Source organism: Xanthocytophaga flava (assembly GCF_030068545.1).
Classification (GTDB): domain Bacteria; phylum Bacteroidota; class Bacteroidia; order Cytophagales; family 172606-1; genus Xanthocytophaga; species Xanthocytophaga flava.
Map to the genome: position 1 here is coordinate 1 of NZ_JASJOR010000047.1, position 46,491 is coordinate 46,491.

General features: G+C 37.6%; 42 protein-coding genes. 21 read left to right on the plus strand and 21 right to left on the minus strand.

Translation table 11 applies throughout. From position 1 onward, the window contains the following. Positions 1-126 precede the first annotated feature (126 nt). The 5 genes from QNI15_RS36275 to QNI15_RS36295 all read right to left on the minus strand — a co-directional run bounded on the left by QNI15_RS36275 (position 127) and on the right by QNI15_RS36295 (position 4,740). Entirely contained in the window at positions 127-351 is a 225-nt protein-coding gene (locus tag QNI15_RS36275) for a hypothetical protein (RefSeq protein ID WP_314036850.1), read from the minus strand. Beyond that, entirely contained in the window at positions 348-704 is a 357-nt protein-coding gene (locus QNI15_RS36280; RefSeq protein WP_314036852.1) for a hypothetical protein, read from the minus strand. Before QNI15_RS36280 ends, QNI15_RS36275 begins: the two co-directional genes overlap by 4 nt. Positions 705-776: 72 nt before the next feature. Then, a complete protein-coding gene (locus QNI15_RS36285) occupies positions 777-1,424 on the minus strand; it encodes a hypothetical protein (RefSeq protein WP_314036854.1) in 648 nt (215 codons plus the stop codon). A gap of 143 nt (positions 1,425-1,567) precedes the next feature. Further along, positions 1,568-3,643, minus strand: a complete 2,076-nt coding sequence (locus tag QNI15_RS36290; protein WP_314036856.1) for a leucine-rich repeat domain-containing protein — start codon at positions 3,641-3,643, stop codon at positions 1,568-1,570. Positions 3,644-4,365: 722 nt separating this feature from the next. After that, positions 4,366-4,740, minus strand: coding sequence for a hypothetical protein (locus tag QNI15_RS36295; RefSeq protein ID WP_314036858.1), 375 nt, complete (start codon positions 4,738-4,740; stop codon positions 4,366-4,368). Positions 4,741-5,150: 410 nt separating this feature from the next. Between QNI15_RS36295 and QNI15_RS36300 the strand changes: the two genes are divergently transcribed. From QNI15_RS36300 to QNI15_RS36370, 15 genes are all read left to right on the plus strand, one after another. Beyond that, positions 5,151-5,648: a helix-turn-helix domain-containing protein gene (locus QNI15_RS36300; protein ID WP_314036860.1), complete on the plus strand. Its 498-nt coding sequence runs from the start codon at positions 5,151-5,153 to the stop codon at positions 5,646-5,648. 3 nt (positions 5,649-5,651) lie between these two features. Further along, positions 5,652-7,211, plus strand: coding sequence for a DEAD/DEAH box helicase (locus QNI15_RS36305; protein WP_314036862.1), 1,560 nt, complete (start codon positions 5,652-5,654; stop codon positions 7,209-7,211). Next, on the plus strand, positions 7,208-7,630 hold the full coding sequence (locus QNI15_RS36310; protein WP_314036864.1) for a hypothetical protein: 423 nt from the start codon (positions 7,208-7,210) through the stop codon (positions 7,628-7,630). The genes QNI15_RS36305 and QNI15_RS36310 overlap by 4 nt, the downstream gene beginning before the upstream one ends. A 65-nt stretch (positions 7,631-7,695) precedes the next feature. Beyond that, a complete protein-coding gene (locus QNI15_RS36315; RefSeq protein WP_314036866.1) occupies positions 7,696-8,874 on the plus strand; it encodes an AAA family ATPase in 1,179 nt (392 codons plus the stop codon). 203 nt (positions 8,875-9,077) lie between these two features. Continuing rightward, positions 9,078-9,560 (plus strand): hypothetical protein, encoded by a 483-nt coding sequence (locus tag QNI15_RS36320; protein WP_314036868.1) that lies wholly within the window; start codon positions 9,078-9,080, stop codon positions 9,558-9,560. 136 nt (positions 9,561-9,696) lie between these two features. Then, positions 9,697-9,972: a helix-turn-helix domain-containing protein gene (locus tag QNI15_RS36325; RefSeq protein WP_313979493.1), complete on the plus strand. Its 276-nt coding sequence runs from the start codon at positions 9,697-9,699 to the stop codon at positions 9,970-9,972. 194 nt (positions 9,973-10,166) lie between these two features. Beyond that, a complete protein-coding gene (locus QNI15_RS36330) occupies positions 10,167-10,583 on the plus strand; it encodes a hypothetical protein (protein ID WP_314036870.1) in 417 nt (138 codons plus the stop codon). A gap of 186 nt (positions 10,584-10,769) precedes the next feature. Next, positions 10,770-11,024 carry a hypothetical protein gene (locus tag QNI15_RS36335; protein WP_314036872.1) on the plus strand — a complete coding sequence of 85 codons (255 nt, stop codon included), beginning with the start codon at positions 10,770-10,772 and terminating at the stop codon, positions 11,022-11,024. 87 nt (positions 11,025-11,111) lie between these two features. After that, complete coding sequence (locus tag QNI15_RS36340; protein ID WP_314036874.1) at positions 11,112-11,255, plus strand: hypothetical protein; 144 nt, start codon at positions 11,112-11,114, stop codon at positions 11,253-11,255. A gap of 26 nt (positions 11,256-11,281) precedes the next feature. Continuing rightward, positions 11,282-11,467, plus strand: a complete 186-nt coding sequence (locus tag QNI15_RS36345) for a hypothetical protein (protein WP_313979500.1) — start codon at positions 11,282-11,284, stop codon at positions 11,465-11,467. A 65-nt stretch (positions 11,468-11,532) separates the two neighbouring features. Further along, positions 11,533-12,018 (plus strand): N-acetylmuramoyl-L-alanine amidase, encoded by a 486-nt coding sequence (locus tag QNI15_RS36350; RefSeq protein WP_314036876.1) that lies wholly within the window; start codon positions 11,533-11,535, stop codon positions 12,016-12,018. Between the two features lie 148 nt (positions 12,019-12,166). After that, positions 12,167-12,955: a hypothetical protein gene (locus tag QNI15_RS36355; RefSeq protein ID WP_314036878.1), complete on the plus strand. Its 789-nt coding sequence runs from the start codon at positions 12,167-12,169 to the stop codon at positions 12,953-12,955. Between the two features lie 8 nt (positions 12,956-12,963). Beyond that, on the plus strand, positions 12,964-13,764 hold the full coding sequence (locus QNI15_RS36360; protein ID WP_314036880.1) for an SMODS domain-containing nucleotidyltransferase: 801 nt from the start codon (positions 12,964-12,966) through the stop codon (positions 13,762-13,764). A gap of 121 nt (positions 13,765-13,885) precedes the next feature. Further along, entirely contained in the window at positions 13,886-15,574 is a 1,689-nt protein-coding gene (locus QNI15_RS36365; RefSeq protein WP_314036882.1) for an ATP-dependent nuclease, read from the plus strand. 77 nt (positions 15,575-15,651) lie between these two features. Beyond that, entirely contained in the window at positions 15,652-16,941 is a 1,290-nt protein-coding gene (locus QNI15_RS36370) for a RelA/SpoT domain-containing protein (RefSeq protein WP_314036884.1), read from the plus strand. 223 nt (positions 16,942-17,164) lie between these two features. On the opposite strand, the gene QNI15_RS36375 is transcribed toward QNI15_RS36370, so the two are convergent. The 10 genes from QNI15_RS36375 to QNI15_RS36420 all read right to left on the minus strand — a co-directional run bounded on the left by QNI15_RS36375 (position 17,165) and on the right by QNI15_RS36420 (position 30,007). Beyond that, on the minus strand, positions 17,165-17,272 hold the full coding sequence (locus tag QNI15_RS36375; protein WP_314036886.1) for a DUF4113 domain-containing protein: 108 nt from the start codon (positions 17,270-17,272) through the stop codon (positions 17,165-17,167). Positions 17,273-17,697: 425 nt separating this feature from the next. Beyond that, positions 17,698-18,282, minus strand: coding sequence for a hypothetical protein (locus tag QNI15_RS36380; RefSeq protein ID WP_313998689.1), 585 nt, complete (start codon positions 18,280-18,282; stop codon positions 17,698-17,700). Between the two features lie 724 nt (positions 18,283-19,006). After that, positions 19,007-19,447, minus strand: coding sequence for an SMI1/KNR4 family protein (locus QNI15_RS36385; protein WP_314036888.1), 441 nt, complete (start codon positions 19,445-19,447; stop codon positions 19,007-19,009). A gap of 456 nt (positions 19,448-19,903) precedes the next feature. Beyond that, on the minus strand, positions 19,904-20,257 hold the full coding sequence (locus QNI15_RS36390) for a hypothetical protein (RefSeq protein ID WP_313998677.1): 354 nt from the start codon (positions 20,255-20,257) through the stop codon (positions 19,904-19,906). Between the two features lie 194 nt (positions 20,258-20,451). Then, positions 20,452-20,919, minus strand: a complete 468-nt coding sequence (locus QNI15_RS36395; protein ID WP_313998675.1) for a hypothetical protein — start codon at positions 20,917-20,919, stop codon at positions 20,452-20,454. A gap of 97 nt (positions 20,920-21,016) precedes the next feature. After that, the gene (locus QNI15_RS36400; RefSeq protein ID WP_313998673.1) at positions 21,017-21,481 is read right to left on the minus strand and encodes a hypothetical protein; all 465 of its coding nucleotides are present in this window, start codon (positions 21,479-21,481) and stop codon (positions 21,017-21,019) included. Between the two features lie 150 nt (positions 21,482-21,631). Further along, a complete protein-coding gene (locus QNI15_RS36405) occupies positions 21,632-25,144 on the minus strand; it encodes a DUF7619 domain-containing protein (RefSeq protein ID WP_313998671.1) in 3,513 nt (1,170 codons plus the stop codon). Between the two features lie 225 nt (positions 25,145-25,369). Next, on the minus strand, positions 25,370-25,567 hold the full coding sequence (locus tag QNI15_RS36410; RefSeq protein WP_313998668.1) for a T9SS type A sorting domain-containing protein: 198 nt from the start codon (positions 25,565-25,567) through the stop codon (positions 25,370-25,372). Between the two features lie 74 nt (positions 25,568-25,641). Beyond that, positions 25,642-26,802, minus strand: a complete 1,161-nt coding sequence (locus tag QNI15_RS36415; RefSeq protein ID WP_313998666.1) for a hypothetical protein — start codon at positions 26,800-26,802, stop codon at positions 25,642-25,644. Then, positions 26,792-30,007 (minus strand): hypothetical protein, encoded by a 3,216-nt coding sequence (locus QNI15_RS36420; RefSeq protein ID WP_314036890.1) that lies wholly within the window; start codon positions 30,005-30,007, stop codon positions 26,792-26,794. Before QNI15_RS36420 ends, QNI15_RS36415 begins: the two co-directional genes overlap by 11 nt. Before the next feature lie 934 nt (positions 30,008-30,941). On the opposite strand from QNI15_RS36420, the gene QNI15_RS36425 reads away from it, so the two are divergent. Together QNI15_RS36425 and QNI15_RS36430 are read left to right on the plus strand one after the other, a co-directional pair. After that, a complete protein-coding gene (locus tag QNI15_RS36425) occupies positions 30,942-31,073 on the plus strand; it encodes a hypothetical protein (protein WP_313998662.1) in 132 nt (43 codons plus the stop codon). An 82-nt stretch (positions 31,074-31,155) separates the two neighbouring features. Continuing rightward, on the plus strand, positions 31,156-31,695 hold the full coding sequence (locus QNI15_RS36430) for a hypothetical protein (RefSeq protein WP_314036892.1): 540 nt from the start codon (positions 31,156-31,158) through the stop codon (positions 31,693-31,695). 400 nt (positions 31,696-32,095) lie between these two features. Here QNI15_RS36430 and QNI15_RS36435 read toward each other — a convergent pair whose 3' ends face one another. The 4 genes from QNI15_RS36435 to QNI15_RS36450 all read right to left on the minus strand — a co-directional run bounded on the left by QNI15_RS36435 (position 32,096) and on the right by QNI15_RS36450 (position 40,868). After that, positions 32,096-32,584 (minus strand): hypothetical protein, encoded by a 489-nt coding sequence (locus tag QNI15_RS36435; RefSeq protein ID WP_314036894.1) that lies wholly within the window; start codon positions 32,582-32,584, stop codon positions 32,096-32,098. 277 nt (positions 32,585-32,861) lie between these two features. Then, a complete protein-coding gene (locus QNI15_RS36440) occupies positions 32,862-33,350 on the minus strand; it encodes a hypothetical protein (protein WP_314036896.1) in 489 nt (162 codons plus the stop codon). A gap of 270 nt (positions 33,351-33,620) precedes the next feature. Further along, positions 33,621-37,133 carry a DUF7619 domain-containing protein gene (locus QNI15_RS36445; protein ID WP_314036898.1) on the minus strand — a complete coding sequence of 1,171 codons (3,513 nt, stop codon included), beginning with the start codon at positions 37,131-37,133 and terminating at the stop codon, positions 33,621-33,623. A 225-nt stretch (positions 37,134-37,358) separates the two neighbouring features. Then, the gene (locus QNI15_RS36450) at positions 37,359-40,868 is read right to left on the minus strand and encodes a DUF7619 domain-containing protein (RefSeq protein WP_314036900.1); all 3,510 of its coding nucleotides are present in this window, start codon (positions 40,866-40,868) and stop codon (positions 37,359-37,361) included. A gap of 574 nt (positions 40,869-41,442) precedes the next feature. Between QNI15_RS36450 and QNI15_RS36455 the strand changes: the two genes are divergently transcribed. The 3 genes from QNI15_RS36455 (at position 41,443) to QNI15_RS36465 (ending at position 44,388) form a co-directional block, all read left to right on the plus strand. Next, entirely contained in the window at positions 41,443-41,574 is a 132-nt protein-coding gene (locus tag QNI15_RS36455; RefSeq protein ID WP_314036902.1) for a hypothetical protein, read from the plus strand. 1,419 nt (positions 41,575-42,993) lie between these two features. Then, complete coding sequence (locus QNI15_RS36460; RefSeq protein ID WP_314036904.1) at positions 42,994-43,533, plus strand: hypothetical protein; 540 nt, start codon at positions 42,994-42,996, stop codon at positions 43,531-43,533. A gap of 372 nt (positions 43,534-43,905) precedes the next feature. Continuing rightward, the gene (locus tag QNI15_RS36465; RefSeq protein WP_314036906.1) at positions 43,906-44,388 is read left to right on the plus strand and encodes a nuclear transport factor 2 family protein; all 483 of its coding nucleotides are present in this window, start codon (positions 43,906-43,908) and stop codon (positions 44,386-44,388) included. A 250-nt stretch (positions 44,389-44,638) separates the two neighbouring features. Here QNI15_RS36465 and QNI15_RS36470 read toward each other — a convergent pair whose 3' ends face one another. Both QNI15_RS36470 and QNI15_RS36475 read right to left on the minus strand, forming a co-directional pair. Further along, positions 44,639-45,553, minus strand: a complete 915-nt coding sequence (locus tag QNI15_RS36470) for a helix-turn-helix domain-containing protein (protein ID WP_314036908.1) — start codon at positions 45,551-45,553, stop codon at positions 44,639-44,641. 20 nt (positions 45,554-45,573) lie between these two features. After that, a complete protein-coding gene (locus QNI15_RS36475) occupies positions 45,574-45,753 on the minus strand; it encodes a hypothetical protein (protein ID WP_314036910.1) in 180 nt (59 codons plus the stop codon). A gap of 528 nt (positions 45,754-46,281) precedes the next feature. On the opposite strand from QNI15_RS36475, the gene QNI15_RS36480 reads away from it, so the two are divergent. After that, positions 46,282-46,491, plus strand: a 210-nt coding sequence (locus QNI15_RS36480; RefSeq protein WP_314036912.1) for a hypothetical protein, incomplete at its 3' end; no start/stop codon positions are given.

A 46,491-nucleotide genomic window follows, 5' to 3' on the forward strand; every position in this document is an offset into this window, starting at 1 on the left:
ATGGTTTTAAAGCATTATTGATCCGGTTTGAATGCTCTATTAACAATTGGATGAGTTTACATTTTATTGCTTTCTCCGTCATTTTCTTACGCAAAATCAAGCAAAAAACAAAAGTTTAAACAGCTTCTATATCAAAATGTAATAGGCCCAGTGAACTGAGAAATCACGTTTTTGTTTGTCTTTTATCCAGTTTTGAAAGTCTGAAAGGATTGTTACAGGATATGTATCTTGAATTGCCTGGTCATATCCCTCCAAAAAGCTAACGAGTGGGATATACCCATCTGCCACATACATACCTCTTCTGTGTTTCAAATGCCAGAGAATAGTCTGGAAGCTTTTAGTTGCATTCATTCTTTAGGTGTAGTAAACTGTAAATCTGCCTCCTGAGCTTTAAACTCATCTAGCAAGCGAAAACATTCATCAAAAGCCATTTCATCATCTTCATTAAAATGATAGTAGAGGATATAGGCCCAGTTAAGAGTGGAGTATTCACTATTGTATCTTTTTTTGACAAATCGATCAAAGTCTGCAAAACTGGGAGATTCAGGATAAATAGGATCTATGTCATGGATCATAGCATAGGTTTGATATCCAGATAGATAAAGATCCAGTAGGCAAATAGATTTTTTGCCTATCATTACACTTGGTCGATGGCGTATTATATCCAGGTGATGGTAAAAGGATTGGTAAAGTGGATTTTTCATGATGGATGATTTACCTAGGATAAGTACTGTCTGTTTTGCGTTCCTGAATAAAGGTTTTCAGATTGGTCTTGGTTAGTATATAACCTTTAGAGTTTGGCAATAGTCTTTATATTCCTCAAAAAAAAGTGATAAGCCAGCCATACTACCAACACTATAATACTTGATAATCTTTTCCCAGGAAATTTCTTCAGAGAAATAGGGATATCGTATTCTAATCCATCGATCAAACCCTTGCATCACATGCCAGTCAGTAATCCCTTCTGGATCTCTCAGATACCAACCTCTGAGAAAAGAGGCAAAGAGTTCAAAACTTTCCTGCCCTAAATACATTGCCGGTCGTAATTGAATTTTTGCTATTAATTCCACTACTGAATCATGATTGTAATGCTCTACTCTTGCATACGGAACCTCATCATATACAGCATTCTTCGCATCTTCATAGAATACATCAAATAACTCAAAGAAATGAAAGAAGGCATCATACTCATCAGTATTCACCAGACAAATCATACTTGGCCAGGAAACAGAGGCAGTAGATCTTATTGCTAGCTTTTCTTTAATCCAGAGAAGAAATAAATAATCTATGTAGGCATCCTCAACTGCAGGCTTTTTTCGAAAAGTCCACCCATCAAAGAAAGCTCTCAGGCAAAAGATAGATTGGGTCCCTACCAGATTGGGATGGATGCGAATTTGGTCAATTAGTTCTTTAAGCGCACTCATATATATTGGATACCTAAACTCTGTAATTGGGCAAGTTCCAAGCCTAACCTGATATCTTCCAACTGGTCCGAATGGAGTAGTTTAAATAGATTGTAGGTTTGGTTGATTGGATACATATAGTTCTATTCTAAGCAAAGAATAAGTTATCCCTCCACTTCCACTTCTGGTTGTAGAATGATCTCACAATTGGGTAGCCAGGATTGGATTTTGGTGATGGTTTCATCACTCATCGGATTGCCGTAGAGATAGAGCTTTTCTAACTGTTGGAGATTAGCGATTTCTGAAGGTAGGTTTGTCAGGTGATTGTGAGACAAGTCTAGTTCTTTTAATTGGGTCAGGTTGCCTACTTCAGCAGGGAGTTCATGTAATCCCGTATTTTCTAAAGTCAGATAGCGCAGTTGAGATAACTGAGTAATCACCAATGGAAGAGTTTGTAAAGGGTTATAATCAAGAGATAACTTAAGAAGTCCTGTCATATTTTTTACCTCTTCAGGTAAATTAATCAGTTGATTACCTCGCATATGTAAACTTTCCAACTTGACCATCTTTGTAACAGCAATTGGAAACTCCCGAAACTGATTATCACTTATATCCAGATAATAAACTTTGTTAAGATTAGCGATATCGTCAGGTAAAGAAGTAAGGTTATTATTATATAGAGTTATACTTTGCAACTTGGTGAGTTTACCGATTCCTTCTGGCAAAGATGACAGTTGATTGCCATCAACAAAAAAATACTGTAGCTCAGGGAATCTATCCATTGCAAACGGAATCTCTTTAAGATGATTCTCAGATAAAGTTAAATATCGCAACTCAGTCAAATTAACCAGTTCCATGGGTATAGTTTGTAACTGATTCTTAGAAACATTCAAGTCCATAAGATCTATTAGCCTTCCTATTTCAGCTGGCAGACTAGTTAATTGATTGGAGGATATATCTAAATCTCTGAGCTCGGTGAGACCCTCAATTGAAGCAGGTAGTTCATACAACTGATTTTCAGATAAATCCATGTACATCAGTTCTGATAAGGAAAAACATTCATCTGGTAAACTACTCAGTTGATTGTCTGAAAGATGTAATGACCTAAGATATTTTAGATTTTGAATTTTATGTGATAAGGATTGTAATTGATTGCCTTCAGCATACAAACTACCAAGATTCTGCAATTGATAGATTACCTCTGGAAATCCTTCAAATTGGCATCGAGATATAGATAAGCTTTGTAATTGGGTCAGATTAGCTAATTGCTCAGGTAATTCAGTTACAGGATTTTCACTTATAGATAAATCTTTGAGTTTGTATAAATCACAAATCTCTATTGGAAAAGTTGTCAACTTATTGCCTGAGAGTTCCAACTCTTCTAATTGTGTTAATTCCCGAATATTTGAAGAGACCGTTGTAAGTTGGGTGTTATTCAAAAATAACCTTTTGAGTTTGCGCAACTCCCATACTTCAACAGGTATCTGACAAAGTGGATTATCTGATAAAAGGAGACTAACTACTTCTTGTAGGTAAGCAATCTCTTCTGGTATACTTGAAATCTGATTGCATTGAAGATTGATATAAGTAGCCTTTTGAAGATATTTGATCTGAGGAGGCACATTTGATAGATCTCTGCAAAGCAGACCTAAAGATTCTTTTGTATGTATTGTCTGTATCTTTTCAAACAAATCAATTTCTGAAATATCTTCTTTTGAATATATCCATGCATAAAGTAATTCCATATCTGCTTGAAAATGCTCAATATCAAATCCCAGTGCTTTGGCAGCATCCAGGCCAAGCTGAATAGTTTCTTTTTTTTCAGATTGGAACAGATCAAAGACGTTTAGTTGATTGGGATTTGATTGGAGGGGATTAGAACCGACAAAGTCATATTGCTCTTTTAATATATGATTCCTTCCCCAATCCGGATTCTCTCTGAAATACCCCTCCACCGTTTCCAGCAACATAGTAATTTGCTCCTGCTCCGTTTTATCCCCATAAAAATGCAATATATAGGATGGAAAATAAACAGAGCCAAAAGGCTTTCTATGCTTTTTGGCAAAGTAATAAGTCATATCCTTATAAATATTGGTATCGACAGTCCATGTATCTAACCCGCTTAGATACCCTTCTATATAATCCCGCACACGCTGATATGTAATAGGTTTACCAGAAAGGATCATAGAAGGTCTCTTTTTAAGGCAGTCGATCCATTGAAAAATTGATTCGTTGATCATAAAAAAACAACTTGGTAAGTAAAAACCTGGTATTAATTCTTGTTAATTATGTGTTAAAAAAGTAGAAAACTTTAGTCGCACAAAAACAATCAAAAATACACAAAACATTCGTTTTTAAATGATAAATTACCACAAAAATATCGTCACAAAAATCACATTTTGTTATTCAAAAAAGCAAAAAATGCAACCTATTGAAAATCAGCACACAATAAAAAAGCATCAAAAACAACCCTTCTCCTACCCTTGCTTTTAAAAAAGCATTACAGCCCATTAGAAGCCTTTAGAGCGATTTAACCAAGTTTTGGAACTATTAATCGACTCCTAGTAGAAAATGGCTTATAAGCGATCCTTCATACCTTAAATCGCATTTCTGAGCCAAATCGAGCAGACCCCCTATAAAAAATATAACCCCAAACGCGCCAGAATCGCGTATTTGGGAGAAATCCTGACCTACAACACGTATACGCTATTCTCAGGCGGTTTAGAAGATTGGCTATTGCCATCACCATTCACTATCATTTGTATAGTGTTCATCTATCGAAACCAGCTACTGTATTTGGATATGCAATTACCAGGATGGCTCTGACTGGCAGGTTGTACTCTTGCAGATTTGGGATGATTTATAGTTGCTTCCGGAGCCTATACAGGCTAGCAGAAGACATTAGAACGCATTAGAGCGATTTTAAGGCAAAATCGCATTCTATATTGACCGCATAGATATTTTAGCTTATAGAGCCTTCTAGACGCCTTAAATCGCTTATTACACATTGTCGATTCAGCACCCTCTCCAAAAAATTTACATTTTTGACTTTTTCCCAGATAGACAATTTGTAATAAAAGGCAATTCTAGTGAAAGCCTGCCGTGTAATCCTTACATTATCATCTTGATTATTTACAGCTTTATACTCCCTATCTATTTCACTGTGAATATCAGCAAAATACATCATTTTTAAAATTATAATGTATAGATGTTTTTCCTCACGAAATAATACAACGACTAATCCTTCAATAAATTTCACACAATTTCGGATAAAAAGTAGCTTTTTTACACAAAAAGGTTTGGCAGATATTCTCCTATATGCTATATTTGTTTCCATAAGAAAATCGCTGTTCCGGATGTAATTTTAGGACAAAATCAAGGTTATAGATTTCTAACAATCATTATCCTTTGCTTGTCTTACAGTACTGAAGGGGCAAAAAAAGAGCCCGTTACGAGAACGAGCCCCCTGATACAGCTGGTGACGTGAGCGTAGGAAACTTACCACCAACTGAATGAGTAAACCTCTCTTCTGTTTATGCAGAAAAGCGTTTTATTTTTATCACTTACAAACAGATTAATTAAGTAAAAAACTGCTGTAATGAGTTGACTTGGCAAAGGAAATTCTTGAAAAAGGTTACTGGAAAACAGATACTAAACAGGAAAACAACTTCATAGGAACCTTATCTACAGCGGCGCTATACAAAGATAGTGAAAAGTTTAGAAAAGTAAGTTTGTACTTGCCATTTTTTGTATTGGTCCTTTCGGGCACAATACTATACTGTTACTATTGTATATTTTTTTTATCTGTTTCATATCGTTCTCTCAGCGGGTTTCTGGTCGATTATTTCTGATCGTTTTTCACCACTAACCCAAACGTATATGCACACTTCCTACAAAGAAGTTATCAGCTGTTTATCACGCATTGAAATTCTTTTGTCTGACATCAGACCCAATCTTTCCCAGGTATCCGACCTATTACAAGACAACGAACGCCTGGGCGGAATAGAGCTGGCTATGGAAATCACCGGCCTGGCTAAATCGACCATTTATCATCTGGCTGCCGATGGACTCATCCCCTTTATGAAGCAGCGCAGAAAACTCTACTTCAGTTCCCGTGACCTTTATCAGTGGATCAAGGATGGCAAGCACAAAACCCTTCAGGAAATGGAGGAAGAAATTGAACGCCATCTGTCGCAAACTCATCAGTCGCAAACCTCTGGTCTGATAGTTACCTCAAACCGCTAATCGATGCAACAGACGGATATTTTGACTCACGCCACTAGCGTGAATGGCGAAGCTTTGCCCGAAAATAACCCTACACTAAAGCTACGGGACTATCAGGAAAGTAGTATCACAGAACTGACCAGACGGCACCAATCCGGTGCCCACCGTTTGATTTTGTGTCTGCCTACAGGGGCTGGTAAGACAGTCACTTTTGCCGAGATGACACGACGCACGTTAGAGAGTCTGCCAAAAGCCCGTGTACTGATCCTGGTGGATCGCATTGAGCTATTACATCAAGCTGCTATGACCTTGCAAAGAGCAGACATACAGGCAGGCGTTCTGAGTGCGGGTTGCAGGCGCATGCCTGCCACACAGGTAATTGTAGCTATGGTAGAGACCTATTACCGCAGAGTAGAAAAAGGTTGGAGTATTCCGAATCTGTCCTTGATCATTATTGATGAAGCGCACAAAGGCAACTTTCGCAAAGTAGTGGAGCTGCACCCCAATACCCCTATGGTAGGCGCTACAGCTACTCCCCTTTCAGCCAGCAAACAAGCTCCATTAAATACGTATTTTGAAGATATAGTCGTAGGTACACATATTCATAGCCTGATCGAGGCAGGTCACCTGGCTCTGCCCAGATACTTTGCCGTACCGGTTCAACTACAGGCAGGCAAAGGACTAGATGGAGATTACAAGCTGAATGAACTCTATACCGACTTTGACAAACCCGCCCTGTATCAGGGATGTGTTTCTAACTGGCAAAAGCATGCGGAGGGTCAAAAAACGGTGATCTTTTGTGTGAACAAGCTGCATACAATCCGTACAGCCCAGGCCTTTACTCAGGTGCATGAGCAGGTCAGATACATTACTTCCGATACACCCGATGAAGAACGCAAGGCAACATTGCAATGGTTTAGTAATGTATCAGATGCCATTCTGGTTAATTGTGGTATTCTCACTACAGGATTTGATGAACCAACGATAGAGTGTATTGTTTTAAACAGGGCTACCCGTTCGCTTCCCTTATACCTGCAAATGTGTGGTCGTGGATCACGCACTACCGATACCAAGCAGGCCTTTACCATCATCGATATGGGCAACAATATCAAAGACCTGGGTCTTTGGCATGAACCCTATGACTGGGAATGTATTTTCCGCAATGGATCAGTAGCTGCACCTCAGCATGCGCCTGTCAAGTCCTGTCCGGAGTGTCAGTCTATTGTAGCACTCAGCACTCAAACCTGCCCCTATTGCCAGCATACGTTTGCGCGAAAACACAGAGAAAGTATCGATGCGCAGGAAGTAGAGACACAGGAGATTGTGGTGGACTGGAGCTATCTGATGCAGAAAGAGTGGAGTACAATGAATGTCACCGAACTTGTTATGCGGGCATCAATGGGTAATCCCAACACGAATAAGAAGCAATACAAAATCCAGTGGATTATCAGCTGTATTCTCAACCGGGAAAATCCGCGTCCTATGCTCGAAGAGTTTGCCCGACTGCGTGGCTACAAGCCCCATTGGGTGGACTATACACTCAAAGAGGCAGGTATCTCTTCCAGAAAGGGAAGCAAGAGATGAGTCACTCCTCAACGAAAAAACAACGGGAGTATAGTTTGCCACTAGACGCTCAACTGGCAATAGATGACTTTAATCGAATATTGGAACTGATTCAGAAAAAAGCCCTCGACAAGATGGAACAACTCAACAAATCACAACAAACAGACTTTATACAGGATGAGAAAGCCTTTTACCGATACAAGGCCATTCAAGCTGAGTTTGATGTGCTGGTGCAGTTTATCCAGGTCAGCGAACTAACAATAAAGTGTCTATGTGAACACATTATTTGGTTTGCTCCCTTGCAGATCAAACACTATCAAAAACTATGGATTGCCAACGAAGCTCTCCAGCGTCACAATCAGTCACTGGATGAGGCCAATGAAACGCTGATGGATATGTTGCTCACCTACTATAAAGCGCAGCAAAATTTCTCTTTTTAATACAATTAACAAACTTTCAATACAGTACTTTTTTTTCACTCTAACACCACTTTTCATTTTCTTTTATGCAAGACGAATTCTCACGCCGGGTATCTCAATTTCGTAATGAACAAAACGCTTCTTTTCATGAGCAGGTAAATAGCCAAGCGAACAGCCAGCATGTGTATACCAATGACTTTACACATACTACGAGTGCTATTAAACGAAGTATTGAGATAACCTTAGCTTATCAGGTACGCAACACCAAACCTGCTCTCAGTATTGGGAATAGCAAGCTGATAAACAAAGGCGAGTTTATTACTGTAATTGGCGCTCCTGGCTCAGGAAAATCCAATTTAATTGAAGACCTGATGGCAGGATTTATCTGCCATGTAACAAACACACCCTATGATCACAGTCTGGTAGATTTTCACTATCCGGCAGCTACGGCTGACAGTCGCGGATTATTCATCGATTTTGAACGGCCATTGGATGATGTGGCTTGTTCACTGGGAAGAACGCTCAAACGGATTTCTATCAATGAGTCGCTAATCCGTAATAACCGTTTTCGCAATGTAGAGGTTCGCTCGATGCTGGAACTGGAAACCTCTGAGCAAAAACGCAGTGAGATACGGCTTCTACTGGCAGAAGCAGTCAAACAGAGAGTACCCTTTGACTACCTGATACTGGATGGATGTCTGGATCTGACTAAGGACATGAATGACTCAGAAGATGCGGTTCTGGTAGTTCGATGGATCAGAAGAATAGCTTCAGAGTTTAATTTGGCAATCATCTGTACACTTCACCCCAACAAAAACACCACCACAGCAGCCGGGCATTTCGGTTCGTTTCTGCATCGGTATAGCCGGGCGTTCTTACTGCTCAAGACGATGGAGCAAGCGGATGGTATGCGTCAACTAACCTCTGACTTTGATCTGGGAAAACTATCTCATAGTCATCATCCGGTAGAAAAATATTTTAACTGGGATACAGAAAAAGACTTCTTTATGCCTGCAGACTACCATACACCCATCCAGACAGGACAACCCAAAGCGGGACAAGTTCAACTAAGCGATATTATCAAAAAAGCATTTACCAAACTTATGTCTACTCAGGCTTCTTCTATGGAGCTGAAAAAAGTGGTATTGGAGATTAGCCATGAAAATGAAAGTAAGGTCAAACGCATGCTCTCGGATGCGGTTGAGTTTGGCTATATCCGTTTGGAAGGAGATCGGCGCAATGCCACTTATCATCTTACTTCCTAGAAGATCCTCATAGAAGAGAGTTATCTTACAGAGACAACACTTCTCTCACTCTCAACTTCTCTCGCTCTCACATGGGCTATTGGTTATTGGTTTATATATGCCCCTATATATATATAAATATATAGGGGTATAAATGAACCAATAACTAACCCAATAGGCCACTCAAACCAATACCAAAATTTCACTTACACTACATACCCAACATGCTATCTCATACACCCATACAACCGTCCGAAACCCGTATCCAAGCTTTATGTTTTCAATGGCACTGGAATACCTTTCCTGCCTACAGAGGTTTGCTACATACCCATAACAACAACAGCCACAATGCGATCAAAGGTGCTCTAAACAAAGCCCTGGGGATTGTCAAAGGGGTATCCGATCTGGAATACTTCTTTGCAGGCAAAAGCTACTTTATTGAACTCAAGAACTTAGTAGGCTACCAAACCCCTGAACAGAAACAGTTTCAGAAACTGGTCGAATCACAGGGAGGTTGCTACCAGATTGTGCGCAGCCTGGAAGAGTTTCAGCACCTGATTGAGGGTATTCACACACAATGCAGGTATCAGGCAACCTGTATCCAGGTTATTTCGGAAACCAACCGTAACTCCGGTTGCAATGTTAACTCTTGCTCACCCCTAACCTGTATACACGTTAAGCAGCAAAACGACCGTAACTCCGATTAGGTTTTTATACAACCGGAGTTGCAGTTGTTTCTCTGAGTAACTGTAACTCCGGTTGCTCTTTTCGATAACTGGCATACAGGTTAAAAACCTTTCAAACCCTACGTATCCTACAAACGCTACTAACCCTTTGATCACAATGAGTTTACAACATATTGGCCAACGTATTTATCATTTACGGGTAGAAATCCTGCAAATACCCCAATGGGAGTTTGCTCAACGTACCGGAACGGCACAAGGCAATCTGTCCTCGCTGGAAAAGGGACGTTCACTTCCCTCCTGCTTTTTCCTGTGGTCGCTACAAACAACCTTTCACACAGATCTGAACTGGTTGATCACCGGAGAAGGCGAACCCATTCGCCCTTCTGGCAACAAACGCAAAAACACACTACAAACCACTGAAAACCAACCATAAACGTAGTTGCGATTATCGCAAGTACGGTTGGACTGGTATTTGGATAATGCCGACCTTTGTATCAGAAAATCGGTTAGAAAAGGGGCTTACCTCTCTGCCTGCAAGCGATCCGGCACCTTGACAGCAGCGCACCTAAAAGCCCCCACTCTACCGACCCTTTGTTCGCTAACATTTTCCACAAACCAAACAAAACAATGGCATTAACCCTAACCCTGCTCACTTCCAAAGCTGACTGTGACAAAGTCCTCGATGAGCTTTCAGATCTGAAAAGCGATCTGGAATACAAACAAATCTCTCTGACCCGTAGCCGGGAAAACGCGGCTGACAGAGCATCAGACATTGAAGCTACGCTAGCCTCTTCTGAAGCGGAAGTAGACTCACTAGCCTCCATCATCGCCGTATTACCGGAAGGAACGACTAAGACCGAAATGGAGAACCGCAAAGTAAAAGCCGAATACAAGCTATTCACCGCCCAGCAACGCAAACTGCAATACGGTACTACAGCAGTAGTGCTCTATGAATCGCAGTTGGACGAGGTAGAACAACGCCTGTCGGTCATAGACAGCTCGATGTCTACCATCACCAATCACAAGGCGACGCTACCCGCCTAATCCAGGTAGCACCAAGCCAGGCATAAAGGCATAAATGAAACAGACATAGATTGAAAAGTTGATAGTTGGTATTTCGAGAAGCAGTAGACTCTTGGTTTACTGCTTCTTTGTGAAAAATGCCTGACACAAAGAAGTCTGATACAAATGCCTGATTCCCTTACCCACTTCCTAACCTATACATAGATCATGCAATTACGACTTTTACTAAGCGCCCTGTGTTTCGTTTTCGGTCTGGCGATTGGAGCATTTACTGAGCATAGATTAAACCCTGTGGAGGTTTACGAATGTGAAACGATAGATTACAGTAAGATAGAGTCCATCGTAGCCAAACAGGTAGTAGCTCACAGTGTACAACCGTTGGATGTAGAGAAAATCAAACATGTCAAGAGTTTTACCTATGCCCCAGTTTTTCAGGTGATGGATACCTGTAAAGGGCCATAAATCGCCCAAAATGTTGCAAACAATGTCTGGGATGATCCGATATTGTAGGGGCGATTGGCAGATCGCCCTGGTAGGCGCAGGCACGGCATGAGATACATCCGAAACGGTTTTCTGATACACCCGATCATTCACGAATGGAACCAGGGCGACCGCCAGTCGCCCCTACAGGGTGTCGGACTAATCCAAACATTGCCTGTACGAAACCGGGCGAACACGCAGGTTCGCCCCTAGAAGGTCACCCTAAACCCACATACCCGATGGCAAAATCGATATACGATTACCTCCAGTTTGTGTTAGACAACTGGAAAACCTCAACCCTGGGTTTATTTACTTTCTCAGGATACATACTCTGGCTGGTTAACCGAATAGATACACAAGCCTTCGTTTCGCTGTTAGCCTTCATTTCAACAGTCGGTTTCTTCTCGATGAGAGATCCTAAATAATACAACAGGACGGCTTCACAACCCGTCCTGTTGCCTTTCAATAACCTACTACACATAACAAACCCATGCACTTCCAATACCTGATCATCCACTGCACTGCAACCCCCGCCGGACGCTGGGTTTCCCCAGAAGACGTTAAACGCTGGCATACTGCCCCCAAACCCTACGGCAACGGCTGGAAACAAGTAGGCTATTCCGACCTGATCTTACTAGACGGCTCCCGTCACCAGTTCGTCAAGCATAACAATGACCTGACCATAGACTCGTTCGAGATCACCAACGGAGTAGCAGGTATCAACTCTATTTCCCGCCACCTATGCTATGTAGGCGGCCTTGACAAAACCTTCCACAAAGCCCAGGACACCCGCACCCCTCAACAAATCGAAACGATGTTAGCCATTATTCATGAAGTACTAGCTTATGCGCCTAACATCAAGATTGCCGGGCATAATCAATTTGCAAACAAAGCCTGTCCGAGCTTCTTCGTGCCTGATTGGTTGAGGAAGGTGGGGATTATGGAGAGGAATATTACAATGAGCCAGTCAGTATGATTTTGAATAAGCAGGTGTTTTCCCTTTATCCTAAAGGGGAAAAACACCCTTTTTTTCATTTAAATCATAAAGTAAATTGCACTAGTATTTCTACTTTTTTTAAAGTTAATTCTATTCAGAAATAAGGAAAACTCCGCTATATAAATTTATGAAATCGGATTATGACATTGTAGGAGATATAAATTATTGGAAAGATATCATTTTGTATGTTTCTACATTTATTACATTTTCATTAACAATTGAAGAAAAGTTTAAGATAACAGAAATTAAAGCTTATGCACAATATAGTGACATTAAAGATGTTCTAATTGCTATTAATGTTTTATTGGCGATTCTGTATGTTGTTATGGAATTAACAGCAAATTATATTTTCACTAATGCTGAAAATAATAGACGGTTACAATATTTGGACAATTCCTTTGAAACAAATTTTGCAGGAAAAAGAGTTGACGGATACTTCACTCAAGATAAACTTAAACCTGGTTTTTATAAACTTGCTGTTAATGCATTTGAAAATGCTTTTCATACGTACAGCATCGCAAGATTGATGCAACCCAAAATATATATTAAAGCATTATTTGTGTTTATCTTCTTTGCATTCTCCGCTGCTGTAGGTGAAAAAGAAATGGCACGAAGTTTAGTTGAAGCAATTCTGCCCTTAGCTCTAATTCAAGATGCGATAAAACTTGCTGTATTCGTAAGTCGATTAAAGGTTATACTAGATAATTACAAAACATTTTTTACGAATCTAAAACGACTTTCCTTCGAAGATCAAGAACCAGAAGTACTTAAGAATGTCATTTTTTACGAAACTACTTTATCGTGGGCTTCTCTGCCATTAGAAAGTGATATATTCATTAAAAACCAACAGCATCTTGCCCAAGAATGGGAAATGCTCAAAAAAGAGTATGCAATAGACAAAAATTATATTAACTAAACTTTATCATGAGTGTAAATAGTTATTTGGAAGGCCTTGCTAGTAAACTTATCATTACAGATTCAGAAAGAACTATAATTGATAACCATATTATTTCTCTTGAAAAGAAAATTGTCGATTTTTTTAAAGAAAATAAGATTGAAATATTAGAGCATTTTGATTTTGGCTCATACACTAGGAAAACTTTAATGCCTCGTAAAGCAGATCCATATTCAGATGTTGATTATATGATTGTATTTAAAGATACTGGATATGCTCCTAATACATACCTAGATAGACTTCGTCGGTTTGCAGAGAAAAAGTATACTACATCAGAAATTTATAGATCTCATCCAACAATAGTGCTTGAGCTGTCAAAAATTATAATAGAGTTAGTTCCTGCAACTAAGACGGCTTGGGATGATTATCAAATACCTGCTCCTGCATCTGATTACACTAAGTGGTTAACAACTCATCCTCATGACTTTAAAGATAAAGTTACTAAGAAAAATACAGCAGAAAAAAGCAAAATTCGCCCTCTAATTCGCTTACTAAAATATTGGAATGCCCAAAATAATTACGTTTATACTTCATATGAACTAGAAAACTTGATAGTAAATGATTGGTATTTCGGTACAGTAACTCTTTGGGATTATTTATATAGTTTTGCTAGTAGCCTATCTACAAGTAGTTTGGTAAAACATAAAGCAGAAAAAGTTAATCGTTTAAAAGACATATGTGAGACAGCAAAAAAAATAGAAAAAGGTGGATCAATCATTGCGCCTATACTATCCGAATCTGAAATACAAAAAGCATTTCCTGCATACTAATTTAATTGTCCATAAACCCTAAAATAGTGAGATGAGAGTTAGACAAATACATTTATGATATTTTTTTATTCTATAGACATTTCATAATTAATAAACACTTTTATTTCTGAAATTCTTAATTATGGATCCTAAAGTATTTGTAAACTCATTAACCTTTAGTGATGGTAGTATACTAACACTTGAAGAGAATAATATAGTTGTCTTTGTTGGGCCTAACAATGCAGGAAAAAGTGCTTCACTAAAGGAAATAGAAGCGTCAGCTAGACATAAAATATCCCCTAAGAAAGTCCTTAGAGAGGTAGAATTTAGTATTATTGGTAATATTGATGATATAAGAAACTTCTTTGAATTAACTACAACCAAAACCTTTTTAACAGACGGATTACATTATAGAGGGTTAGGTTATGATATACCTGCAACAAACATTGATTATTACTGGAATAATGTAAGGAATCGAGGCCTTGATTCACTTACAGCAATTTTTGTGAAGCTATTATCAACAGAAACACGACTTGCAGCTGCGAATCCACCCCAAAATATAAATACTCGAAAAGATCCTATACAACATCCAATTCATCTTTTGCAGAAGGATGATGCATTCGAAGAAAAATTCAGCAGCTACTTTAAGCAAGCATTTGGAAAAGACTTATTAGTACATCGAAATGCAGGGAATGAAGTTCCGTTACACATTGGAGATAAACCACCTATAAATCCTGGAGAAGATAGAATTTCAAACCAATACTTAGGGAGATTGGAAGAATTACCTTTGCTACATGAACAAGGAGATGGAATGCGAAGTTTTGTTGGAGTACTTTTACATGCCTTTATCTCAACACATACCATTCTCTTGATTGATGAACCAGAGGCTTTTTTACATCCTCCACAAGCTAGGCTCCTAGGTAAAATGCTAAGTAAAGACTTGCCTGCCCAACGTCAATTATTTTTGTCTACTCATAGTGAATATTTTTTAAAAGGATTATTAGATTCAAACAATCCAAACTTGAAAATTATTAGAATTCAAAGAGAAGACCACATCAACAAGGTTAGTGTACTATCCAGCAAAGATATTGACTCAATATGGAATGACTCATTGTTACGACATTCTAATATACTAAATGGCTTATTTCATTCTAAAGTTATAGTGTGTGAAAGTGATTCTGATTGTAGATTTTATTCTGCTATACTGGATTCACTTTACGATGGAACAAACGAGATAAGTCCAGATATATTGTTTATTCATTGTGGAGGCAAACACAGAATACCAGTAGTAATTAGGGCATTAAGAAGTCTCAATGTACCAATTGCCATAATTACTGACTTTGATGTACTTAATAATATTAATCCACTTCGTAGTATCTATGAAGAACTTGGAGGAATATGGCAAACAATAAGCTCTGATTGGAACAATGTAAAAAGTGCTGTTGATAACCAAAGACCCCAACTTGAAAGTGAAGATGTAAAACAAGAAATAAATCGGATATTAACAGAAGTAAGTGAGAGAATTTTTCCAGAAAATAAAGTCAAAGAAATAACAACCATTCTCAAGAGCACTTCTGCATGGTCAAAAGCTAAAGAGGTGGGCAAAAACTATCTACCAGCTGGGCAAGAAACTCAGGCATATAACCGATTAACTTCTGAGCTCGAAAAACTAGGACTTTATATTGTTGAGATTGGAGAGTTAGAGTGTTTTGTTAGAAGTATTGGGAATCATGGTCCGTCTTGGGTAAACGAAGTATTGACTAAAGATTTAAAAAATGATCCAGAATTAGAAAATGCACGAAGATTTGTTAGAAAGGTAACTAATAGTTAATCTAGCCATTAATCAATTAATGATTAACAGCTACTTATTAAGCTAAAAGATGTTACAGATAAAAATAAACCCAGAAAATGAGTACAATTATTGAGGATTTTTTAAAGCATTACGAACAGAAATATGACTTTTATCAAAAATTATCACAAAACACAGCTTCTTTAATTGAAAAAGAGTTGAAAGAAGGTGGTATCAAAGCAATTATTTCCAATCGAGCAAAATCGATAGAAAGATTAGGAGAAAAAATAAAAAATAGGGACAGGCAAATTACCTATCAATCAGAAGCGGATATTCTAAATGATATACATGATTTAGCCGGTGTTCGGGTAGCCTTATACTTTCCATCAGATAGACTCTATGTTCAGAAAACAATAGAGAAACTTTTTAACATTTCTCAGCATAAAGTATTTCCAATCAAAGCCACCCAAGAATATAAATCCAAACTTACACAGAAGTTCTCAGGATATGCAGCAGACCACTATCGAGTTACCTTATCGGAGACATCAACAGAAAGCAGATTCTTAAATAATAAGGTTGAGATACAAGTAGCTTCAGTTTTAATGCACGCCTGGTCAGAAGTAGAACATGATTTAGTTTATAAACCATTTTCAGGCGATTTAACACTAACAGAATTAGCGTTACTAGATCAGATTAATGGCTTGGTACTTACTGGTGAGATTGCGCTTGAGTTATTACAAAAAGCAATGGCGGAACGAACTAGCAATCAATTGCAGCAATCAACAAAATCCCAACCGAGTCGTGAACTATTATCTAACTTTATTAGGTCTCGGCTAACAGATGAACAAAGAAAGGGTATGAGAATAGGAAACATATTCCTATTAGATCTTTTCTTTCAATCTTTAACCTCTATTAATTTCAAAATATTAGATAATTATATAAATAAATTAAACCATAATTCTACCGAAGATATTGCAGAACAATTACTTAATATGGTATTACTTCATCAAAATATAGAATCTTCTGAGATAGAAAGCTATTTTAAGAAGCTTGATTTTTCACCTAGTAAATCACAAGATGGGGCTATGTTTATAACATTTTGCACGCTTACAGAAAAAATCATTCGGGATTTATTTAAGGATATAATTGGTGAGAAATCGGTATTTCAAACTATGCAATTTATTCTAACGCAAAATATACCTAACGTGGAAGAGTCAGTAGGAGATTTAAAACATTATTGGTACTTAAGGAGGTCTGCTCTATTTGCGACGGATACAGTACCTCAAAGTGAATTTTTGGCAGGCATCAGATATCTCAAAGACAGGATTCCAAAATTTATCGATTTACTAAGAAACACTTCAACAAAAGCAAAGTTTAGAAAGGAGTATGAGAAAATCACAAAGATTTAATTAAATAGCGATAGTGTTCGCAAAGTATTGAGTTAACATTTCCAAGCAGATATTATATGTATCAGATTAGACAAATACCATAAACTTAAGATCAAAGACATATTTAAGTTGAAATAGTCAAGATTTAAAGTGATTTTTGACAGCATACTTTATTTATACTTAGGTATTCTTTCAACTTAGTAGTAAACCTACTAGTTCACATCGTCAGAAGCATCTGCCAGGCTTAAGTCGTTCCGTTGGATGCGAGAAATACCGTTCCTGCTCCCCAGTGTGCATTAATCTTGTCGGCAACCGCCATCAGAACCGGATTGGATGAACGTTCCTCAAACAATGCTGGTTATGGGCAGAGCAAATCCTATCCAGCAGGATACCCACCTTCTTATACTCAATACCTTCTTTGTAAATCCGTTTCAAGCCTTTAGGGCGTAGTATACAAGCACACTGACTTTTGCAAGATTGCTAAGTATCTAAGTATAATAAGCTTGTCCTGGTTTCTTTGTCCCCTCCTGACTCAAGCAACTAGGCATCACCAAACATATCATCGAGTGGTGTAATCTCTTTGGGTAGGGAAAATCCTTTAGGGAAGTGTGATCTTTAGGGGGAGTGTGATAGTAATACAAATATACCAGCTGACGTTTAGTGAGTCAACTGGTATATTATCGTTTAATAACTTTGTCAAGAGAAATCTACCTATTTTTGGTAACGAAATGATTATTTAAACTGGTTTTACCTTAAATTGAAAGATTTGCTGTGCCATCAGATACTCATTAAAAAAGTAAAAAGTTCCTGTTCAGATCTATATATTTCATTAAGTGCATGGCTATTTACTAAATAAAGACTGAAAGTAAAGCCTGGCTCACTATCATCTATTGCAAAATGTATATCATCTTTATATTTTTCCAGAATAGTATTATCTATGTTTGTTACACATAGGTACCCATCTGATAATTCAATAAATTTTTTCATTATATCTAATCCAAACTTTTGAAGTCCGGTATTAAAAGAGAATGCGGAGACTTCAAATAAATAATTAATTTCTATTAGCCTTCCGTCTTGAGTTATTATTTTCTTAGAACTACTGAATCCATGATAATTGAATGAGAAATCTCTATCTGCACTTTCTTCAAAATCTATATAGATAGGCCAGTCTAGAATATAGATATTTCCATTTACTGTGACTTCATAGTCTGTATCAATGATGAGTTGATTAGGATTTTTGTCATTAGTACTCTCAAAATTGGTAAGTCGAAAGTTAGTCTTTACAAAACCTTCAAAGTCTTTGCGTAAATGAACAGACCCATTATTTTCAGAGACACCAAAGTACATTAAACTTATAGACATTTTACTCTATTTAGTCTTTAGATAATTTATTAAATCTTGCTCAGAGGTGTGGTATATTATATTTGCTTTACTACCAGTTGCCGCCTGAACTTTTGCAGCAACTTGTTTTATTTGATTCTTCCCATCGTTGGTGTTATCACCAACGAGTTGTTTCCCATCGTTCAGGTCGGTGATAACACCAACCTGGGGATTGATAGTTTATTTACCAGTAACTGAATTATCTTAAAATTTAAATATATCTCTATATTCCTAAGCCAACTCATGAATATAACTTTCATAATTGACAAAGATTCAGTAGATAATTTTATCGGTGTGGTTTTAGTAAAGCCTACCTAGCATGACAGGATTCTCGTGCTAAGTAGGCTTAGGTTACATTATTATATTTGTTTTCCCCATATATTAGCGCCCAAAATTTCTTTCTTATAAATAACCTTGCTACATTCTTTATCACTATCATAGTTAGTACAACCAATAAAAATGAGAAAGCCAAGATTAATAATAAATGTCTTATTTTTCATCGTTTATGAATTTAGTAATACTAGTAGACAAAATATAAAAGGGGAAAAAAAATAGAGTCAAAAAGGAGAAATTTGCAGTGACCAAACAAACAAAAAACTCCAGATGACTCTATTATCCAAACTTAGTCGATTGAAAGGGAAATACCCAAATTCCACTTTGTTCACCGAATGAAAGTAGATATCCGGCTTGTTACAGGGAGATTAGTTTAATTTATTCCAATTTCGACATGCCAGTCATATAGACCATCAGTATCGAAGACATTTCCTTTGAGAAAGCGCTTAAGAAATTCACTAAGTGAGTTTGTCAAGGCTTTGTCTGGATAGCTGCCATTAAATATTTCGTATTCTCCACTGGATGTAAGTCGCAGTCCCCACTTGTCTGAGCAGATCATATACTCCGAAAAATAAAACCAGTTTACGCCATAGTCTTTTGGAAACTGCCTAATGATAGAAAGTGGAAGCATATTAAAAATATCCTCATTGCAAGCAAAGCCATTACAGGTTAAATAAAACTCTCTGAAATCGGCTGGCAAAAGAAAGCCAGCTAGTCTTTCAAAGTCTTCAATCTCTGAGAGCTTAGCGGGTGGATTGACATCTATACCGCTTTCCCAATGTTTTTGAGCTATTAACTCGATGAGTTCTTTCATAAGTATTGTCTACTAATTGCGTAGGTATTGTATCTATTCGTCTGGTAACACGTAGGCCGCTTTCTCAACGGTGTTGCTCCACCGATTGGGTAGCAGATTGCTGAACTTACCTTCGAAATTGCAGTCATTCAATTTACTCAATTGCAAGCTATCTGAATGGTTTCTGTATCCCTAAAAAGCAGAAGTCAGACAGAGGTGTCTGACTTTGTAAAATTGTTGAAGGTAATCAGTTTAACAATAAAGCATTTCAAAGCTTATTTTCCCATTTATTGCATGCAGCTAGGTATTGCTAAGCATAATATGGAGTAATATAAGTCATTTGAGTAAGAAATATAGCTTGGATAACAACATTTGTTGATCTTATTAAATTACGTTTTTTTATTAAACGATGATACTTATTTAACAATATTAAGCAATCTCTCCTTCATTTTAGCTGGGTAAAGTAGCAATTCTGTATTAAATATTAGTAGAATCAAAATTATGTTTTGTGCTAATCAAAGCAGAGCTTTTCTCTAATGCCTCTTCAATAATACTTCCTCCATAATATTTAAATATTTCATTTATAGAAAAAATGTTGGCCTGTACATTTATTCTCTCATCATCCAAACGTAATGGATATAATCTCCCATCAGCTATAAAGAACTTTTTATTGCTCTTTTCGAAATATTCTTCACATTCAGCATTAGAGAAAATAACTTGATAACGATCCGTTAAAGGTTGAAGTATTTGAAGTGTCTTTGCTTTCTGTTCAATAGCAATTAGTAGATCTTTTTCATCACTAAAAATGGATAATAGTTCCCAATATTTCATCTGGTTTACATTATTAATGTTTATTAGATACATATCACTTACTTATCTATTTTTAAATGGAACCAAATGTCCAGGGTGCAAGAAACAAATATTGTTTATCGTGATAAGTACAATCTCTATTTTGTATTTTTCAACAACAAAATAGCTGATATCAGGCATTCAAATAGGACGCAATAATTCGTACAGCTAGAAGCTTATTCCGAAGGGTTATCTATCCTCTTAAACGTCACTATTCCATCTCTCGAAAGGCTAGTACTTCGTATCGAAAAGTTAATGATTAGGTTATCCTGATCTATCCGATACGATGTAGCAGATAGCATCATTCTATAAAATTCATCTCTGTCTACAGCATCTGAATGGCACTCTCCAGACGCATCTACCCATACTGAACTTACCCTGGAATTGCAAACACTAAACTTTCGATCTTTGACCCGGTAATAGCCCAATACCAGATGCTTTGTGTTTACCATAGTTCGCATCACACCCTTATCCAGGAATTCCACTTCAAATTTATGTGTACATCCCGTCAGGTATGCTGTAGGATCTATCACTTCTGTGATACCGGAAACAGGATGGGTAAACTCAGTTAGCACCCATTTCTTTCCTCTTAGTTCATCTGGAGTCTTGTCAAACACATACTGCAAACGGCAGGAGCTACACATAACTGCTATCAGTAAAAGAAGATAAAATCTTACTAACCTGTTTGTACTACCCAAACGCATATTACTTGTTATTTGATTATATACCAACTAGACGAAATTACAACACACGCTTAAATCGTAACCATCCCCAATCTCCAGGATCATTACTAAAATGCAGCTCTATAGTTTTATCCCTTATCAGCAGGATAAAAGCACTTATCATATCCGAGTAAAAGTGAGAGAAATAGGTATTAAAGAGTTTGGGTTTCTTCGCTGCCCAACCGGGAGTATACCGTCTGACTGCCTTACCTGGCTCAATATCGTAACATCTCCTTTTATTTCTTTTATAATACCCAGTCCCTATTACTACTCCGTCTACATAAAATTCTATACATCCTTTTTCACAGAAGGCAATCATATATTGTGGATCTGGCGCTTTTAATTTCACTGAATCCTCCACACGCTTATAGGTACTAAGTATCCACTTGGTATTAACCAATGTCATAATATTATCACAGGCCCACTGAGCCTTTGCAGGTATACTTGTTATTACAAACAAAATAACCAAAGCAAGTTTTCGCATATACCAAAACGTGTATCATTTTCAGACTACTAACGAACAGTTTTGACAAAATGTATAAATACTATAGATATACTAACAGAAAAGGCCTGAATGCATCTTCAGACCTTTTCTGTTAGTATATCTATAGAAACTCATTTGTACTACTTCATCTTACTGCACCACTACTCTCTGTATCGAAGTACCCTTATTAGTCTGAATATGTACCAGATACATTCCTTTGGGCTTAGCCTGCATATTAATCTGTACAGCCTGGCTATCTACCGAGGATAGACTTACAGTCTGCGCCTCACCCAGCAGATTATAGATCTTAACCTGTTCAATACGCACAGACGCATCTACCGATTGTATCCATACCTGACTCTGGGTAGGATTCGGATATAGACTTAGCTTGCCTTTCAACGCATCTGGCTCAGCAGCCATTACCTTATCAATAATAGAATCACTCAGCTGATTGGCAGGATTGATTACTTTGGGTACATCATATAGCACATTGGCTGTAGTGTTAGTGCGTACCGGATCATTGTAGTCAAAGAAGATATCCGCATAATTCTCAATCAGCATCTTTTCGGGTAGATTCGTTTTTGGCTTGATTGAGAACTGGATAAATCCGTTGCTGCCTGCCTGATCACGGGTACTATCCGGTAGGTTGATGTTATTGAATGTCCAGGTAAGTATAGGTTGTCCTTTGCCACTTACCTTCAATGAGTAGATATGTGAGGCAGCTCCCATTTGCAATGTGGCAATATCCAGATTTTCAGACAGCGTATCCACTACCACCACTTTATAGGCATAATCCGTACCTGTATTCTGGAAGCGGATAGTATATTTTAGTTCGGAATTTGTTGGTGTATAATGGTCTACAGGTGTTCCAGCAGGACTTACCAGCTTATCGTTAGGATCAAACGAATCTATTATCTGTAGACACTGAATTGCGACTTCGGGCTCTGCATCGTCTTGTGGCAACACATCGACATAGCCTTTGCTCACTATATCACTGGTAGACGCTACACATCCCTCAATCGTGAGATTGGTTTGAGATTTACGTGGATGATCAGGGCGCTGGTCGGCTTCCAGACGAACGGTCTTGCCGTTAGCAGGTACTTTCAAAACTAAGCTATCCCCTGCTGCCAGTTTGTAGTTTTTACGAAAAGCCAGTTGAGCATCCAGCAGTATTCTAAACTCAGTACTATCAGTCATTGCCTGACCAACATTCTTAATTACTAGCTGTACTCTGCCGTTTTCTATGCATTTGCCTGTAAGCACAATATCTGAATTGTCCCACAGAGAACCTGTTGGGAGTGTATATGCGTTTGGAGGTGTAATCCAGGTTTGAGTACATTGTGTTAAGCGGGTGATATTATCTACACAAGCAACTGAATCTATGAGAGTGATCGTACCATTTGTGTTAGATTTGAGTGTATCTATTGAAAAAACATAGTTCGAATCCTTATCAATGGTATAAGGTTGGTCAGCAGATTTCAGAATCACATATTTTGGCAATTTAACATACACTCTTACATTTGAAGCGGAGGCATAGCCTGTATTGGAATAGTTGACTACTGTGGTACTTGTAAAACATCTGCGACGACGAGTAGAACTTACGGATACCTCTAGATGAGGGATAGCCGTAGCGTTGTTGGCAAAGTTAATACCTGTTATCTGATCTTTTTCATTGACAAGTGTAACCGATGCAGACACATTAGTAGCGGGACAAATAGGCTGTAACAATGCATTGTCTGTATGTAATACCTGGCTAACCGTGTAAGTACCTGTTGGTACAGCAATGCGATAGTTACCAAATTTATCTGTGCTACCATAATAGCCACCTGGATTCGCTACCAGAGTTGTATTTGGAATACCTTCATCTGAAGCATCAAAGCTACAATTATGATTTTTGTCAGCATACACACGGCCCCGAATGAACGATTTCTCATTTGTACTATAAACCATTACTCCTGTAAACGGGTTTGTCCAATAGATATCGCCCTCGTTATCGACTGTAAGCCAACAGGGATCACTCATTAGATTATCTATTTTCAGTAAGACCTTTCCAGTAAGATCCATTTTTAGAATACTATAGTTAGGACCATCGGCAACCCATAGGTTATCTTCGCTATCTATTTTAATACCAACAAGGAAATAACGTCCAACATCAATATTTTGCACACTTCTAATGAGAGATAAGTACTTACCATTTGGATCAAATTTCTGAATAAAAGTACTAAATTGATCAGCGACCCAAACATTCCCATGGCTATCTGTTGCTACAGCTGAAACTTTTGTAAATTGTCCATAACTAATTCCACTCCCTCCCCCTTTCGCTAAGAACTTACCTGTTGAATCAAATTTAAAAATAAGATTGTAGAAACTATCAGCTACCCAGATATTGTCCTGATTATCTGTGGTTATGCCAGTCGGACCTGCCAATTCTCCATCACCATATACACCAGGGGGTATCTTCAACAGGAACTTACCATCTTTATCAAACTTTTTAATACAATTATTCCCCCAATCAGTCACCCAAATATTGTCTTTACTATCTGCTGTTATACCATCCGGATAAAGAAATTCCGCATCTCCATATCCATAGGAGCCAAAGCTAAGTAAAAAATTGCCATTGGTATCAAACTTTTGGACCCTATTATTTTGATGATCTGCCACCCAAGTATTTCCCTGATTATCTACAACAATACCATGTGAACGGTTAAACTGACCAGGATTTGATCCTGGAGAAGCTTTTTTTCCGACAAAATTTCCATTACTATCAAACTTCTGAATACGATTGTTATCATAATCTGCTACCCAAATAGTTCCCTGATTATCAATAGTCAACCCTCGTGGAGAGCTAAACTCGCCATCCTTTGATCCTAACGATCCGAATAAAAGTAAAAAAGTACCATTGTTATCAAACTTTTGAATACAATTTTTACTTTTATCAGTTACCCAAACATTGTCCTGATTATCTGCTGCGATATCCCATGGAGAAATAAAATTGCCATTTCCATTTCCGTAAGAGCCGAATTTGAGTAAGTAGTTTCCATTATTATCAAATTTCTGAATACGTGAATTTCCCGCTTCTGCTACCCAGATATTATCCTGACTATCTATAGTTATACCATGTACATAACTAAATTGTCCATTTCCAATTCCTTGAGAGCCAAACTTTAATAAAAATTTTCCGGTCGCATCAAATTTCTGAATACGACTATTACCATTATCTATGATCCAGATATTACCCTTATGGTCTATAGTAATTCCTGTAGGAGATCCAAATTGGCCATCCCCAGTTCCTTTAGATCCAAATTGTAATAACACATTCCCACGTAAATCCAACTTTGTGATCTGGTTTTTGTAACTATCAGAGATCCAAAGATTATTATCTTTATCTATTGTAGTATACTTTATTGGTTCGCTCACCTCAGTTGATAAAGCAGATGCAATAGTAAATTGATAAAAACTATTTGAGTCAATCTTTATAAGAGAGGCATTCTGACTTGAAACATAAATAGAACCTTGTTTATCTACAGATATATCAGCTGGACTTAATACACTGGTTTTCCCTATGGTTCGTTTAAATGTATAATTTTGCTGGCTCCATCCGGAAACACAAAAGAGTATAGTAGTAACCAGAGACAGAATACCTGAAAGTAGAAGTTTTATCATATAATAAATACAGAATTTAATCTGTAAAAATAGAAAAATAAATGCAACAAGTACTTGTTCGTTTTGACGATTTCTTACATTAAAACTTACCTAACTCTATAAAAAGTAGTTTATTTGGTGATATACATTACCAAATAACAGATGAACCAATGGCCTATAAATAGAGAAAGCCAGCTTATGGTAAGCCAGCTTTCTCTACCGGAAAATGAAAGGAACCTTGAATACCTACTGCACCACAACCCGTTGAATCGAAGTACCCTTATTAGTCTGAATATGTACCAGATACATTCCTTTGGGCTTAGCCTGCATATTAATCTGTACAGCCTGGCTATCTACCGAGGATAGACTTACGTTCTGCGCCTCCCCCAACAGATTATAGATCTTAACCTGTTCAATGCGAACAGACGCAGCTACTAGCTGCATTAATATAGATACCTTTCTATGACTTTTACTTTTAGGAGCACTGCAGATATAAGTGAAACATTGAATCTTAGCTTTTATGAATCAGCTCCTTTGGTTTTATCAAAGTTAATAGACCCAAAAAATCTCAGTAATAATGGCACACTGGCTGTAAAAGTTGCCAGAATGGTCGTAATTTGATTATAGGTTTCCCGTTGAGTCAGGAAAATAAATGTAAACAGCGCACTCATCACAATGATAAGAACAATTTTAAATTCGCTCCAGACACCTTTCGCCATAATTTCCCGATCTATAATGGCCTCCTGTTTAGGCTTTACACACGTTAAGATATAGTTACGAAAGCTTTTGTTCATCAATCGTATGGCTCCATTGTATTTTAATAACCCCTTATCCAGCAATGCCCTTATTATCTTCACATTTTTAAAGTTAGCAAGTCCATCCTGCGCCAGATCATATAAAATATATTGCTCTTCACGAGTACAGGAGTTCCATAATGCGGCGTAGTGCAAATGAGCCAGTTGCTGAATTTTGAGGATCAAATCACCCCGTTTCTTACTATTGACAGACACACTAAGATTACCAGAGCACTCTTTCACTTCTTTTTCCAGCGTTCTTAAAAATAAACCATTCCCATCTAATTCTTCTCTCAAAACATGTTCACCAGTAATGGTATTGTCCGCTGAGGAAGTACGTAAGCGCGAAGAAAATTCTCTCCATACCTTTTTGAAAGTCAGTGTATCTGAGCCATCATCTACAGGCATTGCTACAGGAGGAGCAACCGAACTGTTATTTGTTTCTAAAAATGCATCCAAATGAAAATAGAGCTCTTTAAAATTACTCATCAGATTTTCCCATTTAGAAATATCAATGCTATTGCAAAGTGTATCCTTTTCATTGATTACAACATACTTCTGAATACAGGTATTCATCTCCTGAGAAATTGAGGTCCAATCTTTCAGGGATAAAATCACGGTAGCCTCAGAATTATCAATAGCTTCATACAAACGTGTGATAATTGTATTGTATTTTTTCTGATCAGCAGCCCAGAAGCAAAGCTGCTCAAGATGTACAATCACAAGTTGCTCCCCCCTATTTGAACTACCTGGTACCGGATTTGCTTTTCTTCCTCCTCCTGTTTGTCTGCCGCCCCCATTACCATTGAAGGAACCAGACAAATGTGTATCTGTAGCTGCTGCACCCATGTTTTGTCCGGACAATTGACTGTTGTTAGATTTCATGGTAAAAAGAGCTTTTCGTGTCAAATACTTCTTTTAAGCTTTTTCCTTTGGAAATATCTTTTACATCCTTTTCAGTAAGCTGACTCAAATTTATAAACACAAGGTTCTTTGCGGATTTTGGATCAAAAAGCTTACTCAAATACCTGGCATTAGGAAGGAAGGAGCCAGATAAGAATAAGTAGTTGCTGGCAGCAGTATTGGCAGAGGTAACCACATCTTTGCATTTCTTAGAATTAAAATGTGAATCCACTCCAAAATTATACAACCCTTCATCAAACAGAATAAAATTAAATAAATGGGTCGCGGAATATCTGATAATGGCAAATAACCCACACAGCAGAATAGCTATTATAACAGAAGGTAAAATATATAACTCCGCTACAACCCATCCATCCATAGGCAGGTTCAGTGCGTCACTCAAAAAAGGAAAGTTAAGAGAAGGTAGAGAGCAGGAAATTTGTATAGATTTACTAATATCACTCTTATCATGAAGTACACCTGCATACTGTACTGTCAATATATCTTTTTTAGTCAGGTCTACCCAATGAAAGTTAGCCAGGTTTATATCCGATTTCAGTAAAAGATGATTATCCCGTACAATTTTGTTATATAAAGGCCGCAAATGGAGCCTTGGCATTAGCTCATTAAAACGACTGTATGAGATAACAGACTTTTTATTTGCAGAATCAGTAGAGCTTATACCATAATTTATTGTAACAGGATAAATGGATTGAGTATAATAGCCTTTTTGCTCAATTAGTTTTTTAACGATAGAGTCATTCTCAGATATTCTCATTTTGGCATAATGCTTTTCTATATCTATTCTCCTTTGTGTTAGCTGATGGGCTAAATGAATGAGTTGATGACTGGCGGCTATTCTATGTTCACGGTCATAATTCACTTTATAAAATAGAATAGCAGGTACAACTCCCAGCAATATAGCCCAAAACAGCATACTCCAGGGATAGGATTTGCGTACCTGAAAGATCTCAGACAGCATACTCTCATTCTTGTCTTCACTAAGTTTCAGTTTTTCTTCTCTGAGTTTTAGTGCTGCATCAAAAAATATAGTCAATAAACTCACTAGCAGTAATCCTAGTATATATCCTAGAATTATGACTGTTTTAGTTACACCTGCTTGATCGGCAGATTGTTGAGAAATTTTAGTAATTAACAGGACAGACAATAAACTATAAATAATCCAAAAAATGGGTTTCGTAGATTTGAAATATAAATACCTGGCCAATGCAAATGAGGTTATAGAAGTAAGTACATAGAAACACCATAAATCTGTCTCATTTTGATAAGAGAACGAAAAGAGTATAGTAAGAACAATCAGCAATATATTCAGACAAGCAAATACTACATAGCTTCTCGTGTTTTCCTGAATAGGAGCAAGCCAGTAAAATGCAAAATTTTCACCTTTAAGCCGAACATCATGCTGATAGGTTAGCTTATGTGTCAGCAAGAGTATAAATAAGGGTACAAGTGAAAGCAGAAAGTACAAAATAGTCATACTGATAGCCATGGTGCGCGTACTATTAAAGTATTCTTGCTTGTGAAAGACCAAAAGATACAATGGAAGATTGGGAAGTGGAGCTCCATAGGCTATATACGGTTCTCCATTATAGGTAATAGATAAATGTCGGGATGCACTGCCATTAATGGCTGCAAGCAATTCCCTGTCCTCACCACATTCTTTGAGAAAATCTTCCTGCAGGTTTTTAGTTTGATTGGAATGAAACCATACTTTGCCTTTCGGGTCTATAATGCTGAACTGATATCCCAATGGCATGATTGGATTTATTACAGATTGTAGCTTTGCCACCATTGCCATTACAGGTCGGTAGTTATTCAGGGGGTCCGTTGGCAGATAGCTCTTATCTGCCCGAATAGAAATTGCAACAATATTCTCCCCGGTAATCCTATTGAAGATTGGCTCAAACATAAACAGCCGTTTAGACTGGCCTTTACCTAATTGCCATAGCTGATTTGTAAGGACTGCCTGAAAATAATTACGGTCCTGAACTTTTACTGAAGGCTGATCTACCGTATCAACATATAAGGCTTGTTTGGCCCATCCAAGGGAATCTATCCAAAACACATCATCAAAATAAGGATAGACCAGAGGTTTCATTGTGGTCTTCTTTAAAATATTTAAATTCGTCTTTTTAGGCTTTCGGATTTTATAGGCTTCCAATTGTGCTACAGCAGCATCCAGTTCACCGATAAACGCTGTCCGTATATCTGTGTTTAGTTTTGACAGATCTTCATTATTGGCCTTTTTTTCCGGAAAGAAATATGTATATGAGGATATTACCATAATGGTAATCAGAAAGGAACCTATTACGACAGATAATGCACACAAAAAAGCATCCTCTGCTTTTAAGCGTTCTACCGGACTTACGATCAATAGCTTTATAAAAGGATATCCTAACACCAACAAAAGCATCAATAACAAACTAAAGAGAAGTGTAAATACCGGCACTTCATAAATCTGAGCATAATAAGTCTTTCTAAGAATCAGACCTGCCAAAATCAGATCATGATCGGTATTAATCCGGATACGCTGAGTGAATAACTTATAAGGTATACCGGCAAGTTTTACATTCCATATATTATCTGATTTCTTAAACAGTGAATCTAGCTGATAAGCCTTGCCCTCATCTGTATAAAGACTCAACTCTCCAGGCATAGTGCTAAAAACACTTCCTTCTTGTTTGCTGCTTATTAATTGAAACTCGTCAAAAACTTCACCTTTGCCAACCAACACATTCTTCAAAAAATCCTCTAATGAAACCTGAAATTCAATAGTTGATTTTACACCATTCGAAGATTTACCTACAGTATCAGTATAATGCAGGAAATTGTGTTGGGTAATTGCTGTTTTAATAAAATCTTCTTCCTGGTAAGGGTTTATTTCTGTAAATGTTATATCCTGATTGTAAACTCCTTTGGCTGGCAAAGACTTCTCGATTTCATCTAATCTGTATTTAATTTCTTCTTTCGCATTTTGGATAGTGTTGGCGTTCTTTTCAATTATATTGGTATTAATCTGACTCAATATCCGAAATGCTCTCTCATGCAGGTACGATTCGTTTTCCTTTACATATACAAAATAATAAACACCAAAAATCAGAGCCAGTAAGCTTAGTGTTACAAGAATGATCTTGTAACGTCTAAAAGATATATCCATCAATTTCATATAGTCTCATCATTAGAAGCAGGAGATTAGATTTCTTACAGAGAAGGCACAAACAGGATAGCATTTTTATACTTAAACAGACTATCAGACACTTTCACCTATAACCCCAGGGGTTAAGTAGTAGAATATCGTAAATACATGATTTTATGCCATGTTGGAACAGGGCAAAGAAGATTATAAAGTATACTTGATACCCATGCAATTTCTTTACTAAAACCAGTTATGTCAATACCTCAAAAGAGGTATTTTGAAGACCTTAAAGGCTTATTAGGTAAGTAATCCGGGGGTAAGGTTTAGGCCTTATCATGTACCATAACTTTTCTGGAAATGAAGGTTTTAAAAAGAAAGACGCTGGTTCGAACATCCGTTCGGACTTAAAATGAAAGCAACGTCCGTTGCGTTGGGACAAATAGAGCCAAGTTCAGGTTTGTAATAGTACCCAAACAAGGTTTTATCTCCCAACACAGCGGACACTGCTCTCAAAATGGGCACAAGCGTCCGCTCAATGCTGTCAAGGTAAGAAAACCACTCAAACTACCTTATCTGTCCTTCTGTAAGAATCTCGTGGCAAATAGAGCCATGTTCGCTTTATGAGAGAAAAAAACTCCAGTTGGAAAGGCCGCCGGTCTTGTCAAGAGTTCCTTTCAGGAGGACAGGGAGGGGGCAAGAGAGTAAAAAAGAGATTATCCCCTAAAACCTGCAAAATTGAAAAAGTTATGGGACAGGATAAGAGTTTAGCTTGCTCAGCAATGGATCTTTAAATAAAACTGCTTGGGAATAGAACACTTCAAAGAACAACAGTCACTATACTGCTAACACCTTATCGCTTAACATAACGGCTGTATAGGTTCTTAGCGATTCGATTGCTTGGGAAAGACACTGTGACTCAAATAACTTTCGTAAATTGCATAAGAAGTATAAATGCAGGCAAAGTATGTGTCGACAAGATGATTGTTATACTAATGTGAGCCCTATACTACTCACGTTTCAGATTGCCCAATCACAATTTTCACGTTTGCAAATGGAATTATTGGAACGTGGTGTTTTTCTCTCACCAGAAGATTGAGGTATTCCTATTGACTTGAACAACAAAAGAGAAAAATAAGAAAGTAAACAGCTGTAAGCTAAACTGAAAGCACACTACCAAAATGATAGCCCTTCTACCCCACCCTACCGATGATGCAACCTTCCTCTCCTACCTGGAAACACTCATCCAAAACCAAGTAAATGACTACAGGCCCAACCATCTATACCTTATCCGTCTGGACAACTGGTTTGATGATAAGTGGCTGGGATTTTCAGGAACGCGTATGCACGAGATCTCTATCTGGCAGTTAGATCAGGTAACCGTGCCTCCTTTTCATCCCAATCGGGTAGAAAGCTGCCTCTACTACAAACTGAAAGAAGGTAGCTATACACTAAAAGTGATGACAAAGCCCCTGCACATTATCCAGACAAGTACAGACAATTTGCACAGGAAGATTACGGACTTTATGGACGATGGGCTTTTTGTCTGGTATAGTAGTAACTCAAAAATGAATTCAATGGGAGCTGTAATGATGTATCAGGTGAAAGACAATGAATGCTTTCCATTCTATCTATCGTTGAGTGGAGGCATAAACTGGAAGGTGCAAAAGACAAAGGGGATAACCCGAAGCCAAGTAGAGGAAATATTAGCTGCAAACTAGGATTAAGTAAAAGACGTTTTGAGTTTACCTCTAAGAAGGGCTTTTTTGAGATAATGTTAAAAGGCTTTCAAACGGAAGTTAGCTATCTGAAATGGTTGCAGTATCCTTAAAAAGCAAAAATCAGACAGTACAGCCTGACTTTTACAAGATTATTGAAGATGTCATTTCTTAACCTGTAGTAGAACTCGACTTAAATAGCCAGGTTGTTGGGCTGATAAATATTCCATCATTTCTTGTATAACTTCCTTAGTAATCGCTTTCACAAAAAATAAGGTCGGGGAGCAATGAAAAGATAAACTTCTAGCTTCTCCTACTGGATTCTTTCCTACATCTCATTCACAATGTATAAATTCACTCTCATATTCGTTTCAGGATACTTTACTAAAACGAATCTGGAGTCCTACATAAGATACAATTCCACTTTTTTATACACCTCATGTCTAGAATTGTTAATATAAGCAAATAAACTAACAGGATAGTAACAATCAGCCTGAAAAGAATCGAACCGAACATCTAATGCCTTAAGATAAGGTATACCCTTAATCTTATCAATTAGTAAAAATGCTAAATCCCCAACTAATAAATTTTTATCAAAAGTACAAACCCTGGCAGGTGTTATAGTTGTGTCTAGTATAAGCTTAATAGTGCTATGTTGTTTTGTAGAAAAAGTTGTGACGAGTGAACGATACAAACTATCATCTACAATTCTCGAGCAATCATTGTCCCAATTAAAAGAAACGCCATTCGGTAAGTCTATCAAGATAATACCATTCACTATTTCTACCTGATGTCCTGTATCTACATTGACACTATCCGTTGAAATGTCAGATCTTGACGAAGAGCAAGACATAAAAAGGGCAAACACACTAGTATATAGTTTTTTTTTCATTCGTATGCTTTTCAGACAGTTATTTGATCCTGAGGGGGCCACTCTCCCCAAAGTAATTGCTCTGATTTATTTAATCTCTTGTGGATTTTTCTGCGAATATTTGCCCAGCCTCGTAGAAATACAAAACAGCACAAGGCTTGGGGTATACTCCCAACTGGAAGGTTAATTAATAGAAACATCTACCACTTAATTTTTATATTCAATATAGGTTATCTGTACATAAAATGGCAGAAAGAAACAATACATAAAGTAATCAAAAAAACTTTCATATAAGCATTTACTTATCCAGATATACAATAGACCTCGCCGGATTTTCAACCCAATAGGTCACTTCAAGTGGCTGTCCTTCTCTTAGATTAGGGTAGTTTTTCAGAGAATCAGATCCTATATATTGAATACGTTCATAGTCTTTCCCATCAACAGTATATTCAAACTTAACAGAACCAAAGACAGACATTACACTCAGAAGCACTCCTGCTGTTTTATGTGTCTTTTCGTCTTCTAAAAAGACAGGTCTATTATAAAATACGTTCAGGTTTTCACAATCTTCACTATCATATTCAGCATAATACCTGTCACCTACAATATCAGTTCCTGACAGTGTTAATATGGTACTGCAAGAATCATAGGTAAAAACACCACCGAACCCAGTCGCTAAAGGAACTCTTTTACTAATTAGTGTGATTGTTTGAACAGGTTTTCCTTTAAAAGAAGTATCCATAGAATTATAAGCCGCGAAGACAATACCACCTACGATTAGCAACATAATACTACAGGTTACTATCTTGTCCATTGTACTGCTCATATATATTTCTCTTTAAATGTATGCTTTCAAAATGATTTCTTTTCTCTTTTCAGCTAGTCTTAGTAATACAGGAAAGTAAGCCAATGACTATAAACCACAACAAAGGTTCAGACAGACATCCAAACCTTTGTTGAGTTACCTTATATTCTTTACAAAAGCCTTTTTGTTTATTCGCATCGGCAAAGGTATTTCTCTTATAGCCAGATCCGTTGGTTTAACCTATGCCCTCTCCTACTGCACCACGACCCGTTGTATCGAAGTACCCTTGTTTGTCTGAATATGTACCAGATACATCCCTTTGGGCTTAGCCTGCATATTAATCTGTACAGTCTGGTTGTCTGCTGAGGATAGACTTACAGTCTGTGACTCACCCAACAGATTATAGATTTTAACCTGCTCAATGCGCACAGACAGATCTACCGACTGAATCCACACCTGACTCTGGGTAGGATTCGGATACAAGCTCAGCTTGCCTTTCAGCGCATCTGGTTCAGCCGCCATTACCTTGTCATCAATAATACTCTCATCCAGCTGATTAGCAGGGTTGATTACCTTTGGTACATCATACATCACATTCATAGTAGTGTTGGTGCGTACCGGATCATTGTAATCAAAGAAGATGTCGGCATAATTCTCAATAAGCGTCTTTTCGGGTAGATTAGCTTTTGGCTTGATTGAGAACTGAATAAATCCATTACTACCTGCTTGATCATGGGTGCTGTCTGGTAGATTGATATTATTGAATGTCCAGGTGAGTACAGGTTGTCCTTTACCACTTACTTTCAGTGAATAACCATGCGAAGCAGCCCCCATTTTTAATGTTGTAATATCCAGCTTATCAGATAAAGTATCCACTACCACCACTTTATAGGCATAATCCGTACCTGTGTTCTGGAAGCGAATAGTATATTTCAGTTCAGAATTTGTTGGTGTATAATGGTCCACAGGTGTTCCAGCAGGACTTACCAGCTTATCGTTAGGATCAAACGAATCTACAATCTGCATACATTGTATGGCAACTTCGGGCTCTGCATCGTCTTGTGGCAACACATCGACAAATCCTTTGCTGACTATATCACTGCTAGAGGCTACACATCCTTCAATGGTCAGATTCGTTTGAGATTTACGGGGATGACCGGGTCGTTGGTCTGCTTCCAGACGAACGGTCTTGCCGTTAGCAGGTACTTTCAAAACTAAACTATCCCCTGCTGCCAGTTTATAGTTTTTACGGAAAGCCAGTTGCGCATTGAGCATAACACGAAACTCAGCACTATCAGCCATTGCCTGGCCCATATTTTTAATTACCATCTGCACCCGACCATTTTCTATACACTTGCCTGTCAGTACAATGTCGGAATTGTCCCAGGTAGAATTAGCAGGCAGAGTATAGGTATTGGCAGGGGTAATCCAGGCTTTGGTACATTGCGTCCAACCACTAATTTCAGCCAAACACGCTACTGAATCTATAATATGGATAGTATCTGACTGGTTTCCGCCAAGACTATCAATAGTGAATACATAATTAGAATCCTTATCAATGGTATAAGGTTTATTAGCATATTTTAATAATACAAACTCAGGCATCCTCAAATATACTTTTACATTTCTTGCTGAAGCATAACCACTGTTAGTACATGTTACGGTTGTTTCATTAGTAAAGCATCTGCGACGACGGGTAGAACTGATGAATACCTCAAGATGAGGTATTGCTGTAACCTTGTTGGCGAAGGTGATACCTGTTACCTGTTCTTTTTCCTTAACTAGGGTAATCGGTGCAGATATGTTATTGGCAGGACACACTGATTGTAACAATAATGTATCTGTATTCAGTACTTGGCTAATTGTAAAAGTACCCACAGGAACAGCTATCCTGTAGTTGCCAAATTTATCTGTGTTGCTATAATATCCACCCGGATTTGCTACTACCATTACGTTAGGAATCCCTACATCTGTATTATCAAAGCTACAATTCTGATTTTTGTCAGCATAGACTTTACCACTGATAAATGACTTTTGATCTGTACTATAAACAAATACTCCTCTCCCTTCATCTGTCCAGAAAATATCTCCATTTTTATCTAAAGTAAGCCAATTAGGGCTATTGATCAGATTATCGATTTTCAGTAAAAACTTGCCATTGGAATCAAATTTCTGAATACGATAGTTCCTGTCATCAGCTAGCCATAAATTATCTTCACTGTCTATATCAATCCCACCGCCATACCAAAACTGACCATCACCAAAACCCTGAGACTTAATCTCTAATAAAAACTTGCCATTGGAATCAAACTTCAGAATGCGACTATTTCCACTATCTGCCACCCAAATAACTCCTTGGCTATCTGTTGCAATACTACTGGGAAACAAAAACTGGTTCTGGCCCAAACCCAATGAACCAAATTGAAGCAAGAACTTTCCATTTTTATCAAATTTTTGAACACGATGATTCGACTGATCTACAACCCAGATATTTTCCTGTGAATCCAGGGCAATACCGGATGGAGAGCCAAATTGTCCATTTCCGTTGCCCTTCGAGCCAAACTTTAGCAGGAATTTGCCATTGGTGTCAAATTTTTTGACGCAGGCATTTCTTATATCTGTAACCCAAACATTCCCCTGAGGATCTGTTGCCACACTACATGGGCTAAGCAATTGAGTATCAACAGAACCAGATACACCAATAGTAAGAAGGTAATTACCTTCTGCATCAAACTTTTGAACCCGGTGATTACTGCTGTCTGCCACCCAAGTATTTCCCTGATTATCTACCGCAATATCCTGGGGATTATTGAACTGGTCATTATTTGATCCTGGGCTTCCATAGGTTCCCATAAACTTACCACTGGCATCAAACCTTTGAATACGATAGTTGCTAGGACATGCTACCCAGATAATACCTTGATGATCAATAGTTAATCCTTGTGGACCATTAAGCTGACCCTCATCTGAACCAAACGTTCCGAATGATGTTAAAAACACACCATTCTTATCAAACTTCTGGAGGCGATTATTAAATAGTTCTACTACCCAAACATTGTCATCACTATCTGTTTCTAAACCACAAGGATAATTAAATTGTCCATTAGCATCACCCAGAGAACCTACCTTTAACAGAAAACTCCCATTTTTATCAAATTTCTGAATACGATGATTTCCGGTTTCAACAATCCAGACGTTTCCCTCACTATCTGTTGTAACAGCCTTAGGAAATGAAAACTGACCATTTCCGCTTCCTCTGGAACCTACCTTTAAAAGAAACTTTCCATTTTTATCAAATTTTTGAACACGATGATTCGACTGATCTGCAATCCAGATATTTTCCTGTGAATCCAGGGCGATCCCGGTCGGGTAATTAAATTGGCCATCTCTACTTCCAACCGACCCAAATTTTAACAATATATTCCCTTTTGGATCAAATTTCACAATCTGGTTATTGTAGCTATCAGCCATCCAAATATTACCAGCCTCATCCAAAGCAGTGGACCTTTCCACAGACAAATCATTTGGTCTTAAGGCATAGGCAAAAGTAGATTGATAAACTCCATCCGGATCCATCTTTACAACAGAACCAGGAGCACTTGAAACATAGACAAATCCTTGTTTATCTACAGATAAGTCTATGGGATCGTATACATTGGTTTTCCCTATAGTTCGTTTAAGTGTATACTGCTGCCCCCAGCCAGAAATACCAAAAATTAGAGTAGTAAGTATAAATAGAAGAACTGAAAGTAGAGATTTCATCATATAATAAATACAGAATTTAATCTGTAAAATTAGATAAATAAATACAATAAATACTTGTTCGTTTTGACGATTTCTTACATGAAAACTTACCAAACTCTATAAAAAGTAGTTTATTTGGTGATATATACTACCAAAAAACAGACGAACCAATGGCCTATAAATAGAGAAAGCCAGCTTATGGAAAGCCAGCTTTCTCTACCGGAAAATGAAAGGAACCTTGAATACCTACTGCACCACAACACGCTGTATCGAAGTTCCCTTATTGGTCTGAATATGTACCAGATACATTCCTTTGGGCTTAGCCTGCATATTAATCTGTAAAGTCTGGTTGTCTGCTGAGGATAGACTTACAGTCTGTGACTCACCCAACAGATTATAGATCTTAACCTGTTCAATGCGAACAGAGGCATCTACCGACTGAATCCACACCTGACTCTGGGTAGGATTTGGATATAGGCTCAGCTTGCCTTTCAGCGCATCAGGTTCAGAAGCCATTACTTTATCAATAATGCTATCATCCAACTGATTGGCAGGATCGATTACTTTGGGTACATCATATAGCACATTAGCTGTAGTGTTGGTACGTACCGGATCATTGTAATCAAAGAAGATGTCGGCAAAGTTTTCGATACGAGCTTTCTCGGCTAAGCCAGCTTTAGGCTTGATCGAAAACTGAATAAATCCATTGCTGCCTTTCTGATCACGGGTGCTGTCTGGTAGATTGATATTATTGAATGTCCAGCTTAAAACAGGTTGTCCTTTGCCACTTACTTTCAGTGAATAACCATGCGAAGCAGCTCCCATTTGCAATGTGGCGATATCCAGGTTTTCGGACAAGGTATCTACTACCACCACTTTATAGGCATAATCCGTACCTGTATTCTGGAAGCGAATAGTATATTTCAGTTCAGAATTTGTTGGTGTATAATGGTCTACAGGTGTTCCAGCAGGACTTACCAGCTTATCATTGGGATCATAAGAATCTATTATCTGTAGACATTGAATCGCGACTTCAGGCTCTGCATCGTCTTGTGGAAATGCATTGACATATCCTTTACTCACTATATCACTGCTAGAGGCTACACATCCTTCAATGGTCAGATTCGTTTGAGATTTACGGGGATGACCGGGTCGCTGGTCGGCTTCCAGACGAACGGTCTTGCCGTTAGCAGGAATTTTTAACTCTATACTACCTGTTCTTTGCAGTTTGTAATAGTTGCGGAAAGCCAGTTGCGCATCCAGGAACACTCTAAACTCAGCACTATCTGACATAGCCTGTCCACTATTTTCAATCAACATCTGTACTTTGCCATTTTCAATACACTTACCTGTCAGTATAATATCTGACTGATCCCATTGAGAGTTTGCAGGAAGTGTATAGTCATTGGCAGGAGTAATCCAAACTTTGGTACATTGAGTTACTCCCGTGATTTTAGCCAAACACGCTACTGAATCTATAATATGGATATTACCTGATTGATGAGCTTGAAGTAAGCCGATAGTGAAGACATAGTTAGAATCTTTATCAATACTGTAAGGCAAGCCTGCTGTTTTCAGTGTAACATGTTGAGGCATTTTTAGATATACTTTTACATTGGTAGCATCCGCATACCCTGTGTTGGAATAGCTGATTACAGTTGTGTTGGTAAAACATCTTCGGCGACGGTTAGAACTGACCATAACTTCCAGATGAGGTATATTTGTAATTGCATTGGCAAAGTTAACACCAGATAACCACTCACCTTCATTAGCCAATGTTATCGGCACAGATGTGTTATTCTCCGGACAAATCGACTGCAATAACAGACCATTTGCATGTAGCTGGCTAACTGTGTAAGTACCTGTAGGAACAGCAATTCGATAATTACCTTCTTTATCAGTACTGCCATAGTATCCACCTGGATTAGCAATCAGTATTACCTGGGAAAGAGCTTCATCCGTGTCATCAAAGTTACAATTCTGATTTTTGTCAGCATATACTTTACCGCTGATAAATGACTTTTGATTTGTACTATAAACCATTACTCCGATCCACGGATTTGTCCAATAGATATCTCCATTTTTGTCCACAGCAATTGCGATAGGACTCTGTACCAACCCATTTACTTTTAGTAAAGGTATACCAGTAGAATCTAGCTTTTGGATACGGTAATTATACCCATCAGTAACCCAAAGATTATCCTCACTATCTGTTGTAATACCTTGAACAGAGAACAATCCAACAGTCCTTATTCTTCTTAGAAATTTACCATTGGGATCAAATTTCTGGATACAATAATTTACCTCATCTGCTGCCCATACATTTCCATAACTATCAGTTGTTACACCACGAAGAGAAATAAAGCTCCCATCCATGTCGCCATAGTTACCCACCTTTAGCAGGAATTTACCTGTTGAATCAAACTTCTCAATACGGTAATTCTTTGGATCTGCAACCCAGATATTGCCCTGATGATCTGCTGTAATCCCTGTAGGAAAAGTAAACTGTCCATCATCGCTTCCTAAAGAACCAAACTTTAGTAAAAAATTGCCATTGGTATCAAATTTTTTGACAGAGTTGTCTCCAATGTCTATTACCCATACATTTCCTTTATTATCTGTTACTATGTCATTAGTATGGTATAAATAGGCATATTTAGAACCCGTTAAATAAAATGACAGGAGGAAATTCCCTTCTGCATCAAATTTTTGAACACGATTATTTCCGCTATCTACGACCCATGTGTTTCCCTGTTTATCTATCGCAATGCCCTGTGAGTATTTGAACTCGCCATTTTTTGGCCCACCGCTCCCGTATGTTCCAGTAAACTTGCCATTACTATCAAATTTTTGGATTCGGCTACTTTCATCTGTTACCCAAATTGTGCCCTTACGATCTATGAATATCCCTGTTGGAAGTGAAAACTGTCCATCGAGTGTACCTGATGTTCCGGCTGTTAATAAAAACTTACCATTCTTATCAAATTTCTGAAGACGATTATTGGTCTTATCTACTACCCAAACATTATCCTGACTATCCGTTGCGATATCCAATGGATCACCAAATTGTCCAATTTCAGTTCCAACATTTCCTACATTTAAAAGGAACTTACCCGTTGAGTCAAACTTCTCAATACGATACAGCCTACTATTTGCAACCCAAATATTTCCCTTACTATCAATGGCTATTCCACCTGGAAAATAAAGCTGTCCGTCCTCTCTTCCATTACCCCCTCCCACTTTTAGCAAGAATTTACCATTTTTATCAAATTTCTGAAGACGATGATTTCCACTATCTACGACCCAGATATTTCCCTGATGATCTATTGTTATGCCACTTGGCTTATTAAACTGACCATCATCTGTTCCAGTAAGACCAAATTGTAATAGGATATTCCCACGCATATCCGATTTTATGATCTTGTTATAGTAGCTATCTGCTATCCAAAGATTTCCTTCTTCATCTGGAACAGTAAATTTTACCAGACTGAATTGAAGAGGATAAGATCCATAGGCTTTCTGTTCAGCAGCAGCAATAGTGGATTGAAAAAATCCATTCGGATCCATCCTTGCTACAGACCCATTCTGACTGGAAACATAGACAAAGCCTTGCTTGTCCACAGATATATCAAAAGGAGCATAGACATTGGTTTTTCCTATAGTTCGTTTAAATGTATACTGCTGCCCCCAGCCCGAAACAGCAAAAAGGAAAGTGATAAGTATAGAGAAAAGACTTGTGAGTAAACGTGTTGTCATAGAGTAAGTACAAAATAATTCAGACAAATGTGTTCAACAATCCATAGATAAGTTGTATTCAGTTTTACTTACGCTGCTGAATAGAGGAGGAAAAACGGTAAATGCACCAGGAAGGAATAGTTAACACTTTGTAAAAGTTTATTCATAGAGTGATTACAGAAGATCTAACCACAAAGGTAGATAAAGGGGATAATGTGCTTTTTTTAACTTACTATAGTTTCTTACATAAACACATTGTACACCTGTATTCAACAAAAGAGCGGAACCTCTTCGAGTGAGCAATAGAGAGTCTTTTATTCTTTTTGGTAATAGTAAGTGTAAGCACTTATAATCAATCGGTTATAAAACCTATTTCTGAAAATTGAAGAACTGGCATTATAAAAAAGAAGAATGCCAGGGACTGTATAAAAAAACTTTCTCAGAAATCAGATAAAAGGGAAATATCTTCCAACACATTCCAAAGCAAATCTCACATACAGGTGTTACTACTTATATTTTCTATGTACCTATATGGCTGGGATTTTCCGAAACACGTATGCATGAAATCTCTATCTGGCAGTTAGATTAGATAACCGTGCCACCGTTTCATCCCAATCGGGTAGAAAGCTGCCTCTACTACCAACTGGAAGAAGGTAGCTATACACTAAAAGTGATGACAAAGCCCCCTACACATTATCCAGGCAAGTACAGACAATTTGAACAGTAAGATTACGGATTTTACGGATGATGGGCTTTTTGTCTGGTATAGTAGTAACTCAAAAATGAATTCAATGGGATCTGTAATGATGTATCAGGTGAAAGACAACGAATGTTTTCCGTTCTACCTCTCGTTGAGCGGAGGCCTAAACTGGAAGGTGCAAAAGACAAAGGGGATAACCCGAAGCCAAGTAGAGGAAATGTTAGGTGCAAACTAGGATTAAGTAAAAGACGTTTTGAGTTTACCTCTAAGAAGGGCTTTTTTGAGATAATGTTAAAAGGCTTTCAAACGGAAGTTAGCTATCTGAAATGGTTGCAGTATCCTTAAAAAGCAAAAGTCAGACAGTACAGCCTGACTTTGGTAAATTTTCTTGATATAACAAGTTTGACAAAAAAGGATGTCTGAGCTTTCTTGTTGCCAATTGGCTTAAACAGCCAAATATTGCTCGTAACATCAAGTAGTATGACATTTTTAGAGAGGTAATAACCAATTAATAAATCACATGCTAAATTCAGTTTCTTCGAATATTTCTAGCTATTTGTGGATGTTTTAAACTAAATACAAGTTTAACAAAATTTTTATATGGCCTTATCCAATCTAAATTAATGCATGTTAAGTGGTAAATAATAACTCTAGTTCTTTTCGTTATAATTCACTTAGTTATGATATATTAATTATCCCATAAAAACAAAGATACTTTTTTAATATAAACTATTCCTGGTTAAGTAGTTAACTACTTATTTTAAATAATTAAAAATTATTTTTTTCATTTTATAAAATGTTAGAATAGTAAAAAAAATGCTAAATGTATTAATTATAAATAAAAAAAAAGTTGTTTCATAATAATGAGTAGTGTATGAGAAATGAGTATAGCATGATATTCCAATAAGTAAACATAATACTAAAGAAACAACAAGTAACAACCCCTGTTGCAAGATCAATTTTAGAACACGATCATTTACGATATAGGTTAGAAGAAAGTTAATGATTATAGGACACGCAAAGAAATAAGGGAAATAATAAATTGCTGTCCACAATACATATAAACTTTTACTTTCTTGTGGTAAAAGAATTAACATCACCCAAGCTAAACCTAAACAAGCACTTATGAAGGCAGATATCAAGTTCACTTTAATTGTCTTCATCTTTTACATCTGTTTCCCAATCAATTTTTCTTGTAAAGTTATGCGTTTTTTCTGCTTGCCTTCCATTTTGATTGATCTCTTTTACATAAACTCCTTTTCAGACTCCTGTAGGATATGGAAACTGAGTAACGTAATAATTCGCATACGTAGTAAAGTTTAAAACGGGTTTTGAGTGCAATTTACCTCTTTCCGATACAGTAGCTTGCCTTTTTACGAAAAATTTCCACTCTGTTTCTTTTCCGGATAATAACAGAGCAGTAAAAAATCAGTTTAATTTGCATTCATGATTAAGCTACAAGACCTGAAAGGATTTACTATAAACAAGATAAAAGACCTGTTATGGGATCAGAGAAATATATTATGGACACGAGATTCGAAAACATTTTTTATATCCATTCCCAAGACAACCCAATGGCCTATTCATTCAAAGGCTGAAATTGCATCTGATTATCTCAACCTGGCTTTTTGTGGTCAAGCAATATGGGAGATTGCTAAAGATAATGGAGACGATTTTGAAAGTAATTTTCAATATCAACCTGTTCCTATTGAAGAAGACGGGAGTGTATTATTCACTGTTTCTTTCAAAAATACAGAATTGGCAATGAGTGAGTTGGCGGATGCTATTTGTTTACTTGCATTCCTATATCGTTACACTGATGATACCGGATTTCATGACAATATAGATTGGTCAGAATATGATAATAATTTGGACTTGCTCCGTTTAGACATGATCAAAGGATTTAAAGAAGATATGGAATGGCATGAGTTCTATCCAGCCTGCCCCTATTTTCTTGAAGTTTATAATGATTTCAGCAAGGAATAAGAGAATACTGAATATTCAGAGAGAACATCCCACTGTCTCCGAATTCATTGCGGGGATGCGTTCATTGTTGTCAAATAGTATTGAAAGATGTACCTCCATCTGTTCCTTTATATCCAAAAGAGTCTCAATAAAACGAAATGACTGTTGGACTGGCAAATAGTAGTCTGAAAGGTTCTACCATTTTGAAATAATACTACTTATCCCTACTATTACTTAAACAACAGAAATAGTGTTAATTGAACTCAAATATAAATTTTGATGAATCTAAGTCACAGGTTCCGATAAGTAAGAAATAGACGAAGTTCGTAAACACAGAGGTTGGCAGTCATTCTAAAAGTCAAAACTACAGATAGTAACAGACAACAAAAGACAATGGAAAAAGAACTTGAAAATCTAATTGAAAAGACAAAAATTAGCGACTTGCACATTCGCTATTTCAGAGCTATTGACGAAAAAACACTTGATAAAAACATCGTTGCAGACACTTTTACCGCAGACGGACAAATTGTAAAACCAAACGGTGCAGTTTCTATTGGACACCACAACATACTCGACGGACAACTAAAAAGTTTTGCACGTTTCCAAGCGACACAACATACGACAAGCGACTTTATCATAGAACTTAACAACGACAAAGCGACAATTAGAATAAACTTGACGGCAATGCACGTTTGGGGCGACGTTGACGAAAATCCGACACTTAAAGGGAAACACTTTCACGCAGGTGGCGTTTTGACGACAAAAGCCATTAAGACAGACAATCAATGGAAAATAAGCGAATGGATTTTTCGCAATGTTTGGAGGACAGGCGAAGGAATGAATGAAATGGCGAAATTTGCAAGACCAACAGAATGAAAAAACAACAAACTGCCAATCGGGTAGACGGCTCTGCCGTATCCGCCTGAACTGTAGTAGTTAGCTGTAAGCTAGAAGGCATCAATTCCTATAAATAGTTACAAGATATACTGGAGCGATTACCTAATCATCCTAGTAATCAGCTCGGCCAATTAATCCTTTCCCATGGAAGCCTACTGCTTCCTAAATGGCTACTTTAGCGAATAGATATACACTTTTACGGGGAAACGCCATTCGCTTTCTGCCATCTTTAATGAAACGATTGTCTGAACTCCAAAGGCGAAACATTTGTCTTTGTCTTGAAAAGTTTGCTAAACGATTGTGAATGTTCAAAACCTAATTCATACGCAATCTCTGAAACGGAAAGATTTGTCGTTGATAATTTTTCTTTGGCTTTTTCTATGATGGCGTTCTGAATGTATTGTTGGGTATTGAGTCCCGTCAGTGAACGCAACATATCACTCAAATAACGCTGCGATAGCTTTAATTCTGTGCTGATATATTTCACGGATGGTAAACCGTTTCTCAAACTGTTTTCTTCTTCAAAATAGTTTTCTAAAAGTTTATCCAAAGAAGCTATGATGTCATGATTGACTGCTTTTCTGGTAATGAATTGGCGATTGTAAAAACGATTGCTGTAATTGAGCAGTAATTCTAGTTGTGATACCAGCACATCCTGGCTGAAACCGTCGATATTGTTGGCTAACTCGTGGGCTATTGTCGTAAATAAATTGGCTGTAATTTCTTTTTCTTTCGCCGACAAAAACAAGGCTTCTGAAACATCGTAAGAGAAAAAGCCATACTTATGTATCGTATTTCCTAATGAATAACTTCGTAAAAAGTCTGAATGAAAATACAAAGCAAAACCTTCATAATTTTCTGTTTCTGTTGGTGAAAAAACGATTTGCCTAGGCTTCAAAAATGCCAATCCACCTTCTTCAAAATCATAATGTCCCTGTCCGTATTTTATCTGTCCCTTAAATGTAGACTTAAAGGAAATTTTATAAAAATCAAGACTTATTTTTTGTCCTTTTGGAAACTTTTCAATCGCAACCTTATTGTAATCCACCAATCCAACCAATGGGTGCAAAGGTGCAGGAAGTTCCAATTCCCGCATCAGTTGCGATATGCTCTTAATATGCTTGATGTCAGCTTGTCTTTCCATTTTTCAGATTACGAATTTAATCAATTTTGTTTTGACGGACGAATAACGATGTCGCTAATCTCAACATAGCTTGGTTGGCTTATTGCATAAATTACAGCGTTGGCGATAGCAATGGAATTTATGGCAATCTGCTCCATACCCTTTTGGATTGCTGTTTTCATGGCTTCATTTTTCAGGTTGTTTGCAAAATCTGTTTTCACAAATTCGGGCCAAATACCCGTAAAGCGTATGTTTCTGTTTGATTCCTGACAAAAGCTTCTGCAATAGTTCGAATGGCATTTCAATTTTACATGAGTCATCCTGAATGTTGGATAAGAGCAAAACCCGAGCCTATGTTTTTGAAAATGTGGGCTTGGGTTAATTTTTGAGAGAGGTTTCTTCCTTCGTTTCTTTATTGTCTCTTACATCACTCTTCTTGTGGCCTCTTACTTTTTTGCTTGTCCAAAAAAGTAAGCAAAAAAGGACACTTTTCTCCGATCCTTCCACCCGCAAGGCCAAAGGCCAACCTCGCGGAGAAAAGATTGCCAGCGCACCTATACGACCACACACGATTGAAGTCAACACAACTCTCTTTGTACCAAAATTTGTCTGTATCTTCACAAAGGATATAGGACAGGATAAAGGGGCTTTCCCTTATCTTGTCCCATAACTTTTTCAATTTTGCGGGTTTTAGAGACAATTGCTTTTTCATGCCCTAAAACTCTTTTTTGTCCTCCTGAAAGGATATCGTGACAAGACCGGCGGCCTTTCCGATTGGAATGTATTTGTTTTTCTCACAAACCAGGCATGGCTCTATTTGTCAAGAGATCCTTGTGCCCGTTGTTGGTGTTATCACCATAGCCGTCAGGCTAAGGAAAAAAGCATATCTTTGTCGTATGCAAGATATTGATTTTCAAAATATTGTGACTTCTGATAAAGATTTCACTGAATTGTCTTCT

Excerpts from the sequence above, each read along its gene's own strand:
- QNI15_RS36420 (WP_314036890.1), bottom strand. The coding sequence starts at position 30,007 with ATGAAATTGATGGATATATCTTTTAGACGTTACAAGATCATTCTTGTA.
- QNI15_RS36280 (WP_314036852.1), bottom strand. The coding sequence starts at position 704 with ATGAAAAATCCACTTTACCAATCCTTTTACCATCACCTGGATATAATA.
- QNI15_RS36340 (WP_314036874.1), top strand. The coding sequence starts at position 11,112 with ATGAGATACATCCGAAACGGTTTTCTGATACACCCGATCATTCACGAA.
- QNI15_RS36465 (WP_314036906.1), top strand. The coding sequence starts at position 43,906 with ATGGAAAAAGAACTTGAAAATCTAATTGAAAAGACAAAAATTAGCGAC.
- QNI15_RS36450 (WP_314036900.1), bottom strand. The coding sequence starts at position 40,868 with ATGACAACACGTTTACTCACAAGTCTTTTCTCTATACTTATCACTTTC.
- QNI15_RS36425 (WP_313998662.1), top strand. The coding sequence starts at position 30,942 with ATGTGTCGACAAGATGATTGTTATACTAATGTGAGCCCTATACTACTC.
- QNI15_RS36360 (WP_314036880.1), top strand. The coding sequence starts at position 12,964 with ATGAGTGTAAATAGTTATTTGGAAGGCCTTGCTAGTAAACTTATCATT.
- QNI15_RS36320 (WP_314036868.1), top strand. The coding sequence starts at position 9,078 with ATGCTATCTCATACACCCATACAACCGTCCGAAACCCGTATCCAAGCT.
- QNI15_RS36380 (WP_313998689.1), bottom strand. The coding sequence starts at position 18,282 with ATGTCTATAAGTTTAATGTACTTTGGTGTCTCTGAAAATAATGGGTCT.
- QNI15_RS36385 (WP_314036888.1), bottom strand. The coding sequence starts at position 19,447 with ATGAAAGAACTCATCGAGTTAATAGCTCAAAAACATTGGGAAAGCGGT.
- QNI15_RS36440 (WP_314036896.1), bottom strand. The coding sequence starts at position 33,350 with ATGTTGCTAATCGTAGGTGGTATTGTCTTCGCGGCTTATAATTCTATG.
- QNI15_RS36305 (WP_314036862.1), top strand. The coding sequence starts at position 5,652 with ATGCAACAGACGGATATTTTGACTCACGCCACTAGCGTGAATGGCGAA.
- QNI15_RS36290 (WP_314036856.1), bottom strand. The coding sequence starts at position 3,643 with ATGATCAACGAATCAATTTTTCAATGGATCGACTGCCTTAAAAAGAGA.
- QNI15_RS36390 (WP_313998677.1), bottom strand. The coding sequence starts at position 20,257 with ATGAAATATTGGGAACTATTATCCATTTTTAGTGATGAAAAAGATCTA.
- QNI15_RS36275 (WP_314036850.1), bottom strand. The coding sequence starts at position 351 with ATGAATGCAACTAAAAGCTTCCAGACTATTCTCTGGCATTTGAAACAC.
- QNI15_RS36445 (WP_314036898.1), bottom strand. The coding sequence starts at position 37,133 with ATGATGAAATCTCTACTTTCAGTTCTTCTATTTATACTTACTACTCTA.
- QNI15_RS36435 (WP_314036894.1), bottom strand. The coding sequence starts at position 32,584 with ATGAAAAAAAAACTATATACTAGTGTGTTTGCCCTTTTTATGTCTTGC.
- QNI15_RS36285 (WP_314036854.1), bottom strand. The coding sequence starts at position 1,424 with ATGAGTGCGCTTAAAGAACTAATTGACCAAATTCGCATCCATCCCAAT.
- QNI15_RS36410 (WP_313998668.1), bottom strand. The coding sequence starts at position 25,567 with ATGCAGCTAGTAGCTGCGTCTGTTCGCATTGAACAGGTTAAGATCTAT.
- QNI15_RS36315 (WP_314036866.1), top strand. The coding sequence starts at position 7,696 with ATGCAAGACGAATTCTCACGCCGGGTATCTCAATTTCGTAATGAACAA.
- QNI15_RS36470 (WP_314036908.1), bottom strand. The coding sequence starts at position 45,553 with ATGGAAAGACAAGCTGACATCAAGCATATTAAGAGCATATCGCAACTG.
- QNI15_RS36355 (WP_314036878.1), top strand. The coding sequence starts at position 12,167 with ATGAAATCGGATTATGACATTGTAGGAGATATAAATTATTGGAAAGAT.
- QNI15_RS36415 (WP_313998666.1), bottom strand. The coding sequence starts at position 26,802 with ATGAAATCTAACAACAGTCAATTGTCCGGACAAAACATGGGTGCAGCA.
- QNI15_RS36430 (WP_314036892.1), top strand. The coding sequence starts at position 31,156 with ATGATAGCCCTTCTACCCCACCCTACCGATGATGCAACCTTCCTCTCC.
- QNI15_RS36350 (WP_314036876.1), top strand. The coding sequence starts at position 11,533 with ATGCACTTCCAATACCTGATCATCCACTGCACTGCAACCCCCGCCGGA.
- QNI15_RS36405 (WP_313998671.1), bottom strand. The coding sequence starts at position 25,144 with ATGATAAAACTTCTACTTTCAGGTATTCTGTCTCTGGTTACTACTATA.
- QNI15_RS36365 (WP_314036882.1), top strand. The coding sequence starts at position 13,886 with ATGGATCCTAAAGTATTTGTAAACTCATTAACCTTTAGTGATGGTAGT.
- QNI15_RS36400 (WP_313998673.1), bottom strand. The coding sequence starts at position 21,481 with ATGCGAAAACTTGCTTTGGTTATTTTGTTTGTAATAACAAGTATACCT.
- QNI15_RS36325 (WP_313979493.1), top strand. The coding sequence starts at position 9,697 with ATGAGTTTACAACATATTGGCCAACGTATTTATCATTTACGGGTAGAA.
- QNI15_RS36295 (WP_314036858.1), bottom strand. The coding sequence starts at position 4,740 with ATGGAAACAAATATAGCATATAGGAGAATATCTGCCAAACCTTTTTGT.
- QNI15_RS36335 (WP_314036872.1), top strand. The coding sequence starts at position 10,770 with ATGCAATTACGACTTTTACTAAGCGCCCTGTGTTTCGTTTTCGGTCTG.
- QNI15_RS36370 (WP_314036884.1), top strand. The coding sequence starts at position 15,652 with ATGAGTACAATTATTGAGGATTTTTTAAAGCATTACGAACAGAAATAT.
- QNI15_RS36395 (WP_313998675.1), bottom strand. The coding sequence starts at position 20,919 with ATGTGTAGCTCCTGCCGTTTGCAGTATGTGTTTGACAAGACTCCAGAT.
- QNI15_RS36310 (WP_314036864.1), top strand. The coding sequence starts at position 7,208 with ATGAGTCACTCCTCAACGAAAAAACAACGGGAGTATAGTTTGCCACTA.
- QNI15_RS36460 (WP_314036904.1), top strand. The coding sequence starts at position 42,994 with ATGATTAAGCTACAAGACCTGAAAGGATTTACTATAAACAAGATAAAA.
- QNI15_RS36330 (WP_314036870.1), top strand. The coding sequence starts at position 10,167 with ATGGCATTAACCCTAACCCTGCTCACTTCCAAAGCTGACTGTGACAAA.
- QNI15_RS36345 (WP_313979500.1), top strand. The coding sequence starts at position 11,282 with ATGGCAAAATCGATATACGATTACCTCCAGTTTGTGTTAGACAACTGG.